Raw genomic sequence first — 57,671 nt, forward strand, 5'->3', positions numbered from 1 at the left:
GGGGGCGGAGGGGCATAAAGCCCCTTTGGGAATTCCTGGCGGAATTCCTCGCCCCGGAATTCGCCTGGCGGCGAATTCTCTGTGGTTTATGCCGGGCCGCTGGCGCGGCCCTTGGTTTGGCGCGTGAATTTGCCTGGCGGCAAATTCTGGGTTTGTGAGTGGAGGCTTTGGGTTTATTTATTTTGCCTGGCGGCAAAATTGTTGTTTGGTTTTTGCTGGGCCGCTTTCGCGGCCTTTTATTGAGTTTTAGTTGTGTGGATTTTCGGAGCGCTGGTGCGCTCCGGTAGTTTCCTTTGTCTTGGGGTTAGCTTGGCGGTGTTATGTCGGGCCGCTGGCGCGGTCCTTGGTTGTTTGCTGGATGTGGTGCGGCGTCATGTCGGGTGTGGTTCGTGGGTGTTGCGGGCCTAGGGGGGAGGGGCTGGCGCGCCTATCGGCGCTTGGGTGGTTATGCGGGTGGCTTCCTCTCCTGGAGGGGGATCCGTGATCGCCGGGTTCGGCGTGCGGTGCGAGGGGCTGCGCGGTGTCGTCGACGAAGGCGTCCGGGGCCGCCATCGTGTGCGGTCTTCTTGGGGGCCGGCTTCTTGCTGTGGGTTGGAGGCTGGCGCCTCCAGGTAGGTGGGTGGTGGCCACACTGGTGCGGGGGAGGGCGTCTGCATGGAGGTGGGCGTCTTCTTCTTGGTGATGTCGTCGGTCTTGTTGCCGGTCGTCTCCTCGGTGGTGATGGTGGAGGCCGTGCGCTTGGTCGTCTCCTTCATGGTCTTGGTGTCGATGGGCTTGCACTCGGCGGTGTCGGTCTTGGGGTGCGTTGGCAACGTGCTGCTCTTCCTGCTGTTCGGGGTGCAGGCGCAGTTCGGGGCGGCGCGGGGTTTCCGGTGTTCTGAGTGGTGTCGGGGGCTGGTGATGGGGTGTTTCTGCTGGGTCGGGGGCTGGTCGAGGTGTGGGCTTCGTGCTGAGCGTTGCTTTGTTCGGGGTGTGTTGTCGCAGTTCACGGCTCGTGTGGCTGGCGGTGGTGGGGGACGGGACCGCCGGGTCGTCGGGGGTGCTCCTCGGTGTGCGGGTGATGGTGCCGGGGAGGTCGGGAAGGGGCCGGTCCGTTGAGGTGTCGTCGGGTTACGTCGACGAGCGCGTCGTGGACTGGGAGGTCTTTCGTGGGCCGTTCCTGGTGCTCGGTGCTCGGCGCCGTACCGATGTTGAGCACGGTGTCGGCTGTTGCTTGACCAGGGAGGATGTCCAACTGGCTTGGTTGTAGGGGCCTCTGAATGATCTTCAGAAGTGGTTCATGGCCTCCGGGAGTGTTAGCTCGTAGGTAATGTTTGGTATCGAGGACCTCTCGCACCTCGACAGCGTCGGCTGCAACCGCCGCGAGTGAGGGGCGAGGTGCTCACAGCACGATCCAAATCCCTGTCTGGACCATCAGGTGAAAGGAGTTCAGGAACCTCTGACGGTGGCGCCGTTGCGATCGGCGTCACCGTTCGACCGCATCTGAACTTTTACGTTCGAACAGTGAGGTACAGAGCAGTGATCCCCTCTAACGAGCCCTCGAGCTCGTCTTCCGCCGGGGCCGGGCCGTTCTTTCTTGTGGACGGCCGTCTGGTCCCCTGCACTCCCGGGCAGGACGTTCCCGGTGTCCCTGCGGGCTCGACATTCTCGGCCTCGCCGGCCGTGCTGACGGGCCCGTTCATCGTCGTCGACGGCACCCTGCAGCCCTGCGAGCCGACCATACCGGCGGTTTCCGTGCCGGTGTCCGGGGCCGCACCGCTGGTCGTCCATGGCGTCGTCCTGCCTCCGCCCGCGGCGGGCACGGTGCGCGCTGCGGCCAACGGCACGGTGAACACGGTGTCCTGGCAGTCCGTGGCGATCACGGCGATCGTCGCGGGGGTCATCGTCACGTGCATGGTGCTGGGCATGTCGACCGAGGCGACCGTCGCGGGCGTCCTGCTGGTCGTCCTGCTTGCCAACCACGTCCGGGCCTCGCTGGCTTCCTGACGTCTGGATCCCTTCAGCCGGGGCCCTTGACGGGCCCCGGCCTTCGGGCCGGACAGGAAGGAGACCGGTGATGGCCCGTACCCCCGACCCGCTGCCTCAGCGGGACGATCCCGTGATCACGCTCGCCCGGTTCCTGCGTGCCGCGCAGTCCGAGGCCAGCACGACCGCCGAGTCCATGACCCTGAAGAAGATCTCGCAGATGTCCGGGGTCTCGGAAGGCTCGCTGTCCAAGGCGCACAACGGCGATCCCCGCGTCTCGTGGCGGACCGTGGAAGGCTGGGTCCGCGCCTGCAGAGGCAACCTCACGGGCGCGCGTCGTCTGTGGAACAAGGTGTCCGCGCTGCAGGAGGAGCAGGCCCCCGCCGACGCGGCCGCGCTGCAGGCCCGGGCGTTCGGCTACTGGGAGCACACCCAGGGCCAGGCCGTGGTGCCGGGCCTGGAGACCGAGGCGCAGTTCCTCCTCGCCCTGACCGCGCTGCGCAAGTACACGGGTCTGTCGCTGCGCGACTTGTCGCAGGCCACCGAGCGCATTGGTGTCCCCTACAGTCACGCCACCCTCGGTGCCGTCCTGGCCGGGAATCGCGTCATGACCTTCGAGCACCTGGCTGCGGTACTGGCCGGCTGCGGCGTGCCCGTGCGCCAGCAGCATGGGTGGGCGCGTACCTTCGCCGGCTTCGGCCCCGCACGGGATGTCCGCACCGGCTGGATGCCCCGCTCCCTGCGCAGGTCCCGCCTGATGGAGCCTGCTGGCGAGCAGGTCGAGGACGTCGTCTCCTCCCCCGCCCGCAGGCGCTTCGCGCTCGTCCTCGAACGGGCGCTGACCGAGGAGGACGTGACTATCAAGGAGTTCGCCACGCGCGCCAGGCTCGACATGCCGTACGTCGACCGCCTGTTCGCCGGCAAGTTCCTGCCCGCCCACATGCTCACCCGGGCCAGCGAGGCGGCCATCGGGGCGAGCCCCCGGACCAGGAGGGAGCTCACCGTGCTGGCCCAGACGCTCGTACGGTCCCCCACGCCCGAGGAACAGCGGGAGTGGGGCAAGTTCTGCCGGGAAAGCGGGATCGCCGAGCCCTGGGCGGGATGACCGGTCCTTCTCCTGCGGGGCGGGTACGAGGTGGTCGCCAGCCTCGTACCCGCCCTCTTCTGCTTCCCGGTGGGACCTGGGGACGCAAGCCTGTGCCGGGAGCGGAATACCCCGTCGGGCGGGCCGCTGTCCCGGTCGGCTCGGTGAAGTACAGACATGCACCCCGGGCTGTGTCGCCGCTCCCGTCGCAGCACCGCCGTCTCCGTCTTCCTGGAGGCGGGACCGGACGGTCGCGCACCACGCTGGCCCACCGCGACCGCGGCCAGGACCACACCGTCGCCTCCTCAGCCTCGTGTCCCGCGCGCAGCGTGCACCTGTGTCAACGTCTCGGACCTCCACGTCGAGGACGGTCGATACCGCCATGCCGCACAAGGCCCTGTGCTGATGCCCACGACGGGGCCATGTCCAACTCGCCGGAGCCGCCGTCCGAGTCCCGTACGGCGGGAGCGAGGAGTTCTCCCGGACCCCGTGAACAACGCCAGCGCCGGAACGGACGAGATACCGACGACTCCCACGGCTTCGTCACGGACACCACCCCCGGTACCAGCGGGGTGGCCTCGACGCGGCCGAGGGCATTGCGGAGTCCGCCGACGCACAAGCTCGACGGCCTCCCGCTGCGGCCCTCTGCCCGGCTTTGGCCACTCACCTTACCGACGCGATCCTGTGCCTGATGGTCCGTCCTACTGAGGCCGCACAGACAGCGAGTCTCCCGTCCGTGACACAGCTCAGTCCGCGATCGGCACCATGACACGGACGTCTCGTCGCGAAGCCGGCTGCACCAGTCTTTGGGGCGGGCGTTTTCCGCTCCGGGAGAGGAATTCAACACCGACCGGATCCGGCTTTAGTTCGCGTGCCGGAAGATCAGAAGTCGACCGACCATGAAAATCCGGCTCCGCGATATTGGAATCGGTCATGGTTTCCGTCATCGTGCCGAAGGCGCCGTACCGGCGACCACTCCGGGGAACGTGATCAAGCTCCCCGGAGGCAATAACTGAAAATTCTAATAACCGTCTTCGCTCTCTCTTTCAATTCAAAGAAACCGAGTAATCATTTTCAATAGTAAATACCTGATCGTGGAGGTGGTGCGCAATGTACCGCGTCCCTGGCACCCCCGGGATCGGGAGACAAAGAACAGGCCTGCACAACACCCCTTGGGCTCTGCCAAAGACCCGGTCCGTGCCGCAGCGGCCCACTCCGGCCGGCGCCGAACTCCTTGGAGACGTCCGCGCCGCCTGTGGACCGTCGCGGTGCGACGTCCAGGTGCTCTGGCTGGCGACTCGCTCCTGCCCGGACGACCGGCTGCACGGCACGTGCCCGTCAATCTGGACTGCCCAATGCGCACTGAGCCAAGGCCCCGCCGGCAGTCAGCTGTGCACGGCCGTGTTCAAACGACCAGTGCACTGTCACGCCCACCGCCGCCCGCAGTCCATCCGCCCAGCGCAAAAGAGTCGCCAGGGCGCGCTCCAGCGTCCCGTCCTCGATCTGTTGCACCAGGAAGCCTGCGCCAGGGGTCCCGGGAAGGCTTCAGGCACCCGTGACACCGGTCCCTGCGGCTCTTGAGCCTCTCCAGCCAGCCTCGGGGCGCTGACTCGCTGAGAACCCGAGCGCTCTCCGTACGGCTTCGCCATCCACTGGCCAGATGGATGAGATCACACAGGATGCCCAACAGGCCCCATACAGGCGCTGCGTGCGCGGAGAAATGCCGCCTCGCCCGTGCTCCGGCCATCCCTTTGACCGGACAGGACCGCAGTGCGGCCGTTCAGAACATCATTGGCGGTCACTGACCCGGCTGGGTTGGGGACCGCTGTCGCAACAGCCTGACACCTCCGACCAGGGCAGCCCCTCTGAGAGGCCGTCAAGTGAGGCCCGCCGATGCCTCCAACTCAGCTACAGGGCACGTTCCCTCAAAGGAGGCTGGCCCATTGCTTCCGCTCGAACGCTGCCCGCATCAGGTTTCCGTGCCGTCTGGCGAGCCGGGCAGCCCCTTCCGGCAGTGGTGTGTGGGCGGGGCCGGGCAGACAGGCCCCGCCACACACTCAGAGGCGCAGGTGAGGCTGCAACCAGCACCCACGCAATGCTTCCGTCACCCCGTCTGGACCAACAGATGAAGAATGACGAACAGCCGGGCACAGGTGGGTTCCTCTGCAGGAGCCTACGACCGTGCCTGAAGCGACCATACGCGACTCGCTTCGTGTTCCCGAGTTTGGGGGAAAACCCCAAAGAACCAGAAGCCCGCGAGACGTCGCGAGACGCATCTGAAGAACGGGAGGCCCTGACCTGCCCAGACACTGCGTTGTCCGCGGTTGTTCATTCAGGTCACGACGCCAGTCATTGCTGCATTGAGTCACGCGTTGGCGCCTTCCGCGCGGGAGTGCTCCCACCTTGCCTTTGCTGTGCGATCGGCGCCAGGACTACGCCGGAAGACGAGACAGTGCAAAAGAACGGGCTCTCCGGCGGCCGCCAGGCGCCGGCATGCCGCCCTTTCAGACCTGAGCAGCAGCCAGGTCACGCTGCCCTAGTTGGCAGGCCTGCTCCACAGCCCTGGCTGCACTCACGCTGCGGTCAAGGTCACAGCAGGCCATGCCAGTGCCGGAAGCCTGCACGAGGCCACGTGCCCCCGCCTGGCAGCGGCTTGGGTCGGCGCCGGCCTCTACGCCCAGTTGCCCAGGCCCTGCCTGCAGCAGGTACACCGCTGATGGAGTGCCCGCAATGGGGACGAGCCGGAACCAGCAGGCGCTTCCCGCGGCCTCCGCACCGGCCAGGCGCCCACGCCCTGTCTGTCGCTTCCCTCAGGCAACGGCATCTCCTGACTGGCCCCACACCACGAGCCGAAGCATCCGATGCAGCCGGCTCGTACAGACAGCAACACACGCTCGGTCGGCGCAGAAGGACTACGGGCGGCATACCCCTCAGTCCTGCACCTCATCAGTGCCAGCTCGCCGCTAAGGTCCCGAATCTCTCAAAAAACAAAACTTGATTCACGATTGCAATCACTAGATCTCCTGTGCGTGGAGGGCTGGATCACTTGGAGCACGGTAATTTCCGGTGTGACCTGCTACACGATTCTCCGTAGGCGGCCCACCAGCGACTACGGCGGGCGCGCCGGGAGGACACCCGGCCCACGCGGACACCGACAGCACCGGCCGACTGCCCCACCGGTACTGCACCGGCCTCGGGGCGCGGACATCGCAGGGAGAACTGTGCCGCTGCAGGGAACGGTCCTGTCTGGCCCGGGGGCTCACGGCTCCGCTGCCTGTCGCCGCCCGCCGGGCGGCGCGGTACGCAAGGAAAATGGTGTGCGCTGCGCCAGGCAGCCGTGGCTAGTCTCTCCGTGAGAGCGACGGGTCGGTTTTCGCTCTGCACCAGGCGCTGGAGGCCGCCGACGCCTGTCACGCCCGGCGGACCGCGCAGTTGGACGAAGCCATGGATGCGTTCGAGCACGCCTCCGCCGCCCTGCCCCCGTCCCCCGACAAGGACCAGCATGTACAGGTGGCGGCCGCGCTCACGGCAGGAATAACCCTGTTCGGAGCCGCGCCCGTCGAGGACGATCTGCCCGGGGTGCTGGCCGCGGAGCTGGGTGTTCCCCACGAGGAGATGGTCCGCCTGGTCGCCGTGCTGACGACGCCGCTGGGCAGCCAGCCGGAACTACGTGAACTCGGTGACGCCAACACGCTGCGCCGCTGTCCGGTCGTCGGCCTGGACACCGCGCGCGGTCTGTGGACGCGTCCCGGTGACTTTCTGCACGAGGCACTGGACTGGGCCGCGGACACCGTCGGCGATCACCCGGACCTGCTCAAGCGCTTCAACAAAGGCGCCTGGATGTCTGCGAAGAACACGCCGGCCGCACTCTGGCCACGGTGTTCGGGGACGCCTATGTCCATGCCGGCGCCACCTACCCGGCACCGGGGAACCCGGACATCGACGTTCTCGTCGCGATGCCCGGGGTGCTCCTCGTCGTCGAGGCCAAGGGCGAGCGCTTCACCGCCCCTGCCCGCAGAGCGGCGCCCGGCCGGGTGTAGAAGAAGACCCGCGAGTTCGTCGACAAGGCCCTGGAACAGAACGCTCGGACCATCGCTACCTCGGCGGGGGCACCAGGAGCCTGCGGGACCGGAACAAGCTCCGCCTCGTCCTGCCGGACCACCTTCCGCCTGCCGTGTCGGTGATCGTCAACCTCGACCGCGTGGATCCGTTCGCCACGCACCTCCCCGACGGCGGCAAGCGGCACGCGGAACCACCGGACGGCACCTGGCTCGTCACGTTGGCCGACCTCGTGATGGTCGCCGACATCCTGCGTCCCCCGGCCGAGTTCTACGCCTACGCCTGCACCCGCGGCGCCATCGCCAAGGCCAGCGGCCCCCAGGTGTTCGTCGAGGCCGACGCCCTGGCAGCCTGGCTCGACCACCGCATTCAACCCGTCCAGCCCGCACCGCAGGAGATCGTTTTCCTCGCCACTGGCAACGAAGCGCTCAACGACTACTACACGCATGTCGCCGCACCGGGCTACCCCGCCCCCGCGCCTCCGGCCTCCGGCGTTCTTCCGGAGGTCCTCTACGCCCTTGATCTCGTCCACCGTGAACGCCCCCAGCACTGGAGCGACCTGGCGATCGCAGCCCTAGCAGTGCCACCCGACGACTGGCGGTCCGTCCGCACGGCACTGCGGGCCGCCCGGTCGGCGACCGGTACCCGGCGCGAGCGCAAACGGGCCCGACGCGCCGCGGACGGTATCCGGCTCTCCCCCCGTCTCACGGTCTACGTCCGACCGGCTGATGACGAGAGCCCTACCCCCTGTCCCTGGGACCGGACGTGCTCCTGATCCGCACCACGTAGCCGACCGGCGGGTGGCCCCGACGGCGAGGAAGCCGTACCTCCGCCGCCCAGTCGTACCGCCCCCGGTCCGTGGTGCCCCAGCAATGTCCGGCACGGGCCGTTGCCTGCGATCACTGCGGCTCACGGTGAGGGAGTGTGCGGCAGGCTCGCCTCCGCAATGGCCGCTGCCATGACCGGTGCGAACCCCTGCTGCCCGGTCAGCAGACGTGCCACCGCAGGGCGAAGCAGGTCCTGGAACTCGCCCCGGGTGGGCAACTGCAGCGGCACGGCAGGCTGTCCGTTCAGTGCGCGCAGGCGGCCCACTGCCTTGCTGCGTGCCTGGAGAGCTTCGAGTGCGGCAGGCTGCAGGGCTTCCGCCGGCTCCGGGCCGATGCCGGTCGCGAGCAGGGTCTCGGCGGTCAGTTCTACGACGGCGGGGAGCATCTCCTGCGGCGCGAGGAGGGCTGTCACCCCAGTGATCGCGTGGCGGAGCCAGCCCTCGATCTGGCCGGGGGCGTTCTCCCACACCTTCTCGGCGATCCGTGTCCAGCGTTCCTTGAGCGCTTCGTTCGCCCAGAACTGGGGCCGGGCGAACATGGCGGCCGCGGCGGCCGGTGCCCAGTCCTGTGCCTGGGCCAGGTCGGTGATCTCGTCTGTGGTGACGGGCAGGTCCACGACGTAGGACTCGAGCAGCGTGCGCAGGTCACGGCGGTAGCGCTCGTGCGTGAAGTCGGGGTAGTCGTCGTGGTCGGTGAGAAGACGCAGGAGAGCGACCGTGCCGAAGGCCGGTACGTCTGCTCTGAGGAGCAGTCCGCGCAGGGCCGCGTCGTCACACCACACAGGGGCCTGGGTGTTCAGAGCGTGCTGAGCGGCCGACAGCCAGGAGGCGACTTCGTCGTCGGAAGCGTGCTGCAGGCCGAGCCGGTGCCTGATCTCGGTGAGGTCGGGGACCTCGACGGGCTGCAGAACGGAGATGATCCGGAAGAACGCGGCCGCCTCGCGGTGGTGCTGTTGCCTGTCCTGGTCGGAGTATCGCGTGAAGATGGCGCGTCCTTCGTGCACGCCGAGTTGTCCGGAGGAGCGCAGCAGCCCGTCGAGGGCGTAGCGGGTCATGACGGTGTCGTCGAACACGGCGCGGGGGACGGGGGTGGCGGCGAAGACGGCCCGTAGCTGGTCGAACCGGCCGGGCAGGAGTGCGGTGAGAGCGAGGGCGGTGGGGTCGAGCACCGCGGTACGGTTCAGGGCCTGGTGAGCAGCCCGGACCTCGGCGGTTACATGTTCCTGGTGGAGCGTGCAGGCGGGGATGAGTCCGGAAGCACGGTGGATCACGGCGAGGGCGACGGGGCGCCGTGCCGCCCGTGCCAGGATCCCGGTCGTGAGAACTCCGGCACGTACGGCGTCGGCGGCCGCTTGGAGGAGTGGTTCGCGGGGGCCATGGGTCTGTTCGACGTACTGCAGGAGGTTCTGGGTGCCGTGGACGGTGGTGAGTGAGCGGCTCTCCGCCGTCTGAGCCAGCAGCTCTTGAATTTTTCGGCCGAGCGGATCCGGCAGCGCGAGCGCCGTGGGCGCTGTCTCCTGCGTGTGCGCGTCGGTCGTCTGCACGGGTGGGGCGGGGTCGGGGTCCGCAGACGGCTCCCCGGTGGCGAGGAGGACTGCGTTCAGGAGGGCTCCGGTCAGTTCGGGGTCCTCGAAGCGATGGCGTTCGGCGAGGTCGATCGCGGCCTGCGCGAGAGCGACGGTCCATCCCGACCATTCGGTCAGAGTGAGCCACGCTCGTGCGTCATGAGGGTTACGGATCTGCGGGGCGAAGCGTGCGTGCGTGTCGCGCGCGGTCTCCAGCCTGCGGGCGTTGAGCTGTGCGTGGATCGCCGCCCAGACGAGGGGCAGTGCCTGTGCCGGGACGGATCCGGCCGCTCCTTGCGGGGAGGTGATGTGCTCGATGCCGGTTTCCTCGGCGAGCCCGACCAGCGCGTGTTCTTCCATGTCGTCCCAGTCCGCGCGTTCCTGGGCCCACTGGATGATCACGCGGCGCAGCCGGCTGCGTGTCCCGGCTGCCAGGTAGGGGCGGCCCAGGAGGGTCAGGGCTTTGAGACGGGCCTGCTCCCGGTGGCCGCAGCGGTCCCACAGGTCGATGGCGAGGACCCTGAGGTGGGTGTCGCCGAAGCGCTGTCCGGCGCGTTCGGCGGCTTCGGCGGCAAGCTCTGGTCGTTCCTGGATGGTGTACTGATCGACGAGTGCCATCGCGGCGACCAGGCTGTGGCTCTCCCATTCACGCAGCCGCCGGATCGCGGCGGCGCTGTCGCCGTTGACGGCGTCGGCGACGGCCCGGCGGGTCTGGTAGACGGCCTCGGGCAAGGCCCGTTGTTCGCGGAGTTCGTCGAGGTCGGGCACCGGCCAGACGCCGTGGCCTGTCAGAGCGAACGCAGCCGCAGTCTTTTGCTCGTCGGTGGTGGCGCCCGCTGCTGCGGCCCGCCAGGCGCCGATGTGGTCGGCGCGGCCGGCGGCGGGGTCCGCCTCGCTGGCGTACGCCGCCAGCTGCAGCTTCTCGCCGTGTCCGGTGAGGTGGGCGGCGAGTGTCTGCACGAGGTCGGTGCGCCCCGACTGGTAGGCGAGCCGTACGGCTTCGGCTACGAGGGGCTGCGAGTGCGTCTCCGGTTCGTGCGCGTCTCCTTCCGGTGCGGCGATCGCCGTGTGGATGGCGGCGGTGATGTCTCCGGACATCAGCCGGGCTTCGAGGAGGACAGCCGCAGCGCGGGCGCTGGGCCCTCGCCAGCGCCGGTATTCAGCGCGTGCGGCCTGGGCCAGCCGCTCGGCCCGGCCGGTGTCGAAGAAGACCTGACGGGGTGCGCCCACTGCAGTGCGGCGCAGCAGGCAGTGCGCGAGCTCGAGTTGCACGGCCGGTTCGCCGGGATCAAGGCGCAGCGCTCGTTCGAGCATGTCCTCGCCTTCTTCGCGGCGGTCGGCTGCGAAGTGGCAGTGGGCCGTGAAGCGCAGGATGTTGACGTCATTGATCGCGGCCGGGTCCCCGGCCGCGAGTGCTCGTTCCACAGTGTCCGGGAGGCGTGCGGGGTGCCGGCCGCCGGCGTCGAAGAGGGCCCGGGCTGCCGCAACCAGCACGGCAGCGCCTTCCTCCTGGGCGGCATCCGCGAGCCGCGGTGTGTCCTCGGAAGCGTGGGTGGCGGCCAGGAGCGCGGCCAGGGCGAGCAGGCGTCCCCGGTCGTTGCTGGTCACCGCGGCGGCACGCTCCAGTGCTTTGACAGCGGGCATACCGATTTCGTGGGAGCTGCCGTAGGCGGCGACAGTTCTCCACGCTCTTTCTTCGCGTTCGGCCTCCAGCCCGGTAAGCCAGTCGGGCGGAGCGTTCAGAAGCCGGCCGACAGCGTCGGCGGGATCGTCGGCATCCGCGAGAAACACCGCCAGGGGAAAGGCATGAGCAGCGCCGGCCTGGTGTTCGCGCAGCAGCTGGATCCGGGTGTCGCCCGGAAGACGGTCCACGGCCTCCCTGAAGGGGTCGACCTCGTCCTGGAGGCGGGCGGGGCGTCCCAGAGCCTCGGCATTGGCCTGGTCGATCTGCTGGTCGACGGGGACGAACACCTTGTAATGCTTGCCCGTCGGCACCAGAGTGTCGGCGGTGACGTGCTGCCAGTGGACCCGCTCGGTTCTCGGGTCGAACAGCAGCAGAGCGACGGGCAGGGAGTGATGACGCCAGTAGGCCACGTGCGCGGCATCGCAGGGGTACCACCAGCCTCCTTCTGCGACCGCGGTGAACTGGCTCTCCCCCGACTTGATCTGGACCGCCAGCAGGCGTCCGGTGGGCCGGCCTGTCGTCCTGGCCGTGATACTGGCACCTGCGACGACCTCGAAATGCGCGTCGATCCCGACGTCGCTGGTCTCCTGTTCGCGAAACAGCCAGCCGAGCCGGGATGTCACCAGAAAGCCAGTCCTCAGGACACCGGCACGGTCGACGAGGTGGGTTGGGCGCACAGTCGTCACGTTGTGATTCTCTTTCTGCCCCGGCACGAGCACAGGTGGTGCTGCTGAAGCCTAGGAGGCGCCACTGACATTCCCTTCCCGCCATCTCTGGGGCAGGCGACTGGTTCTGCTGGAGGGGGCCGTCGGCGACGTTCAAGACAGGCCAGTCCTTCCAACCCGTTCGGCTCACATGCCTTTCAAAACAAACGGCAGTTGTTGATCGCAGGAGCAGCGACGTGAGGAGCGGAAAATGTCCTATGGCTACGGCGGGGGTCCCAACTGGCCGATGATCCAGGCGAGACGGCGCGCCGAGTCGGCTGCCAACTCGGCTCGGGCCGAGAGTGCAGCTCAGCGGGCCTCTGCACAGTCGTGGAAAACCGCCTTCGAGTCCCTGGCCGACAAAGTGCGGGCGGCAGTAGTGCGGGCGGATGCGGAACACCGGACGGAGGGAGCGTGCGGCTGTCCCTCCTGCTGGGAGCAGGTCATCACCAGGCTCGCCCAGCAGGCCGGGAACGGCGCGGGCCCGGTCGGCGGCGCCGGGCCCGGATTCGACCTTGGCGACTTGTTCGGACGACGTACGGGACAGCAGTGACTGTCTAACGCGCCGCCCTCATCCTCCTGTTCGGCGTGCTCACCGCAAACGCCGTCGGCGTGCTGACCGTCCTGAACGACGGCACCCTCGCCGCAGCCAGCCTTGCCGGGGGCGGAGCCTTCGCGGCCGCGGTGTACTTCTTCCACAAGCTCATCCGCTGACGGGACGGCGCGGCCGGTGCCGGATGGTCGGCGCCGCTCCGTATGCGGAGTCAGACAGGATGACCATGGCGGGCGGTAGTAGGTGGACACAGGCCCCCTAGTGCACGGGAGTTTGTGCCGCCAGCATGGGAGCGGCGCACGCCGTACGGCCGAGTTTCCCGCAACAGAGGGCTGGCCTCGTCAACCCTCCGCGCAGCGTCGACATCCCGCCGACCCGCTCAGTTCCCCGCCGCCCCGCAATGCACAGGACTTTCCACGATCGTCAATTGCCGTTTCACTGGGGACGGCGTTGGGCGCGGTGGAGGCAGACGCCGTGGCGTGGCTGCGGGGCCTGGTCACCGGCTGGAGCGCACCGCGTCGGGGCACCCCTTCGCCGCTGACCGCGGCCGTGACGGCGCCCGGGGGCAGCGCCCTGCTGTCCCTGACAGCCTGGGGCCTGCAGCACGTGGGACAGGGACAGGCCGGGGAGGAGCTGCCCGAACCGCTGACGGCGACGCTGGAGGAACTCCTGGGTGCCGCGCCGGACGACCAGGTCCTCGCCGTCATCGGGTTCTGCCTCGCCCAGCTCCACCGCGGCGCCCCTGCCTGGACCGCCGACCAGGCCGACGCGCTCCTGTCCCTGGACCACGCCTGGCGCCCCGCACGCGTCTGGCTCACCGGCGGCCATCCCGATGCTGCGCTGCTGGCCCGGCTGGAACGCACCGGCCTGTGCCGCGCCCTGTGTGTGCCGGGGGCCGAAGGCGCCCTCGACAGGTCTTCCTCGCGCTGCTGGACGACACCGAACCCCTCAGCCCTGCAGGGGAGTTCCTCGCTCATCTCGCCGGCTGCCCGGGCGGGACCGAGGCCGTCAGCGAGATGCTGTCCCGGCTGGCCACCTACACCGCCACGGCACGCAGCGAGGTGGCCGAACGGGCTGCTGCCCTGTGGCGGGCCGCACTGGAGGCCCGCCTGCCTGCCGCGGCCCTGCGCGGAACAGGCCACTTCGCCTTCGTCGACATCCTCGACCAGGACACCTGGCTGGAGCTCACCGCCGCCACCCTCACCCCAGCAGCCCGACCTGGAAGACGCCGACCAGACCACCGAGCGCGCCGCCCGCAGCCCGCACTCCCCCGCAGCCCAGCTCATCTCCGCCGCAGCCCTCGACCACGGACCCCTCGACGGCTACCGGCGCACCCGCACCGTCCGTCACGCCGCAGCCCTCTACGCTGGCTCCCCCGTACAGGACACACCTGAACGCATCGCACTGCGCACGGCCCTGATCAACGCCGGAGTCATCGACGACGCCTACCGGAACTGACCGACGCCTCTCGCGGACACCGCACTGGCCGCCGGCACATCCTGCGAGCTCTGCCTTCCGGAGCAGGCGCACAGAACGTGCTGCTGGAGGCGAGAGGCACGGCGGGCGAATTCGGCCGCCGCTCAAGAAGAAGGCGGTTCTTATTTACCTGATATCGAGTCGCAGGTATTCCCGCATTTCTGCGGACGGTGATTCTCGAATGGCATTTTCTTCTTTCTTTCTGGTGTGACCCTGTGCAGTGTCAGGGCGGGCCGGTGACCCGGCGGCGTCCGGTCGGCGTGCGCGGGCGGTGCCCTGGCGGGCCGACGGCGTGTCCGCGGCGATCCTTTGGGGCAGCCGGCCGCGGGGTCCGCCGTGTGGTCGGTGTGCCGGGGCCGCGTCGAGGACTCAGCTCCTGAAGGCTGATCTTCTCAGGGAGCCGGTCGGGCGGGCGGGGGCCCACGTGCGCACCTACCGCCGTGGGCGCCGCCGGGGGAGGTGGGGCTGTACCAGGCGGAGGCCAGTGGGCCGACTGCCGCGTCCGCCCGGCAGCTGGAGGTGGCGGCGGGCCGGCGCACGCACGAGACGCACGTGTGCGAGGGGTGCGGTGCCTGGTGTGACCTCCCCCTCGTGGTACGCGGCGGGCAGGGTCTGTGCCCAATGCGCCGTCGGATGCAGGAAGTGGCCGCCTTCCAGGCGTCGTTGAGCGAGCGGCGCGGGGAACTGGCTCTGGGGGCGCGGGGACAGCTGGAGGATCCCCGGGCGGTGGTGTGGGTAGAGACGGCGGAGGGAGGCCAGTCGGCCTCGGGGAGGGCGCGTCCCCCGGCGGCGGCCCGGATGACGGCGGTGGACGGGGAGGGCGGCGTCACCCAGGGTGCTGCACCCGGCTCCGATGCCCGCTTTGAAGTGGCGGAGCCGGGCGTCGAGACCGACACCGTCCCATTCGCCGTCGATGAGGAATCCCTGCTTGAGCCAACTGCACTGGGTCATACACCGCTCCGTCACGGGCTGTTGCACACGCCGCCGGGGTGTACGGCGTGTGCAATGGCCCCCAACGGGTCTCGCCAGGCGGTAACGCGGAGCGGTGGCCCGGAACATCCCATCGGGCGACCTATTGATCATGACTTGACCGGGGCCGGGCTTGCTTCCACGATCTGCTGCCACGTGGCCTCGGGGCAGCCGCTCTCCTCCGAAGCCGGGCGTGGGCGGGACGTTCGTGCCCGGCCTCGTCTATCGGCGGCCGCCGGCGAGAACGCTGAGGTAGTGAGCGTACTGAAGGGGTGTCAGACGTTGTCCTGACCAGCCGTGGCAGAAGGAGCAGCCGGGCCCGCTATGGCTCCAGAAGCTGTCCAGGTCGACCAGTTCGGCAAGTGTCATCCGCTGTGTGCGCTGGTTCAGGGGACGCGAGTGCTGGCAGTCATCGCCCACGGCGTGGGAGCGGCCCTGGTAGCGGCCGTTGAGGTTGGAGCCGTACACCCACACGTCGGCCAGCGGGCCGAGCAGTGCGCGGTCCTGTCGGAAAGGACGCAGGGTGAAGCAGCGGGCGGGGAAGGTGAGCGCGGCGGCCCAGGCGTCGCGCAGGCCGAAGTGGACGTCTTTGACCTGGGCCGCGAGTTCACGCAGATCTGTGGTGTGGGTGGCCTGTTGGGCGGCGTCCATCGCGGTTGTGCGGTCGCTGCGGCTCCACCCGGACGTGGTGCAGCGTTGCTGGAGGTCGGGCATGCTCGCCGCGGCCGCCAGCGGCATCAGATCATCGGTGCCGTCTACCGCCTGTGCCGGTTCCGGCGCGGGAGACGGCAGGAGGATGTGAACGGCCCGGTGCTGACGCGCGGGCGGGGCGGGGCGGCCGTCGCGATGGGCCCGGAAAGCAGCGGAAAGGTGTTCCAGGTCCTTCCTGCGCTCTTCGTGCAGGTCGAGGGGCTCCTGCATGCTGGTGTCCAGCAGTTGCACGCCGTCCTGGAAGGCGTGGAATCCGATCGATTCCCACAGGGCGGCGATCTTCGCCTTCGCCGTGGCCCGGTAGGCGTCGGTCACCTCGTCTTCGTTCTCGGGCCATTCGGCTATGCCGGGCTCGGCCGCCACCGCGCAGCAGCCTCCCGACAGCCGGCGGACCGCTTCTGCGGCGAATACCGGTCCCAGGCCGAATCCGCGCCAGGGCTTGGACAAGAACACCCGGTCCAGGATGAGCAGGTCACCCACCGGGCACTCGATGATCTCCTGGAAAGCGTCCGAGTACTCTGCGCCGTCGAAAACCCTGGCTGCGATGCTCTCCAGGTCACCGGACTGGCCGTCCGCGACCAGCAGGCGGTTGGCCCCGGTATCGTCCCGCAGCCGCCACAGTCTCAGGTAGCCGACCTCGCTGCCGTCTTCGATGAGCGCGTCGCAGGCCTCCGTGCAACCACCCTCGCATTCCTCGTCCTCCTCGTGGAAGGCGTGGATGGACACGCGCCACTGCTCGAGGGTGTCTTCATCCTCGTACGGGACGGCGGGGTGTCCGTGGGTGTAAAGCAACCGTAGGCCAGCGGGGTCACCGGGCAGGTCAGAAGCGGGACGACTCATGACTGCGCAGGCTAGTGCCCGCCACTGACAATCGGGTGCGTCATCGGGTTTCTTTCGCCCTTCGGGTGCGGGCGGTGGCCGCGTAGCGGTCGTCGACGTCGGCATCAAGCCGGCCTGCTGCGCAGGGGCATCATCCGGAATCCCCTTTCTCTCCGTGCGGCCGCTCCGGCACCGAATCGTGCACGGCGGGACGGACGGGCCACCGCATCGCATTCGGCCGTTTTTTCGAGATTCCGCGCACCTGTACGAGAGGAGAGGGCCCGGTGTCAGTGGGCGCTGTCAGGCTGGTCGCGCTCGGCCGGAGCCAGGGCCGAAAGCGGAAATGTGACTCGCGGGGCGGGTGGAAGGGACGTGCGGCGTGGCCTTGACGGCGACGGCTGAACAGGAGGCGGCCCGGGAGGCGTTCGCCGCGGGCCAGGACGTGGCCCTGGTGGCAGGTGCCGGAACGGGCAAGACGTCCACGCTGGTGATGATGGGCTCGGCGACGCGGCAAAGGGGCCTGTACGTGGCCTTCAACAAACCGATCGCGGAGGAGGCCAAGGGCCGGTTCGGGGCGAACGTGGAATGCCGTACGTCGCATTCGCTGGCGCATCGCGCGGTGGGCCGCCGGTTCCAGGATCGTCTCGACGCCTCTCGCCATATGCCGCTCAAGCGCACGGCACAGTTGCTTGGGCTGGACCGGGAACTGGCGGTGGACAAGCGGCGGCTGAAGCCGACGACGCTGGCCCGGCTCGTGATGGAGATGGTCCGGCGGTTTTGCTACAGCACGGATGAGCAGGTGGCGGCCCGGCACCTGGGGCCGGTGAACGGGCTGGACGAGCAGGGCGCGCAGTATCTGGCGGAGGTACTGCTGAAGCGGGCACGGTGGGCGTGGGAGGACATCTGCTCCCCCGCGGGAAACCTGCCGTTCCAACACGACCACTACCTGAAGATGTGGGCGCTGACGCGGCCGAGGCTGCGGGCGGACTTCATCCTGCTGGACGAGGCGCAAGACACCAACCCGGTCCTGGAGGAGATCTTTCTGGCGCAGGACGCGCAACGGGTGTGTGTCGGAGATCCCGCGCAGCAGATCTACGAGTGGCGGCACGCCAAGGACATCATGAGCGGTTTCCCGGGCCTGAGGCTGGAGTTGACGCAGTCATTCCGGTTCGGACCGGCGATCGCTGAGGTGGCGAACCGATGGCTGCGGGCCGCCTCGTCGACGATGCAGCTGACCGGACACGCCGGCGAGGCATCCGGGCTGGGACGGGTAGAGGTCCCCGATGCGGTGCTGTGCCGGGGCAACGCGGACGCTCTCGCCGAGGTGCTGCGTTTCCTCGACCAGGGTGTGCCGGTGGCGCTGGCCGGAGGCGGCAAGCCTCTGCTGAAGATCGCTGAGGCGGCGATCGATCTGCAGGCAGGCCGGCGGACCTCCCATCACGAGCTGTTCTTGTTCTCGTCCTGGGGTGAAGTACAGGAGTATGCCGAGCAGGACTCCGCGGCCGCCGACCTGAAGGCGATCGTGGAACTCGTCGACGCGTACGGGCCGCAGCAGATCATCGCGGCCGTGCAGCAGATGGTCGACGAGGACCGGGCACGGGTGGTGGTCTCCACCGTTCACAAGGCCAAGGGACGCGAGTGGCAGCGCGTGCGGATCGGCGACGGATTCACCCCGGAGACGGACGCATCAAGTGCCCGCGGCGTGCACCCGGCGGAGGCACGGCTGATCTACGTGGCGGTGACGCGGGCACGCCAGGTGCTGGACACCACGGGAATCCAGTGGGCCGAAGCACAGATCCGGCAGGCCTCGCGCGGGTCGGTGACAAAGACAGCGGACGGTGTGCCCCTGGCCGCGCTGCCCCTGACCGGCCAGCTGGAATACCCGCGCTCGCCGATGTCCCTGTTCCTGGCACGGCATCTGCCCCGGATGGACCGGCTCGTCAGCACGTACCTGCACTGGGCGCAGGAGCTGGGGCCCGCGGTACAGCCGATGGACGAGCGCCGCCCCGACTACGCGGCCCTGGGCCACACCATCGACTACCGGCTGCGGATCAGCCTCGGCCACGGCCCGGGAGACGCGGTGACCACCGGTGTCCGACTGCTGGGCAGCGCGCTCCCGCTGGCCGGCGCCCCGACGGCCCAGACCCGCACCGCCCTGTACGGGGCGGGCATCCAACTGCTCGCCCGGATCGACGCCCACCTGACGGGCACGTCCCCGCTGGACGAGCAAGACCTGACCCGGCTGTGTCACGTGGCCGGCTTCTACGAGGCCGTCTACCGCACCGGTGTTTTCTCCCGCCGCCGGAACCTGCTCGCCCAAGCCGATGAACGCACCACCCTGGCCCAGCTCACCGCATCGGTCCCGATGTACGTACTGGAAGACATCGCCGAACAGATGAACCTCGCCGAGCAGCCTTTCGCCCCGCTGAGGCAACTGCCGAAGCGGCAGCGGGTGTGCGGGCCGGTGTTCGCCGGCAGCCGCGACCTCGGCGGGGCCGACGCCGACTTCATCACCGGCGGCATGCTGATCGACTGCAAGGCCACCACCCGCGCCCGCACCCTGCACCGCTCCGCGGTACACCAGCTCGCCGGCTACCTGCTGCTCGACTACGACGACGCGTACGCCATCGACCGGGTCGGCCTCTACCTGTCCCGGCACGGCGCCCTGATCTCGTGGACGGTCCAGGAGTTCCTCGACGCCCTGGGGGCCAGGCTTCCCCTGCCCGAGCTGCGAGCGCTGCTGCGCGGTCACCTTCGCCAGGCACAGCGTACGGCGCGGGCCCAGGACACCGTGACGGTACGCAGCCGGTGATGTCGTCCAGGTCCGCAACGCATCACGGGCTTCTTCCCGTCCGGCCACCAGTCGGGAGGGGAGGGCATAGAGCAGCAGCTTCGAGGTGAACGCTTCACGCGGGTTGGTATAGCGCCGCCAGCAGCAACGCTTTTCGGGCAACCGAAGCCGGTAAGGGGTCCCTGGCTGATGCCCTGATGGCACGGGCCGGACCGCCAGCGTCACCGGCCGACGTTCCTCCGCTCCCCGCCGGTCCCGGCGTACGGGAGATCCATATCGACGACGAGCAAAAGTACTGCGACGACGCCCCGCCCCCGGTTGACCGGGGGCGGGCATTCGAACCGCTGCGGCTGCCCTTGGTTCAGCGGCGGATGGCGACGATTTCGACCTCCGCGTTCATCGCACGCAGCCGTCTGACTGCTTGGAGCAGTGAGACCTGGGCGAAGGCGAAGAGTGAGTCGACGCGGATGTCCAGGCCGTCTTTGAGGAGGATCCCGAAGACCACCCGGAGGGTGCCGAAGTCGTCGAGCAGGCGATGGTCGGGCGTGTGCGCGGCTACCTGTTCAAGGAATTTGGCCCGTACGTCGCTGTCGCTGCGCAGCGTCTCAACGGCGACCACGCCCTGGGCGAAGAGGTGGTTGAGGGGGGCGGTGCTGGCGGGCGCCTTCTTGATGCAGATCAGCTGGTTCTCGGGGCCGAGGACGTCGCAGATCTCCAGTCCGCCGCCCCTGAATTTCTCCGTGACGATGTCCTTTTTGTCGAACAGGAGATAGCCGTCGGGCTCCGCTGCCTGATGGTTGAACCAGTCCTCGTCGTGGGAGTCGTGGCCTTTGGAGTTGGGTGTGCCCTTGGGCCATGGAGGCAGGGTGACCGTCTGTGGCTGGGTGAACAGGGCGGTGAGTTCTTCTTCCAGGGTCTCGACGAAGCCGGCACCGACCTCGAACCACTTGCCGTTGCCGTAGAAGAGGCGGTCTGTGCCCACGGTGATGTCGGCGATGAGCCACTCCTTCCCGTTGGTGGTGACGTCGGCCGGTGTCTGGTAGTCGTCGTCGCTGAACATGGTGACCCGTACGTCGCTGAGGGCCCTGAGTCGTTCCCCTTCAGGCTTGTCCTGCACGAACTGCAGCAGATGGCGCAGTTCGAGATCGCTTGTCTCGATCGTGCGGGTGCCGCGTCGGGCCCTGAACGCCTGGGCGGAGCTGTAGCTTTCCTGGCATGAATCGGGAACCCCGATGGTCAGACGGGGACTGTCCGGGTCGGCGAGGTGTGTTTCCAGGATCGCCTGGGCCTCCACGGCCTTGTGGCTACGGTTGTCGAGGGTGTGGACCCTGCTGACGAAACGCAGCTGCGGCAGCGGATCGGGTTTGGCGCATACGTCCTCGATCGCCTGAAGGTCTGTCAGGAACTGCTCCACGGTGGTGGCCAGGGGGAGCTTGATGGTGGCCTGTGAGCATTCGACGCGGACCTGCTTGGTTCGGCCGGTCTCCAGGGAGGTCAGTGACAGCCCGCTGGCAGTCCCGCAGATGCGGCGGACGACGGCGCCGAAGCGGTCCAGGCCGAAGTCGTCGATCCGCTCTCCCCGTGACACCGAGTACTCGTCTACGCGGCCTCTGCCGTCCATGATCTGGTTGCGGATCTTGATAACCCCGTCGTCATCGAGACAGCGGGTAGCGAACTCCAGCCCGAACTCGTCGTCACGGAAGTAGGGATCCAGCATGTGCTGCCCCACCCCGTAACTCAGCGCGTAGGTACCACGGGCGGTGCGCATGAGGACGAGCCCCGCCGCGGCACGACTACGCTCGTTGACGTCCAGTCCGGTGATGGATTCCACCGCGGCGCACCAGTCGGCGCGCTCGCGGGGAACACCGCCGGTGATCAGCAGGCCCTCCATCCCCTGCTGGGTGAACTCCCTTGCCTGGTAACCCTCGCTGTCGAGGTATCTCTCGCGGACGAACGAGCGGAGTTCCGGGACAGTGCCCTCGGGGGGCTTGAGCCGGTGGAGGGTTGACTTACGGACGACGGATCGGGATGTGCGGGTACTGCTCACGGCGGCCTCCCCCATACGCGAAGCACTTGAAGTCACCACGAAAGCAGACAGGGCGGCGTGTTCAGCGCCGAACAGATTTATCCGGCCCGTGGATGTGTCACCGGCGGGGCAGGGCAGAACGGTCCTGGACGGAGATGTGGACGGTGTGCAGGGGCTGGGTCCGTGTGGGGCGGACGACCTCGAACCAGTCGGGGGTCTGCCTGTGCCGACGGTGTTGATCAGTTCCTGGAGTGCTGCGGGCGGGGGCCTCGTCGACCATGCCCGGCCAGTAGCGTTGCAGCGTGGACCAGGGCGTCGGCCAGCCACGGACGGCCCGCAGTGCCTGGCGCCAGCAAGCCAGCTGGGGCTGCTGGGACATCGGTTCTCCCCTCTCTAGCGAGCCTGACGGTAGGTCAAGATCGGGTGGCTGGTCGGCTGGAGTGGGCGGGGACGGGGTGGACCAGGTATTCCGGCAGAAGCTGAACGCGCAGTTCACGAGCGTCTGTCTTCACCGGATCGCAGTGTCGAAACGGACCTGGAAGTCGACCCAGCCGAGTTCGTCCTTGACCTGTTCGTAGCTCTGCTCGCCCCAGTGGCGCAGCCCGTAGATCCGCCCAGCCAGGGTGGCGGGCGGGTAAAGCGATTCGGCGATGCGTGGGGAGCCGGGGTGGGGCAGGTCTGTGGCCAGGTCAGCGTCCCGAATAGATCATCGAAGCGGACTGCGTACGCCTCCAGCGGACCGTGCGCGGGCGGGCACGGCAGCCGCTTCGTCATCTCTGTTTCCCCAGATTTGAGATTGGATGGGTTTACCCGGCCGATCACAGATCGTCTGTCCTCGGATTCTGGTTGGTGCGGTTACTGACGCTGGGCAGAGCGCCGACGCGTCGGTGAAAGGCCTTCGCATGCGCGTGTCGGGCCGGCGAGTAGGTCCAGTACGTCAATGGCGTAGTGGGCGGCGACTCGGTCGCAGTCGTCCAGGGGCCATGCTGCAGTGCCGGACTGGCGGCGGCTGACCTGGGCCTGGCTGACTCCCAACGCCGTCGCGAGATCGCCCTGCGTCTCCCCAGCCAGTTGCATGAGCGCGGCAACCGCGGCTCTCACGCGTTCCCCCGACGACAGCGCCATGGTGCTCAACTTACCGTTTTCCGTCGCCGGTATGCCTGTGCAGCAGTCCGCCCAGGTGGCTGGAGGTGTGCTGTGGTGGACGGGTCAGCGTGGGCGCCAGGTACGGATTTCGAGGTGGAGGATGTGGGCGTCCGGGTGGATGCGTCCGGTCTCGACCAGCCACTGGTGTACGGCTGCGGTGACGTCGCCGCTGGCGGCGTTGACGCGGCGGGCGAAGTCGGCGGCGTCGAAGCCGCCGGTCTGGGCGGAGCCGTAGGAGCGTTCTTCGGTGTGGTCGGCGCGCTGAATGACGTCGCGGCGGATGCCGGGTGAGTCGGTGCGGCTGCCGGAGGGGTGCAGGTAGGCGGTTTTGGCGAGGCGGACGGTGAAGGCCAGGCGAAGGCCGCGGCGTGCGGCTTCGGCGATTACGGGGCGCAGGGGGGCGGAGCCGGAGGCGATGGCCTGTGCACCGACGCGGCCGGTGCCGGAGCCGGTTGGGGTGATCAGGACGGCTTTGCCTCGGACGCGGGCGCGGGCTCCGGAGGCGGTGGTGCGCCGCTGGGTGTGGCGGGCGGCGATGACGGCGAGTTCGGGCAGGTCGGTGATGCCGCCGGTCAGCACTGCGGCCAGGACTTCGCGCAGGGCGGGGACAAAGGCTGCACCTTTGTTCCTGGTGTAGAACTGCGAAACCAGGGAGGGGTCGCGGGCGATGATGCGGGCGATGTCGCGTTTGGTGTAGCCGGCTTCCTGGAGTCGGTCGGTGAGCTGGGCGGCTTCGTTGAGTACGGGCCGGAGGGCCGGGTGGCGGCGTCGGGGCGGCATCAGGCCTCTTCTGGTGTGCTGTTCAGGTTCTGGCGGCCAGTGTCGCGCAGGGTGAGGAGTTCTTCTTCGCTGGTGGGGGCGCTGACGGGGCCGGACAGGTGGCCTTTGAGGAGGTAGTCGCCGGGGCGGTGGCGGTAGGGCCAGTTCTGGGGCTGGGTGAGGTAGACGGCGTCGGTGCGGAAGGCGACGACGGTGCCGGGGGGGGTGTGCAGGGCTCCGGCGTAGGTGTCCTCGTCGCGGTGGTATTGGGTGAGCAGGGCGGCGCGTGCGGAGGACCAGATGGCGGCGGCCCATTCGGGGTGGGCGTTGGGGTCGCGGGCGAAGCCGGTGAGTTTCTGCCAGGTGATCAGTTCGTCATCGAAGCCAACGATTTCGGCGTCCGAGGGTACGTCGCGTTCCAGGGCGCGGGGGGTGGTGCCGGTGACCATGCGGGGACGTTGGGCAAAGGAGCCGATGCCGTAGAGGAGGATGGAGCGCACCGCGCGGGAGGCAAGGTGGGCGGCGCGGGCCTGTTGGGGATTGCCCTGGAAGTGAGCCTGGGTAGTGAGGTTGGTCCAGGTTTCTTTGAGTTTTTTGGACCATTCGTCCAGTGGTTTGCCTGCTTCCCACAGGATGCCGTCGAGGATTTCGACCTTCCATGGCTGGAGGGGGTTGGTCAGGGCGGTGTGGACTTCGGGTCCACCGGCCCAGGTGGTGAAGGTGGCGCCGGGTTCGGCCGGGTAGTGCCAGGCACGCTCGCCGGGGGCGGGGGCGGGGAGCAGGCCGACGTGGTTCCAGCCGTCGGGCACGGTGACGCGGATGTGCCAGTGGCCGCAGCCGTAGAGGGCGTCGTGCTGTTCTTTGGCCGGCATTGAGGCGAAGGCCTTGCCGGTGACGCGGCGGGGGGTGCCGACCGGGGATTTCCAGGTGTGTTTGGCGTAGGCGAAGGTGCGGTCGTATTCGATCAGCGCGGGCAGTTGCTGGGGGATGCGGGGCGGAGCGAGGAGTTCGTTGCGGCCTTGTCCGGCGGTGGCGTGCAGAAGGCCGCGCAGTTCTTCGGACAGGACGGGGAAGCCGTCGGCGTGTTTGCCCCGGCGGGGGATGGTGCGGGTCCACAGGTCGCGGCCGGTCTGGGAGGGCGAGCCGAGGACGACGGCGTCGGGGAAGTGGCGGCGCAGTTCCTCCCACAGCAGGCGGAAGGCGTCACGGACGATGCCGGGGGTATCGGTTGCGTCCAGGTCGAACCACTCCCCCGCGCTGCGGATTTCGACGTGGTGGTCGCCGTTCTCGCGCTGGTAGCGGGCGACGGGGTTGCGGGCGTGGACGAAGTGTCCGGCCATCCGGTCGCGGCCGCGGCCGGTGTCGATGCGCCAGCCGGGGGTGGGTGCGTTCAGCCAGGCGGCAACGGCGTCCCGGAGGTAGGGGTAGCGGTCGGCGTCGCGGTGCCAGGGTGCCCCGGCGGTGATGTAGATGCGCTGGATGGTGGGGGGGACGGTATGGAAGACGGCGGTCAGGATGGCTGCGGCCGACCGGTCGCCGAGGTCGAGGCGGAGGGTCTGGTCGCGGTGGACGAGGACTCCGGTGGAGGCGTCCAGGAAGACGGTGGGGTGGGCGTTCTGGGTGAAGTTGGGGTACTGGGAGGCCAGGCCGGAGGTGGGGGTGAACCAGCGGCCGGTGTCGGTGTCCTGGGGCAGGGTGGGCAGTTCACGGGGTGTGGCGGGGTCGGTCGGCCGCTGGAGGGGTGTAGGGGGCGGCGCATCCGGTGCGGGAGTGGTCGGCCGGGCAGCCGGGGGTGTCTGTTCGGCGGCGGCCGGGGCGGGTGCGGCGGTGTCCATGTCGTGGGGGGCGAGCTGGGGGGCCAGGGCGACGACGACGGCGATGCTGAGGCCGGCGGCGGGGGCGATCCGCTCGGCCTTGGCCTTGTCGTGGGCGGCCAGGGCCGTGATGGTCTTGTCCCGTTGTGATTCCAGACGAGCCAGGGCGGCTGCGGTCTTTTTGATGTCGTCGCGCAGCGTGCGCAGCTCAGCGAGGCCTTCTGTGTAGGTCTGTGTATTCATCGTGGTTCCTTTGTGGCGCTCGGTCAGCCGGCGGTGGTGTCGGGGGTGACGTAGGCGATCGGGCCGCCGGAGTGGGATGGCAGGCGGGTGCCGAGCAGCAGGGCGGCGAGGGCGCGGTCGTCTTGGCGGGTGGAGGTCAGTTCCATCGTGGGGGTGGCGAGGTCGGTGATGTAGCCGGCCAGGCGGGCGTCGGGGAAGGCGTGGCGGCCTTGGTCGTTGCGCTGCCAGGTGTCCAGGCCGGTCAGGACGGCGACGATGTAGCCGGACAGGGTGACGGGCAGCAGGCCTGCGGTGGCGATGCTGGTGGGGTCGCAGCGCCACCAGCCGCGCAGGCTCGCAAGGAGACGGTCGGCGCCGAGGTGGGGGGCGTAGCCGGTCCATGCGTGGTCGTCCTCGTCGGCGGGGCGGGCCGCGTCAACGCGCAGGACGGCGATCTCCCGGGTGTCAAGGTGGTGGAGCGGGGCGTGCGGGCGCTGGCGGAGTGCCTGGACGACGTCGAGGGGGATCATGACGCGGACGCCGCGGTGGGAGAGGCCGGGCAGGACGTCGGCGCGGATGAGGCGGCGCAGGGTGGTGATGGCGCAGTCCAGTTCGGCGGCGGCCTGCCCCGTGGTCAGCAGCACGGCCATGTCCGCCCCCTGTGGTGTGTGGTGCCGCAGGGAACGCTAGCGGCGCACACACCCGGCATGCAAGCTTGATCAGATATTTGATCTGGCTTGCAAGCTGGGGGACGTCACAGGGCGTTGAGGCGGGCTTCGTCCGCGGCAGGCCCAACTGCTCCGATCTTCAACAGCCGTGATTCGATGGCTTGTTCGCTGCGGCCGAACTCGTTGCTGAGCTCGGGGATCAGGATCCCGTCGGCGCAGCGCCGGGCCAGCTGCCGCTCTTCTTCGTCGCTCCAGCGGGCGTGAGAGTTGCGGTGGATCTGGCGGCGTTGCTGCATGACGTCGGAAAGGGGCTTGCTGGCGGGGGTGGCACGGTCGGATCCGGGTGTCCGGATCAGTCCCTGGCGTGCGAGTTCGTCGTGGATGGCACCGCGGGAACAACCGAACTCCGCGGCGAGGACGGTGAAGTCGCGTTCCTGACGGAACCGGGCGGCGAGCCGAGCACAGTCTGCGGACACCCACCCGCTGCCCTGGCGGGGCGGGGGGACAGAGGCGGGGGTGGTGAGGGTGCGGGAGGCGGCGTCCAGGAGACGGGCCAGGGGCGCGAGGCCGTCGGCGGGGACGGCGCCGCAGAGTTCTCCTTGGATGTCTCCGCGCTCGCTGCTGATGGTGAGTTCCAGGGTGAGTTGTCCGTTGCCGCAGCGGGTGCCGGTCAGAATGTAGCGGCGGCCGTTTTCGGTGAAGGCGGACTCCAGGCAGGGCGCTGGCAGGGGGTCGGGCGGCGTGTCGCACGGTGCGGGCACCGGGGTAGCGCCCATCGGTGAAGCGAGGAGGGTGTGGATGTGCCAGGTGGCCAGGAAGCGGCCACCGGTGTCGAGTTGGTAGGAGACGGGACCGGTCTCCAGGTCGGTGACGCCGTACAGGACGATGAGCCGCTGGCCGGTGAAAGGGCTGGCCGCTTCGGGGGTTCCGGGCACGGGCTGGTAGGTGAGGATTCCGCGGCCGGGGTCGTCGGCGGGGTCGAGGAGAGGGGCGTCGGGGTCTCCGTGCCAGCGTCCGCCGGGGTCCTGGAAGGCGTAGATGACGGCCATGAGGGCCCTCCTGGGGTCAGTAGTGGAACTGGATGAGGTGCAGGTCGCTGATGGTCACGGCGGCCTGCTGCTGATCTGCGGGCAGGGCGCGGAAGAAGTAGGCCTCGCCGATGCCGTCGGCAAGGATGCGGCGCAGTTCGGCTTCGTCGGCGTCGCAGTGACGGGCGTCAAAGAGCCGGCGGGCATGGAGGGCGGGCAGGTCCTCGGTCACGCGCAGCAGGCGGGGGTCGTGGAATTCGCCGCTGAGGGTGGTGTAGGCGAAACGGGCGTGGAGCTGGGCGGTGACGCAGCCGTCGTGGTCGAGGATCTGCTGATGTGCGCGGCGGCGGACGTCCGGCTGCCAGGTGCGGTAGATCTCGCGTTCGATGAGGGTGGCCTGGGCGGGCGTGAGGCCGCTGAGGTCGCCCTCGGCCCAGCGGGTGAGGGCGTGGGGATAGGCGAACAGGCGCGGTGCGAGGACGCTCGGGCTGGTCCGGCGCAGCAGGTGGCGCAGGCGTGTGGCGGGTCGCTTGGGTGGTTGTCGTGTCCAGTGCCGGGCGTCGGCGAGGTCGAGCGCGTGGGCGACAGAGGTGTTCAGCGGCGGCACGGTGGGGTGGTCTCCTGCCCGGGGTTACCGGGGTCTTGGCTGGTCGTTGTCCGCGGTGAAGGGGCGGGAGGGGCCCGGCCCGGGGATACGGGAGGCGGGCATGGACACGGAGGCGGTGCCGAAACTGGTGGGGCTGGAGCCGGTGCCGGGTGAGGCGACGGCCTCCTTTGTCCGCCGGCTGGCCCACCTCAACGACCTGCCCGTGAAAGAGGTGCTGCGGGAGGCAGGAGCGCACCGGCCGCCCGGGGAGCTGGATCCGTGGGCGCAGGAGGTGTTCCTTGGTGAACAGGGCGCCGAGCGGCTGGCGGTGATGGCCCGGCGCACGCCCCAGGAGCTGTGCCGTGCCCTTCCCACGCTGGCCGCCGGCACCGGTGGCGGCCGCCGCACGCCGGTGCGGGTGGAGCCCTGGCCCGGGCAGTGGACGCCGCTCGAGCCATGCCCGGGATGTCTGACCCGGCACGACGATCTCGTGACACCGGTGGTGCTGGCCGCAGGCGATCCGTGGCAGGTGTGCGTGCGCCACGGCCGGTGGCTGCGCAGCACCGCCGGCGGCGGCCCTGCCCAGGTCTCTCTGTCCGGGCTTGGAGAGGTGGTGCGGGCGCATCGGCGTCGGGTGCGTCTGCAGCAGCGGGTGGGACCGTACGCGCGGGCGCTGCTGGCCGATGCGTTGCAGGTGGCTGCGGCCTGGTGGCAGGGCCGCCAGATGGGTTCGGAGACGCTCTGGGCCGGCCGGGAGGGGGCGCTGGGCACCGGGAGGCATCGGTGGGCGGTGCCGCTGGTCGTCTACCCGGAGGCGGTCGTCGTCGCCGAGGCCATGGCCGTGTACGAGCGGCAGCGGCTCTGGGGTCGGGAGTTCGCGGGCGGTGCACCGGGCTGGGTCTCGAAGCCCTGGATCGCCTTTGTGGGCGAGCGGCTGGGTATGCCTGGCCCGATGGAGTACGGCAGCTACCGGATGCTGCGCCAGTGGATGCTGCAGCATCGCATCACCGCACCGGTGGTGGACCGGCTGGCCCGGCCGGCGCCGCCGGCCGGCTACCGGACGGGGCACCTGCCGGTCATGGATCCGCATCACGGCCTGCCGGAACGAGGGGCGCTTGAGGACGCCTCGTGTCTTGACTGGCGGCTGGGCCGGCCCGTGGCCGCCGCGGAGTGAGAAGGAGGAGGCCTCCCCAGGCGGGCGGGAAGCGCCGCGGGCGGGCGCGGTGCTCACCATGACGGGCAGGTGTCCTTGAGCAGCCGGGCGGGGTTCGTGCCCTCGGCGCAGCGGTCCGTGTACCAGTGCAGGGGGCGTACCGCGACGGGGAGGACGTGGCCGGGTGAGATACCGATCCGGAAGTCGCTGCCGGGTGTTTCGGTGATCTCGGTCAGGTGCGGGGTGCGGGTGGCGTACACGATGTGGCCGCCGGCGACCGCGAGGGGCCAGTAGCCGGTGCGGGCGGTGCGGGCGAGTTTGCGGTGGACGTTGGCACGGGCGTTGGCGATGGCTGCGGCGTACAGGTCGGGGCGCCAGGTGGGCTCCTTGGGGGTGGGCCAGGCGGTCAGAGCGGCCTGGTCGGGGTGGGCGAGTGGCTGGGCCAGTGCGGTCAGGGCGTCCTCGCCGGTGGCGTGGACGGCGTGCAGCAGGGCCCGCTGCAGGGGGTCGGCCTGGGGCAGGGCGGCGAGGGCGGCCAGGAGGTCGGGGGCGTCCATGGTGGCAGTGATGCCGAGGCGTTCCAGGACGGCCAGGCGGGCCAGGCGCAGGTGGTCGTACCAGGGGGCGAGGTAGGGGCTGGTGGAGCCGGGGCGCAGCCAGCCCTCGGCGGGTGGTTTCAGCTGTGCTGTGCCCGCGCGCAGTGCGGCGTAGGCGACCGCGGGGGTGGTGTGCCAGGCGGGGCCGGTGCCGGCGAAGGCCGGGGGCAGCATCGGGTGCTGGGCAACGGCGGAGAGGTCAGCGAGCCAGCTGCCGGGCCGTTTGCGGTCGAAGGGCGGGTGGGGGGCGTGGCGGGCCGGTCCGTCGGCGACCTGGATCTCTCTGATTCCGGCGAGGTGGAACAGGTTGACCGCCAGGCATACCGCGTAGGCGCGGTCGGCTTCGTCGGGGGCGGGATGACGCCACCAGTCGATGTCGGTGTCGGCGAGGGTGTCCTGCTCGGTGCGGTGAACAGCCAGTTGGTGGCCGGGCGGGGCCTCGCAGGGGGCCGGGTCGACCGTCATCGTCAGGGCTCCGCCCACTCCCGGGGTCAGCAGGGCGCCGGTGGCGGTGTGGCGGTGGGCGGGCGGGCGCAGGTCGCGCATGAGCTGGTGGCCGCAAGCACCCGGGGGGCCCAGCGGGGTACGAACCAGCGACGCGTACTGGCCCAGGGCGGCGGCGAGTTCGCCGGGGGCGAGCCGTTCGGACAGGTTCCAGGCGTCGTCGTGCAGGGCGCCCCAGTCGGTGACGGCGAGGTGGATGCTGTCGCAGACGGGGTCACCGGCGGTGGGATGCAGTCGCGTCCAGGGGCCCAGGCCGTCGGCGTCGGTCTGCCAGCCGATCGCGCGGGTCTGCTGCAGCAGCGGGTGGTCGCTGCGCGGATGCCGTGCGGGCAGGCCGGGCAGGCCGGCGGGCAGCGCCAGGCGGGCGCGGGCAGTGGACGTGAGCACCAGCAGCGGGCCGGGCGGCAGGGCTTCGCGGCGCACGGAAGCCGCGCCGAGCGGGGTGTTCACGGCCCAGGCCAGCAGCCCCTGCACGTCATCGGCGGGACAGGCCCGGGTGCGGCCGCCGGCGAGGTGGGCGATCAGCCCCGACGGGCCGGCCTCGAGGACGGCCAGGGGGCCGTCGGAGATGCCTCTGGCCCCCAGCGGCGGGTAGGCAAGCCGCGCTGTGGGGGCGGGCGGGCTGGGCGGGTACGGCGACGTCATGGCAGGGGCGGGACCGGCGGGTCGGGCTGCGGCTGGCCGGGGTGCGGGCGGGGCGGGCTGGGTCTGTTCTGTGCCGGCCGCGGGGCAGCGGGTGCCCAGGTGTTGGGGGTGGCCGCCGACGCGGTGGGGTGTGGGCTGCCGGCAGCGGCGGCACGGTGCGTGGGCTGCCGCCTGGGTGGGGATCTCGTGGCGGAGGGCGCCCAGTGCGGCCCAGTCGGGTGCCTGGGCGGGCGGGGGTTCCGGCGCGGCAGTGCCCTCCTGCCGTGCCTTCAGGGCGGCCAGCAGATGGCCGTAGATGGCCGCGGTGTCGCTGCGTGGGGTGGTGCTGCCCTGTTCCCAGGCGTGGACGGTGTCCTCGCTCACGCCGCAGGCGTCGGCGATCTGGTACACGGACAGGCCGGACTCGCGGCGCAGTCTGCGCCGTTGCGCCGGCACGGGCAGGCCGCCGGGCGCGGGCCCGGACTCCGGGATGGCGTTGAAGTCGAACAGTCCGTCCATGGGCTGGGTCGGCCCCCACTGGTGTTTCGTATCGGGTGCGGCACCTCTCTTCACAGGAGATGCGCTTTGCAGCGCAGCATGCATGAATCCGCAAAGTGCATGCTTCGTACGCATGAACGTTCCGCTGGCCGTCGACCTGCACGGATGCCGCGGAACCGGGCCGGAAAATCTGATCCATTCGAGCAAGCGTGCACCGGATGTTGCCCTGCGCCCCCCTGTCTCCGGCCTCTCGGTACGGGTTCACCTGGCACGACAGCCGGTTCGCCTGCGCGATCGAACGGCGCGCGAATGTGGCGCGCGCTCGCTCGTTCGAGGGTGTTCGATCCGGATCGCTTTCCTCATGGGGCAGTAGGCGGCCACGGTGATCGGCATCGCCCGGATCGATCACGCGGGCGATGTCCGTGCTTTGCCGTCGTGAGAGGTGGTGCCGTGGCTGAGGTGGTGTGGGCGCAGTTCCTGTCCCCCGCTGGGCGGCTGCTGGAGAAGCCCGTGAGCCAGGTCCGCCAGGAACGGCCCTACAGCGCCGACGACTACGAACTCTTCCACCAGGTCATCAAGGCCCTCGACGAGGACCTGCGCCTGCACCAACACCGTCCAGGTGACCTGCTCAAGCTCGCCGCCCACCTGCACCGCCGTACCGGCGGCTACATGAAGCCGCTGTCCTATCTCGTCTGCCAGAGCGCCCAGGAAGCCATCGAGACCGGCACCGAAGCCATCACCAAGGAACTCCTCGACAACCAACTGGTCGGACGCTTCGATGACGATCCGATTCTGCAGATCTGACACGCATCTCCCCAGATCATCCGCTCGTTGCACCTCACGTCACCGGCGGACGGCTGTCGACAGAGCGGCCTGTACCTACAGGCACGCGCTGCAAAGCGCCCTCTCCCCCGACATCGATCCTGCCGCCCCCTTGAAAGGGCTTCCTCCTCGTGACCAAACGCAAAGCCAACGCTGGCCGTCCACGCCTGGTCCCTGCCATCGTCGTGGCAGACGCGACCGAGATCGGCACCTCGCCCGGTGTCCTCGTCGTCAGGACCGGGCCCTTCACCAGGGCACCCAAGGTCTTCACGGTGCCCGCCGAGCTGGTCGGCTCGTTCCTGTCGAAACTGCATGAGGCTGCCTGCGCGGCGGAGGAGGAGTACTGGCACTTTCTGCCGGCCTTCCGTGCCGGAGCCGCCAGTGACGACAACGCCGAACTGGCGAGAGCCAAGGAGAAGTGGCTTCTTTCCCAGCCCTGGCAGCAGGAAATGCAGCGGGTGCTGGGCGCGAAACGCGATCGCCTGTTCTTCATGGACTACGCGGGACACGTCGGCGTCGTCACGGCCGCGCCCTACTCAACAGCACCTCATCTGCTGATCTTCGATCCACTGCAGCTTCACCGGCTAGCTCCCGCGTTCCAGCAGGCCGCCGCCCGGGCCTGGCACAGCTTGCCAGCGACCCTGGCCGACCCAGCACAGCGGCTTGCGGCAGCACAACGCGAGTGGGCTTCGGTTCCCTGGCCGCGTGCCACGGTCACCCTGCCCACCCAGCAGCAGGCGGAAAAGGTCATCACGGGGCTGCGCACCGAATTCCTGCGGCGGACTCCGCTCATCAAAGAGCACTGACGCCCCGGACCACCACCGGGCCTGTGCTCACACACCACGACGGCATCCAGCAATCGGTGCAGAGCACCGATCGGCGCCGGCCGCTCGAGGACGGTCACAGCCCTGCAGGCCCGAGGCAGGACGGCAGACCCGGCCCCGTCCTGTCTCCTTTCTCCGATGTCCACCAGCTCGCACGCCGCGCCCCCGTCTCAGAACAGGGAACGTCGGATGGAGCAGTACCGCACGTGGTTGGAAGTGCGGCTCCGCAATGGCGACCAGGACGGCCCCTGGCAGCGCCACGACGAGATGACGGATCCCTTCTTCTCTGAGGCCCCCTACAGCGAGCAGGTGACGAGGACGACAGTGAGCCTCTTCAACAGCCACTCTGGCGAGTGAGCTGCGGCACAGCGTTGACGATGCTGGTGAGCAGGGTGGCTTCCACCCTGCTGGGCCGAACCACGCCTCTTGACGTCACCCGATCGGTGGCCGTTCTGAAGAGGTTCAGTGACTGGCTCCCGGGCACTCCCCAGAAGTGCGCTCTTCTCGCTACTTCGTGTAATGGTCGAGTGTTCACGCGATGTGGCGGCCGGGCATGTGACGCGTTCTCCAGGCAGGCCAATTACGTGCGGGTTGGCACGGCATGTCTGCGCCGACCGTGAGACGCCACGTCAACTCTGCGCGGTGGGGCCATGTTGACGCTTGAGGACAACGCGGCATTGCCACCGACGCGGTTGCTTCGAGGCCACATGTTGGCGGCGGTGGCGTGGCGGCGGTCTTTCCGCCTGAGATACCAGCGGGGTTCGGGCTGCAAGGCGGTCCCGGGGAATACCGTCCGTTGATCATCCGTGTGGATGAGATGCGTTGGCACCCGTCACGTCGGGTGCGGACTGTTCGTTGGCGCCACGGCACTTGGCCATGCGGGCCGGGCGGAGGGAGTATGCGCGGTGCGTCGGCGGTCTTTCATCATCGAGCGGCACGAGTTCGAGGTCCAGGGGTCCTGGGTGGGCCAGGTCTTCTCGGGTGTGGTGACATTGCTCGTGGGGTGTTCCGGGTCCGGGAAGTCGACGGGTTTCGAGTCGTTGCTGTATCCGCTGGGTCTGAACAGCGGGAAGATCATGCATGCAGTGCGGTCGTGTACCCAGGTCCGGCTGGTCTTCCGGGTCGGCGGCACACGGTGGCAGGCGACACGGCCGGCTGCACACCGCGGCGGGCACGTGTCCTTCGAGAACCTCAGCGATCCGACAGTCGGCGAGGTGCGCCGGCCGGTCGCTCGCGGTCGCGGCGGCGAGCCAAGTGCCAGCGAGTTCGTCATGGAACTGCTGGGGATCCCGCTGCTGGGCAGCGGCGGCAGCCGGGTCGGGTTGGCCGAGGTGGAGCGGTGGATGTCGCTGCGGCAGTCCACCATTGCCACCGCCTACCTGGGCGGAGGAAGCGACGCGGTCCGCCGGTTGACGGGGCGGGTGCTGCTGGGCCTGCACGACGAGCACACCGATGCCCTCCAGCAGCGGTTCCAGGAAGCCAAGACGGCCTACGCGCAGGCGAAGGCGTCGGCTGCGGCGATGCTCGCAGCGCGCCGTGACGCCGGACTGCCCGGGCCGATGGATCTGGAGGCGACCGAGCAGTTGTGGAAGCAGGAGCACGCGACCGTGGCCGAGCGGGTACAGCAGGCTCAGGCGGAGCTGAGCAGGCATCAGCGGCACGTGGCTGAGCTCGACCGGCAGCGCGACCAGGCCAGGGCCGCCCAGCAGTCGGCACGCCGTAACACCGGTGCGGTGGAGGAGCGGCTGCGGCAGGCGCAGCGTCATGAAGGCCGTCTGGAAGGCCGCCTGGAGGGGCTGAGGCAGCAGGCGTCCGTGCCACAGCACTGTCCGCAGTGCACGCAGGTACTGCGCGTGGACGGCCTTCCCGAGGACCACTGCCGGGTGTGCAAACAGCAGGACGTGCTGCACACGCGGCGGCTGGCGGACCAGGCAGTCCTCCTCGCGGAGGCGGAGAAGGCGCTCGCCTCGGCCCGGCAGGCCTGCGGACGGCTGGAAAGCGAACTGGCACGGGCGCAGGAGACGGAAGACACGGCCCGGCAGACGGTGCGGGCGGTCGAACAGGGCATCGGTGACTTCACTCGCTCCACCTTCGACCCGTGCCGGGCGGCCGCCCTGACACACGAGAAAGAGGCCTCTCACCTGGCCGGACGTCTGGAGCAACTCCAGGAACGCATCAAGGAGGTCGGGGTCCTGGCGGCGCTGGAGGCCGAGCGGGACCGGCTGCAGGAGTCCAAGGACCAGGCGCACCAGATGTGGAAGGAGGCGGAGAAGAAGCTCGCCACCGACCTCAAACAGCTGGTGGATCAGTGGTCACGTCTCTTCCTCACCCGGCTCAGGGCGGTCAACCCTGATGTACGGCACGCCCACATCGATCCGGAGACGTTCCTGCCTCACGTGGACGGGCTGGCTTTCGATGACCAGGCGGTCGCCGGCGGTCCGCAGACGCTGGCCAACCTCTGCGCCATGCTGGCGCTGCGTGATCTGGCCCGCTGCGTGCCGACGGTCCTGCTCCCCCTGTTCTTCATGGTCGACTCACCACTCAGTGGCCTGGGCGGCCAGGGACTGGACGGGCAGATGGCCGAGCGGCTCATGGAGCAGCTCGCCGACGCGGCCGCCGACGCGGATGCGGACGGGGCGCCGATGCAGATCATCGCCGCGGTCAACGATCCCCTCGCCCGGCCGCTGACCGGGGTGCGGGAGATCCGTCTGGACCGCAGCAGTCGCTATATCCCTGCCCAGCTGGATACCGAGGCGGCCTGACCTGTAAGGAACGTCCGTCAGGACGAGTGGCTGAGCCCCTACTTGGCGCAGCAGAAATTTCGCTGCCTCGTACAGACAGCCGCGCTGTGCCCAGCCGCGCGCCGGCGATGGATCTTCTGCCGCTGACATCGCGGTTGCAACCGTGAGGCCGCATTCGAGACAGGTACGCGAGGCCGCTCCACTCTCCGGCGGCGACCGCAAGATCCATCGGAGACCCCTGGGAGGGGACTTCTCCGGAGGTCTCGGCGCACTCCGGCGCCTGGTACGCCGGGGATCGCATCAATTAAATGCCACATCAGGGAACATGACAGTCCGTAACAAAGAAAGCGTTCAGTAACCGTACGCGTCCAGACAGTTACGCCCTCGGTGCGGTCCGGGCGGTCGCGACTCGACACAATCCACATGACCAGACGTCACGACATGCACCCCGAGCAGGGACTTGACCTGCGAATTCCGGAACAGGCCATGCGGAGTCAACCAATCCCCCATGTGTCATGCGCCACGTATTGCCGTGCGTAGTCGTACGACCGCCCCTGCGCCGGATATCGTCATTCTCGCCTTTCTCTCGCGTCCTGCGGCTCCCTAGGGGCAACAGGGCCCCGAACCAAGGGAAAGGCGGTTCCGATGAGCCGTTGGTTGTCGACGAGGATTCGGAACCTGCGCAGGTTGGCCCGACAGGCTCTCCGGTCGGTCGGGCACAGCTGGTCCAGGGGGGCGGCAAGGCTCCGAGAGATCCGGCGGACCGTCACCTGGAGTGCGGCCGCCAGGTTCTGGAGGTTCCTGGTGAGGCTCGCCGAGTGTTACTCGGTCCTCCACCTCGTCGTGGCACTCCTGGATCACTGGCCCGCCTAACGGCGACGGCCTCGACCCGAGAGAGTCGAGGCCACCTGCGGGGTTCGCCCGGGTCTCACCCGTCTGTCTTGGTAGGGCGGCGGGTGAGGCCCTTTATTTATTTGCTCCCACAACTCAAAGTGTTCATGCGATCCACGAAGTGTGACGCAGATCACGCACCTTGAGTTTGCACGTCCCATAATGCCTTTTACTCCGCCTAATTTCTACACGGCTTACGGATTGACCTGTGGCTTTGGCTGGTTTGTTCACGACAGGCCTGCTGACAAGGCAAGGCTCACCAGGGCTTTCCCCCGTCGTGTGGCCGAGGTGTGTGTTGCACCACAACACAGCCGCATCCCTGCCGTTCTACCCGCGCAGACCCGCTCCGTTGGGCTCTCGGCCGCGCACGTCTGTCAGCGTCTGCTGGTATAAGCCACCGCCACGCTCTCGCACGGTCCTGTGTCGGCAGTCCTGCGACCGCAGCACGGGCTGGACCGGCAACGACCGTTCGTCGTCGGGAGCCGCAGACGCAGGACGGCTGTGGCTCCCGACGACGAACGGACTGGAAGCGGCGTCCTGTCGCTGCCCTGCTTCCCACCTGTGCGGAATGAAGGATCGCCGTGACAATCTGCACTTCTGATGCCCCGTTACCTGGCGCAGCGCCACCGCAGGAAAGAAAAGCCGCACAGCCATTGCACGTCTCGGCCGTCTCACATCCCTCACGGTCATGAGCAAAACGGCCAGGGCGGCCCGATGGTAAGGCGCGCCAGTGAACCACCGTCATCCAGGCAGGATCAGGGACGGGAAGGGTACGACGAGTTCGCCAGCTTCGTTCGTGCGGAGCACAAGCGTCTCGTGCGGTTCGTTGCCACTCTTGGCGCTACCTGGGAGGAGGCCGAGGATGCCGTCTCGGAGGTGCTGACGGAGCTTCTGCCTCGTTGGAATGAGATCCGCAGTCCGCGTAGCTACTGCCGCCTGGCCGCCGAACGCGCCTACGTCAACAGCGAGGTCCGGCTACGCAAGGCGCCCGATGCAGCCCTGCGGGGGTTTTGGGCACCCGCCCAGCACGGCGCCACCGATGCCTACGAGGGACTCGAACAGGACGACGCGCTGCGTCATCTGCGACTGCTGGACCAGGAACAGCGCCGTGTGATGGCGTTCCTGTACGACGGTTATGCGCCTGAGGAGATCGCCAAGCTGCTGGACAAGAAGCCCAGCACCGTTCGCTCGAACATCCGACATGCGCGCAACCGGCTCAAGAAGGCCATCGCAGCCGAACAGGAACTCGAGCTGAGCGAGACCGGTGCTCAATCAGAGCCGAAGCGCCACTGGGGGGGGTAAGTGAAGATGGAGGAACTCGGCAACGTCTGGGAAGGCAAGAGGATCCCGCGGCAGAGCTACCGGGTCATTCTTTCGGAGGAGAACGACCCGGCAGGCGAGGCTCTCCTCGCCGGTTACATGGCCGAGGTCGACGAGGCCGCCGACCGGATCGTCACGGCGAAGAAGACGGACGAGCTGCTGCTGAAGATCAAGGTCAAGGCGTTCACCCAGGCCGCGGTGGAAAGCCACGCGTCGGGTGATGACACGCTGACCAACTTGGTCATCCAGCGCGATCTGCTCGAGTCGTCGGGTGCAGCCTGTCCGCCGACGACTCGGCGCAGGCCAGCACGACCGGGTCTGCGGTGGGCTCTGACCGTGCAGCTGACCGCGACGGCACTGGCCCTGTGGCAGTTCCTCGCCAACGGCGGCGGCAGAAGCGGGACACCCGATGCGGTGACCATCACCGCCATGGCAGCTTCCTTCGCCGTCACAGCGGCGATGCTGCTGCGGCGCCCTGTGAAGCAGCGCGCAGTAACAGGGCTGGGATGCGAGCCCATTGCGCTGCCGCTCGGCCGCAGGATCGTGGATGTGGCAGTGGCCGTAATCGCATTGCTGGCGACAACGCTGCCGATGGCGGCCACCGCCTTGCTCGTCGCTCTTCGAGGCGGTGGGCCGGTGATCGAACGCAATGCCAGAGTGGGGCAGGGCGGCTACCCGATTCGGCTGCTCAAATACCGGAGTTCGCAGTCGTCCTCACGCACCAGCAGGTGGCTTCGGGTGGCCGAGCATTTTCCGCGTCTATGGAACCTGCTGCGGGGCGATCTCACGCTGGTCGGGCCCAAACCGGAACCGCCGGATGTCGCTGCACGCTATCCCGACGAATGCCGCTGGGTCTTCCATCACCGGCCGGGACTCATCGGAGCCGTGTACGAGGATGCCCGGCACCTGGAGACGGATCCGGATCGCTACCTGGCGGAAGTGGTGCCGGCACAGGTGAACGTCCTGTGCCGGGAGGTGCTGCTCGACAAACGGCTTGCGCTGCGACTGTTCAGCAATGCGGTCTTCGCCATGCTGGTGATCCGACCGGGTTCCGGTCCTCGGCTGGGAGTGCCCCTGCGGGCTGACGCCGGTTCGCCGCCATCAGACGGACAGCAGCAGGAAGGCACCGCTTCGAAGGCGCCCACCGAGCGCATCCGCCTGGAGCGCTGGTCACTGCACGAGACCGTGGCCTAGAGACAGAACGCGAAATGAAGGGGGGCCTGCTGTGAGCAGGCCCCCCTTCATCACCTCCCGGCCACGGCGAACACCACGGCTAGCAAGATCAGGGCCAGCGCGCCAGCTGCGCACATCACGAAGTACGACCCGCTGGCCACGTACGAGCCCAGCCCGGTCACGGCAGCGGAATTGAACGTTGCGAACTTCTCCGACGTACTCATCTTCGCCGACGGGCCGGAGGGAATCCCCGGATCTTCATGTTCCCTCTGCAAAGTGGTCCCTTCTGACTGTTCAGGAGCAGATCAGACGCGTGACCACTGCCGCCCGGCGTGGTCCGCGTTATGTAGAGCGTCTCGGGGACCCCAGCGTGCAACACGCTCCGTCACCCTCAGGCCAATCGATCAACATCACGCAAGCCTCGATCGTCCGCGCCACGAACGGAGCGGAATCTGTCATATTCGGTCTCAGCCAGACGTCAGCTATCGGTTGAGGATCAGCTGCTGTGATTGCTCTCTGGCCTGTGCACCTTCTCTACTGGTCTCAAGGCGACAGGTCGGCCGCCATCGATGCGCTGGAACGTGCTCTCGCCGACTACCGGGCGACATTCGGACCGCGCCATCCGTACACGGTCTCCGTGGACAACCGGCTGGGCAGCTGGCGAGAGCAGCACACGTGGCGCTGGCGGAGACGCACACACGGCCCGGCGGGACGGCGGGTGCGGGCGGCGACGTCAAGCGATGAGGCGGCATGACCGGCATTGCAATGAGAAGCCGAGAAGGTCGGGGAATCACGGCCGGGTGCGGCTTCTGCGCGGCGGGTGACAGACCGGGCAGCGTTTGCCGGTGCCGCCGCGGCGGGATCGCTGATCGGGCGTGGCGTCCCAGCGCCCCGGACAGCCGGGCTTCGAGCAGATCCACCAGCACAGTTTGGTGGAACTCGGCCTCAGTTCCTTCGCGGCCAGGTTGGGTTCGTCGATGACTTCGACAAGCTCGCTGGCCATGGCTGGGTGCACGTCGTGCAGGGATTTGCCGGGCTTGGGGCGCACCCTGGCTGCGACGGTGCGTCGGCGAGCGCATCGGGGGCATCCGCTCGACTGGCCCGTGCGGCGGTTTGGAGGGGCGGGGTACTCGAAGCGGCAATGCGGTTCGGGGCACCGCCACTGGCATGTCTTGTTCGACGTGGGAAGCAGGTCGAACGCGGTCCAGCCGGGGTGGCCGACGACCTCGATGAGTTCTGCGGCCATCGTCGGGTTGACCTCGGCAAGTGATTCACCGGGAGCGGGCCTGCTGTTGGCCGCGCCCACCCGTGCGCGGGCGCACTGGCTGCAGCCGCGGCCGGTAAGCGCCCGGCTGTTCAGTACGGCCTTCCATTCGTAGCCGCAGTCCGGCTTCCGGCACCGCCACCGACACACGTCGTTGCAGCCGGGCGGCATCCGATCGGGGGTCTTGCCGGGGTTGGTGAGGTTCGTGACGAACTCCTCCTTCAGGTGCGGCGCCACGTCCACCGCCGACACTTCGGGGCCGGCCACGGCCTTCTGCCACAGCTGCGCACCCTTGGTGAGCGCCGCGGTGGCCTCGGCCGGTGTGAGCTGTCGCCAGGAAAGGCCGCGGCCTCGCAGTACGACACCCACCGCCTCCGCCCAGTCCTCGGGGTTCACCCCCGGCCCGGCCTCATGGTGGGCCAGGCCGACCACCGGGACGGGCGGCAGCCCGCGGCTTCGGATGCGTTCCACGTCGAGTCCGGCGGCGAGTGCCGCCTTCGTCTTGGCGGTGTCACGCTCCAGGCTTCCTGGCCTGTTGTGGGTCCATTCCGGGTCCAGGTCGATGAGCAGGCCGGGGGCCGGCTCGGGCAGGTACAGGTCGAAGCGGTCCTGACGGCGCCCGGGCAGGCGGAGACGGTGATCCAGTTCCACGCCGAGCCCGCAGGCGGCCTCGACGAGCATGGCGACGTTGCACTCGAACGGGGAGCGGCCATGGCCGGTGCAGTCCGAACAGCCGCGCCCATTGGTGCGGTTGGCGAGCATCGCCGGCCAGAAATGCCCTTGAGCGCACTCCCACTCGCACAGGTCATGCGACTGCGGGCGCAGGGTGTCCGGACCGCGGTCGGGACGGCTAAGGTTGCGGCGGAACTGTCGTGCCAGCGCAGGATCCACCTCGGCCAGCGATTCTCCCGGGCCGGGAGCCCGGTTGCGGCGCTTCCAACACTGAGGGCATCCTGAGGGTTCGGTACGGGTGCGGAACTGCAACCGGGCGGGCCACTGGTGACCACATCCCTCTGCCGAGCAGCGCCACTGGCACCGGTCCGTGGAAGACAGTCGCATGTCTTCCAGTGCCATACCCGGGCTGGACAGGTTGGACACGAACTCGGCCTTCAGCCGAGCCCGCACTGCAGCCACCTCGGCAGCACTTCGCCGTTTACCCATGAAGGCAGATCCTGACAGCCGCCGCTGACAACAGCCGCCCATCGGCTCGGGCTTGTGCTGCCGGGTACCCCACAGCAACGCTCGAGAGCCAGGTCTCGCGCCAGGGAAGCGCATTCGTGTCCGGGTGATTCCGTGCAATGGGAAGACTGCAGGTACATGCCGTGTTATAGATGCCTGTGTGCGTGCAACACGGGTGCTGATTGACGGCTTCAGAGGTTGGGGACACCTTGATGTACGTCCCGGCAGCCATGTGTTGGTAGCGGGGGTCCCCCGCGCCGGACGCACCGACCTGATCACCGCCCTTGCCCGGGTCCTGAATCCGGATGCCGGGCGTGGCGCCGCCCTGTCCGATCTGCATCAGCGCCCGGTCATCCCCGATGGCGCTGACGCTGCGCCGGCTGAAGCGGGCGATGACGTGGCCGAGGGACAGGCGGAAGCGGTCGTGGAAGCCCCAGCCGCCGATGTCGTCGGCCCAGGCGATGCGGCGGAAGAGGGCGCGTCCGGCGACAACGGCGCGGCGCCGCAGGCTCCCTCTGCGGTGCTGCAGCGGGTGGAGGCCGCCCAGGTCGAGGTGACGCTGACCGATTTCGATCCCGATGTGCAGCAGTTGCTCGATGGGGTCCTGGAGCCGTTGGAGGACTCCGGGTGCGCGAGTGAGGATCCTGATGCGTCTGCGGATGCTCCGCTGTGCGCACGGCTGGCCTATCGCCTGAGCTATGACGAGGAAACCGAGACGCTGGAGTCGGTGGTGTACTTCCCGGCGCGCAGCAACCCGGCGCTCGGCCAGTACTCCCGGGTTCCGGCCGCCACCCGGCGGATGCTGCCGGTGGTCACCCTCGATGCCGGCCAGCCCCTGCAGTTGCGTGCGGGTGCCGGCTTGCGGCGCATCCTCGACGAACGGGACGCCAAGGCCGGTGCCGCGGCGTTTGATGCGTTGGCCCAGGCTGTCGCAGAGGCCGTGTCGGCGCTGTCGGCCGACCCGGCCGTGGCTGAGGCCGTCAACGCGGTCCTCGCGGTCGGCGGGACAGGGGAACGGATCGGCGATGCCCCGCTCACCGCGGAGCAGGTCGGCTTCCGCACCGAGGACGGGTCAGTGGCCGCACTGCTGCGGACCCTGCGCGCGGCACTGCATCTGGACGCGGGCGGCATGCTCGGGCTGGCCCAGCACGGCAGCACGGTCAGCGCGGTGTTGTCGATGGCCGAGGCGATGCTGCTGGCCACCGTGCCCGGCGCGGTGGTGCTGGCCGACGACTTCGGTGACCAGCTGGATGCTCCGGCCACCGAGCATCTGGCGGCCCTGCTGCGCGCCCGCTCCGGGCAGGTGTGGCTGTCCACCCGGCGGCCGGAGGCCGCCCGGGCCTTCGAGCCCACCGAGGTCATCCGGCTGGTGCGCCACGGCGGCGTCCGCTCCCACCACCAGCTGACCAGGATCATGGACCGCAAAGCACTGGTCGCGATGCGGCAGTGGCACACCCAGCTGCTGGCCGCGCTGACCGTGCCCACGGTCGCCATCACCGAGGGCCCGCACGACGTGGCCGTGCTGAGCATGGTTGACCGCCGCAAGCCGCCCTCCTCCCTCCCCCTGTCCGCCCACGGGGTGCGGCTGGTCGCCTCCGGCACCGGAGGCGAGGGGGGCATCGGCCAGATTCCCCGCGTCGCCAACCTGGCACGCCAGTTGGGCTTCCGCGTACTGGCGGTGATCGACCGCGACAAGGACAGCGCCCAGACCAGCGACGAGCTCGCCAAAATCCAGGCCGCCTGCGATGCAGTGGTCCGGCTGCCGCCCGGCGCCATCGAGCGAGCCATGGGCGACGGCCTCCCGCTGCAGACCCTCGCCGACGCCAGCGCCACGCTCACCGAGTACGACATCCCCGACCCCATGGCCGGCCAGCTCACCGAGGCCGCGGTGACCAACCTGTGCAAGGTGATCCACAGACAGAACCTGCACGAACAGTTCCTGGAAGCCCTCTATGCCGAACCCAACGCACCACACCCACCAGTGATCTCCATGACGCTGGCCCTGGTGCAACTGGCTGCCGACCCCTCCTACAGCGGGCCGCAACTGATCGACGTGCCCGCCGTGTCCCGACCGGAAGGCGCCTGATGGCCTATCAGGCACGTGCTGACCAGCGCGCGGTGATCGAGAGCGCCGCACGGGTGCTGCTGGTCAGCGGTGGCGCCGGCACGGGCAAGACCACGACTGCGGTAGCCGCCGCCCGTGCGCACCTGGAAGCGGCGGACGAGGAACTGCTGCGGGTGCGGCAGAAAGCGGCCCGGCGCGGACAGCGCACCCGGCTGCCCGCTGCGACAAGGGTGTTGTTCCTTTCCTTCTCGCGTACAGCCGTCGCCCAGATCATCGACCGGGCCGCGGACGTCATCGGAGAGCTGCGGCCACGGTTGGAGGTGATGACCTTCCACGGCTTCGCTTGGAGGGTCATCGCCGGTTTCGGTGCGCACCACGGCTTTCCGCCTCCGCAGAGCGTGCTCAGCCAGGCCAACCAGACCGTGCCCGGGGCCCCTCCCGGGCTGACGTACAACCAGCTGATGCCAGCCGCCTGCCGGCTGCTGGCCCTTAACAAGGTCCGCGACCACTACGCCGGGCGCTACACCCTCGTCATCTGCGACGAGTTCCAGGACACCGACGCCACCGAGTGGGCCTTCCTGCAGCAGATCGCCCCCAAGGCGCGTCGCATCCTGCTGGGCGACGTCAACCAGAGCATCTACGTGGGCGCGTTCAAGCCCGGCGTGAATCCCGCAGCCCGGATCGCGGATGCCATGGCGCTGCCCGGTGCCCGCCGGATCGACCTGCAGGCAGCCAGCTACCGTGACCCCTCCGGTGTGCTGCCCGCCGCCGCGGAGGCCGCGCGCCAGCGCCGCTTCACCGACCCCGCTCTCCGCACGGCCGCCCAGCAGGGACGCCTCACCGTCACACGGATCACGGACGACACCGGCTACGCGCAGGTCATCGAACTCGCCCGGGCCGCCCGCCAGAAGAAGCACACCGTCAGCATCTTCACCCACACCAACATCGCCACCACCTATCTGTCCGACGCCTTGACCGCGGCCGGCCTGGTCCACGAGCAGGTCGGTTTCACCGAGGCCCACGCAGAGGCACTCTCCGCCCAGCTCGCCCTCGTCCAGTTCGCGCTCGGGCAAATGGGTGTCCAGGTCCGGCGGACGCTGGCCGTGTTCGTCACCGCTTGCCTGCGTGGCCGCGGGCTTCCTCCTCTCGCACGGCAGATGCTGGACCAGTCCAACCCCGCGCTGCAGCGTGCCTTGCGGGCGCTCGCGCAGGATCTGTGCTCGGCGGGATGCGGCCCAAACGCCGACATCGACCGCCTGGCCGAGATCGTTACCGGCGCCTACGCACGTATCGGAACCTTCCTCGGCCAGGAGGCCTGGCTCCAGGCCGCCCCCACCACTCGCCGCGCACTGCGCCTACTCAAGGAAGACCAGAGCATCATGGCGGTGGCTGAGGAACTCCACCGCGCCCGCGACGAGACCCTGGTGGGCGACACCCGGCCACGCCCGCAGCCGGTGCAGGTGATGAACCTCCACCAGACCAAGGGACGCGAAGCCGACACCACCATCCTGCTGCTCGCGGACGGCGAGTGGTACGGCCCCGAAGGCGAACCCTTCCCCAGCGGCTCACGACTGCTCTACGTCGTCATGACCCGCGCCCGCCACACAGCCCACCTCGTCGTTCCCGAACGCTCCCATGCCTTGTGGGCGCCCCTCATCGCCGCCCTGGAGTAGCCCTCCCCAGCCAACGAGCTCAGCACACTGGCTGGCGCACCGAGGAAGATGGACGCCGTGCACGACGAACCCAGCTCCATCGCAGCGTTGCTGCGAGCGAGGTACAAGCGACGTCTGCCCTCCAGCCTCAACGAGCTGACTGGACCCGAGCACGGGTTGGTGGAGCTGCCGCTGCACATCGCGTGGTCAGGGCTGCGCACCCTCGATCTGGGCCTGCCACGGCAGCGCATGAGCTTGTACAGAACAGTGCTCGCCGAAGGCATGCGTGACGACCTATGCCGTTTCCTCAACAGAGGCATTCTGCTTGAGCTTCGGCCAGTGCTCCACAAGCTAATTTGCAGAGCCATCAAGGATGTCCGGGAGGAGGCATTCCACGAACTGCGTCCATGATCATCTTCCGACCACTCCCCCAGTACCCCGCAACAGGCGTTCTCACCAGAACTGCGACACTCTCACCCAACCTGCAGGACCGCAGGTCAAACGGGCCGAGCAGGCTCCAGAACCCGTCGCAATCCATCTGCGGCACCGAAGGTCACCAGCATGCAGTCACCGCAACAACGGTGCGACCTCACATCGGCGGCTCCTCGTCGTCCGGCCCTTGGTGTTCCTGCACCAGTTGCTCGATCTCCCGCGGCACGTCGTACAGCGCCGTCAGGACCAGACCCCACGCCCGGTCCCGCAGTTCCTCCGGTACCTCGTCCTCGATTTTCTGCGCAAGTCTGCCGATCTCGTCCCGGGCGTCATCCTCCGTGCCCGTGGTCGGCGCGGTCATCACCTCCCACAGGAACCGGCCAACCCCGGCCGCAACCCGGCCCATGTTGCCGAACACCGAGCCCACATCCATCTGCGCTCCCTCCCCTGATGGTTGCCCCGACCCAATGTGCAGGGCGGGCTCGGCCGTGATTCCGGCGCCCCTGAGGCACATCCTGCCGGAGAATGCGGCTCGTGCGAGTGGCCCGGCTGCGCACCGCGGCCGGGCGCGCTGCTCTGCGGTGACAGACCAGCGGAAAACGGCGGGCCCGGTCTGTCAGTGCCGGGTGGAATCATCGACCCGGTGCTGTCTTGCGCGTCAGGGGGCGATTGTGGCTGTTGAGTGGGAGCGCGTCGGACAGCTGGGGTTCGACCGGATCGTCGAGGCCGTGGTGCACCGTGTGTACGAGGCCTCAGCGCGAGTCGAGGTGGTCAACGGGCGGGGCGGGGACGACGGAATCGACATCAAGGTCATCGATGGTTCCCGGGTGCGGGTCTTCCAGCTGAAGTATTACCCGGACGGGTTTCCGACCGGATCGTTCAAGGGTCGGCGCAAGTCGATCAGGGAGTCGTTCGCCCGGGCCATGCGGCAAGGGCCGCAGGAGTGGGTGCTGGTAGTGCCCTGCGTGCTGACAGCCGCGGAGCGGGATTTCGTGCTCTCGCTGAGGGCCGGACAGGCGGTGCAGGTGGAGGTGTGGGACCGGGCGAAGCTGGATGATCTGCTGTCGGTGCACGCGGACGTGGAGGCGTCGTTCACCCGGGACCAGCTGTTGGAGGCGGCGAGGGTGTACGGGCAGGAACGTGCCCTGCTGATGGACGGCATCGGCGATGTGAGCGCCCGGGTGAAGGCGCTGGGCGGGCAGGTCGACAGGCTGGACGACCACTGGACCGTGGACTTCGCCCGGGAGGGCGACATGGTGGTGCACATGCTGCGCGGCAAGCACCCTAGGGCCCACGAGGTCTCTCCCATCGTGATCACGCTAACCGGGATCGGGCCCCTGGCGCCGGAGCAGGCTGAGGCGGTGCGGCGCAGCCTGGGGTACGGGCTGGACGAGAGGGTGGTGCTGCCGCGCGGGGCGGTGGAGAAGATGACGGTCACCGGGCCTTGGTTCCTGGCCCGGGAGCATCAGGATGTCGAGGTGCGGTGGCATCCGGCGCAGGCAACCTTGCCAGCCGGGATGGACGCGGAACTGGTGTTTCTGGACGCCGAGCGGGTCACCGCGTCCTACCCCGGCACTCTGAAGCACCTGGGGCGCGGCAGCGCGGGCCGGTCCGTGCGTATGGAACTGGCGGGCGGCCGACTGCAGTTGCTGCAGCCCGACAACCCCAAGGTCGCGGCGTCCATGAAGTTCACGTTCTCGCTGGAGGGGCTGGAGCCAGCTGCTGCCTTGCGGGTGCTGCACATCCACCGGCGTATCGCGGCCGGCGGTGCCTTCGAAGTCCGTACGGGCGAAGGTGCTGTCGGAGGCGGCGAGGTGCCGCCCTCGCCCGAGGCGGTGCGCCGGGAGGCCGCACAGCTACAGCTCTATCTCGAGGACCTGGAGGTGGTGCAGCGTCACTGCGAGCAGTACTTCGCCTTGCCCGATGAGTGCACACCGGAAGAACGGATCTTCTTGCGCATCGCGCGTCTCCTCGTTGACGGGCACTGCGTGGTCTCTCCCTTTCTGCCGCGGGCGCGTATCACTCTCAACGGTCGCGACTCCCCCGTCGTACGTGCTCTGCTCAGCGGCGAGCCGCATCCCGTGCGGCTGCCGTGCGGCGCATTCACCGTCCCGTTCGCCGGACGGCGCCTGGAGCTGGGCCCGGTGCTTGTCTTCCACCCCCGGGCCACCGCCGAGCCGGACAGCGGCGGCAAGGCCCTGGCAGCTCTCGGAGCCGGGCGCGGCGACGGAGCCGTGGTCTCCATACGGCCCACCGACGGACAGCGGTTCCGGCTGCTGCTCCAGCGCTCCGTCACCGGACCCGAGGCGACTCCCGTACCCCTGGAGCTGCCCGGCTTCCCCGAGCCCCGGTAACCGATGCGGCAAGCCCGCCTCGGCATGGTGTTCCGGTGTTCAGCGCATTCGCGGATGCCGCCCACGCAGGACGGGTCGATCGCCTGTGGAGCAGCTGACCACAGGGCACGTGGCTGTGGGTCGCGGGGGCGGGCGACGCAGTTGGGCAGTCGCCTTCCCTGCGCTCGTGTCGTGCTGGCCGGTTCGCCATGGGGCGAGGGGAAGCAGAGAAGACATGGCAGCACGTACCTACGAGCCCTGGCCCGTGCCGGTCGTCACGGCGGTCGCAGGTTTGCTCGGCGACACCACGCACGGGCTGACCGGGCGGGAGATCGGACAACTGCTCGCGGCCGCGCGGGTGCCGGGCGTGGAGGCCAGCAACAAACGGGACCGGCCGCGAGCGGCTGCTTCTGCCAGACCGTCCACCGCGCACGGGCACGCACGGCGGCGAGAAAGGCGACGACAGCGCCTTGGGCGTACGGCCTCTGGTGGCCGCGTTGCCGACGGCCGACGATGTCCTGGAGGATCACAACGGAGGTGGGCGTGGAGCTGACGGCGTTCTTCAGCGGCGGCGACGGGTGGGGAGAGGCCTGGGTGCTCGACGTCGGGCTGGTCGAGTCCCTGAGGTTCGGTCCGCCGGCCGACCGCACCGACCTGGACGTGGCGATCGCACTCACCCGGCTCCTGCACCACGACTTCGTCTCCCACGGGACCGACGGCCAGGGCAGGCATCTGGACGACGAGAACGTGCCCCTGGTCATAAAGGCGCACCGCGCCGTCCTGGAGCGCCTCGCCCTCAAGCCCCCGACGTGGCCGTTTCGGACCTTTGACGGGCCGCGCGGCTTCGGCACCTACTGGCGCGACAACGACATGCGCGGCAGCTGGCAGGCGCGCCGGGATTGCATCGAGCAGATCCTCGAACCGACGAGGGACGCGCTGGAAGAGCTGCAGGAGCTGGAGTACGAGCGCCGTTTCACCAAGGGGCCGTCGGGCAGCTTCAAGAATCTGATCTTCGCCGCCGACGGGGCGAAGCCGCAGCTCGTGCTGCGGGACGCCGTGAACAACGACGTGGAGATCGTCCGCCACGCCGACGTCTGTCTGGTGTTCACCGATCCCCTGCCGCCGCACGGGCTGACCTGGCGGCAGATGGTCGACTGGTGGATGGAAAACCACCAGCCGGGGGCGGACGAGAAGATTGCGGCGGAGAGCCTGTACCGGCGCCTGTACCGGTCGCTGGACTCCGTACCCGAGCAGCTGGTGATGCGGACCTACTGCGCCCGTTACGCGGAGGAAGGCGGTTTCGACCTGCCCGCGCTGATCCCCCAGGTCTACCTCCACTACGACCCCTACACGCGCAGGAGCGGAAAGCAGTCCGGGGTGCTGTTCCGGCAGCGGATGGACTTCCTGCTCCTGGCGCCGGACCGCTCGCGGATCGTCATCGAGGTCGACGGGGTGCAGCACTACGGCCGCCCCAACCCACCCGACGAGCAGGGGCGGATTACTCATACCGCCGTGCCGCGGCTGTATGCGGAGATGGTCGCTGAGGACCGTCGGCTGAGGCTGGCCGGATACGAGATCTACCGCTTCGGCGGCTGGGAGCTGACCGGCCCGGGCAGTGAACACGTTCTGACGGACTTCTTCACCGAACTCCTCGCCCGGCATCAGAAGCCGGCCCTGTGACCTCAGAGCGGCCCGACGCGGGCGAGCGGGGCGCGGCCTTCACGTCCGCGCGGTCGTCCGGGACATGGCTGGCAGGCGGAGGACTGTCAGCGGCATCCGGGGCTCGGGGTGGATGGCCGCTACCGAGCTGCCCGCTTCGGCACCGGCCGAGCAGAGGCGCGTCACGTCCACCAGGTGCGAGACGAGCTTGACCAGGTCGGTCCTGGTGCACTCGTGCCAGCCGGTCAGATCCCGCAGCTCGCTGCGGTGCCGCTTCGCGGCGCGCAAGGTGAAGTCGTAGAACCCCAGCTCGGACGCGGCAACGCCCACCTGCTTGGCGGCTTGCTCGACCGCGTCGGGCGGCAGCTCCAGGCGCATCCGGGGAAACCGGCCGCGCCAGGTCAAAAACTTGAGCTGAACGGCGAAGCCCAGCCTTGTCGCCCCGGTCTTGTTCCGTAACCAGCCCGCTTCGTCGCTGGACAGGGTGAAGTGGTCCACCACCCCGGCCAGACCCAGATCCCGCCCCACTGCCCGGCCCCTTCTGCACGCCCACGTGATCACCTGTCGGGCTGGACAGTAGAAGTGCAGATGTTCGGCGGACGCGGTATCGGCGAAGTGCTCCGGCGCGGCGGGCGGGCCTGGTAGAAGCGCGGCTGGACTGCCAGGCTCCTGCCCGGGAGCCTGGCGCGTGCGGGCCCTGGGCCGGGGCCGTGTCAGGACGGATGTGTTTCCGCCGTACCTCTGTATGCGATGGATGTGACGAACGGCCGTCGGGCGGGGCATCCTGGCGGCATGGACTTCCAGCCGGTTGAGCGCGCCTCGGAGGCGTTCCAGCGGTCACTGACCGCGCAGGAGATCGGGAAGGTCTGCCGACGGGCCTTCGGGAACACCGCCGCCCCGGTGTCCGCCGTCGAGCTGGGCACGGGGATGTACAACAACGTGTACCGCGTGGCCCTGGCCGGGCGGGACCGGCCGGTGATCCTGCGGGTCGCGCCGGAAGAGGCCCGCCAGTTCCGCAGCGAGCGCCACCTGATGCGCAACGAGTACGGCAGCGTGCCGTGGCTGGCGGTGATCGCGCCGCTGATGCCGCAGGTCCTCGCTGTGGACTGGTCGCACGAGGTGATCGGCCGGGACTGGATGATCCAGACCCACCTGGACGGTGTCCCGGCTCCGGAGCATCTGGGGACGTATCCGCGCACGGCGTGGCCGTCGTTCTTCCGGCAGATGGGCGCCGTCGCCCGCTCCGTGCACGACGTGCGGGGCCCGCATTTCGGGCCCGTCGGCGGCCTGGGGCACGGGACATGGAGCGAGGCGGTGATCACGTCGCTGGAGGAGATCGCCGCCGACCTGGACGGGGTCGGCCTGGATGCGGCCGACGTGCGGAAGGTCGCCGCGGTGGCCGCGCACGAGCGTGCGGTGCTCGACGAGGTCACCGAACCGGGGCTGCTGACCGGGGACCTGTGGACGGTCAACGTGATGCTCGACGCCGGGGCCGCGGAGCCCACGATCACCGGGGTGTTCGACATGGACCGCACCTGGTTCGGGGACCCGGCCGCGGACTGGACGATCCGCATGGCGCTGGCGAAGCAGGACGAGCGCGTGGCGTTCTGGGAGACCTACGGGGACCGGGATCGCTCTCCAGCCGCCGTCTGGCGTTCGCTGGTCTACGAGGTCCGCCACCTTGGCGCCGTCCGGCTGGAGCGCCACCGGCTGCGCAACGCTGCGGGGGTGGAGAACACCTACGGCGCCGTGGCCGCCGTTCTGGCCGACCTGGGCTGACGTCCCCCGCCGCTGGTGCGCCCGGCCGGTTGATGGTTTCAGCCGGATACGGCGGTGACGGCGGCCCTGCGCAGGAGGTGGGCGGTGGGCAGGCGCCTGCGGGCTTCGCTTTGCAGTCCGGCGAGCGTGGTGTCCGGGCCCGGGTCGCCGAGTTGGAGCGCGACGCGGTAGATGTTCTGGTAGGTGTCGCTCCAGGCCGGACGGGCGTGGCAGTGCACGGCGGTGAACCCGGCGGCATGCAGCACCGCGGGCCAGTCGCTGTGGCGGTGGCGTTCGGGCAGTCGTGGGTCGCCGGGGCTGAGCGGGTGCCAGCCAGTGACGACGAGACGTCCGCCCGGGCGGAGAATCCGGCGGGCCTCCCGGGCCGCTGCGGCGCGGTCGCCGGCGTACTGGAGAGCGTCGATGGAGACGGCCGCCGCCACGCTCGCGTGGGGAAGCCCGGTGGTGGTCAGGTCGTTCACCACGAAATGCGCCGTGCTGTTCATCTCGTAGGCGGCGGCCCGCTGCCGTGCCTGGTCCACCGCGACCGGCGAGAAGTCGATACCGACCAGGTCGGCGTGTGCCGCTCGGGCCAGCCACAGACCGGGGCCGCCGCGCCCGCATCCGAGATCGGCCAGTACCTCACCTTCCTCCAGGGCCAGTTCGGTTCCGATGTGGTGCAGCAGATCGGCGCAGAGGAAGGAGAACGGTTCGGCCTCCGGCGGCAGCGCCGGGTCGACGGTCCGGGCGACCCGGCTGAAGCTTCCGGTACGGGCTTCGCCGTGGAACAGCGCGTCGAAATCGCCCGGCAGGATCGCCGCCGGGTCCTCTTGCCTGATGTGGGGGGTGCTCGGCTCACGGTGCATGGGTTGCCTCTCTTTGCGGGCCCGGCCCGGGGGCGGCGGGTGATCCGGCGCGGTGCGCCGGGGTATCGGAGTCGACCACGACGCTGATCCGGGCGAGGATCTGCTCGGCCTGGCGCTCGACGGCGGCGGGATCGGGACCGGTGACGATGAAGTGGCCGAGGCGCCCGCGGTTGGCCTGTGCTGGTTCTACGGTCTGGCCGACGGCCGTGCGCAGGTGGACGGCGGGCACCCCGGGGCCCTCCTTGGGCAGGCCGGTCACCGTGGCCAGGCGGCCGGCGTGAGGACTGGTCAGGAACCGTATGCTCGCGTAGGCGCGGCGGGCCGGGGTGAGGTGCGCGGGGCGGCCGAGGGCAGTGTCCAGGAGTACCGTCCACGGGTCGATTCCCAGTGCGTGCCGCAGGAGAATGCCGATGTGCCCGGCACCGAGGCGGGCCCCGATCTCGACGACCGAGCACCGCCCTTCCCTGTCGACAATGATCTCGGTGTGCGCGGCGCCGTTGCGGATGCCCACGGCGGCGATCGCCTGTTCCACCTCCTGGTGCACGGCCCGCTCGGCGCCCGGTGGCAGGGCGGCGGGCAGGCTGTGACCGACTTCGACCCGGTGGGCGCCCGGGGTGATGGTCTTCCGGGTGGCGCACAGGTGCGTGGTCGTCCCGTGCTGTGTGATCGATTCGACGCTGTACTCGGTGCCTTCGACGTAGTCCTGGACCAGGACGCGCGGGTCGGGCGGCAGGCCGTACATGCCACGTGGGGAGCGGGCCGCCGCCCGCCAGGCGTCGGCCGCACGGTCGGGGTTGGTGACGACGGTGACGCCGGCGGAGCCCGCGCCGTCGGCGGGCTTGATGACGCACGGGAGGCGGATCTTCCCAGTGGCACGGAGCAGGCGTAGTTCGTCCTCACTGCCGAGGACGCGGGTGCGGGGGGCGGTAATGCCGTGGAGGGCGAACACCTCGCTCATGGCGGCCTTGTCACGGGCCGCGGTCGCACGGTCCGGGTCGTTGCCCGGCAGGCCGAGGTCGGCGCATACCTGCGCGAGCAGCGGTGTGAGGTACTCGTTGGCGGTGAGTACCCCGTCGGCGCCGATCCGGCGGGCGTAGCCGACGATGTCCTGGAGGGCGCGGTCAGGTTGGGAGAAATCGCTCGTCAGACAGCCGGACAGGATCTGTCGGAGGTCGGTGCCGTAGGCGGAGTGGGTGGCGGGATCGGTGGCGGCGTGGACCTGGTAGCCGGAGGCGGCGGCGGTCCGGGCGATCGCGCCGGACTCTGGGCCGGCCGCCTCCAGCAACAGGACGCGGGCCGCTCTCACGACAGATAGTCCTCGCGGGCGCCCTCGCGGACCGTGTCGAGGGTGAAGCAGTGGAAGCCGCCGCCGAACAGCCTCCGGTGGCGGTGGCGTACCGGGACGGTGGTGAAGCCCGCCGCGTCGAGGGTCTTGAGCAGGCCGGTGCAGTCCTCGTTGACCAGCACGGTGTTCTCGTCGACGGACAGGACGTTGAGGTCGATGTACGGGCTGGTGAGGACCAGTTCCTCGTAGTCGTCGTAGACCGGGAACGCGCCCGCGTCGGGCTCCGGCGGCACGATGTAGTGCCACGAGCGCAGCGGCTCGGGCATCAGGTCCCGGATGCCGTCGTGCCGGGCCAGGAACACCCCCGGCTTCAGGGCGAGGATCATGCTGTCGATGTGGTTGTCCGCCATCCGCCACACCCGGTGGACGCGGTAGGTGTGGCCGAGGTGCCTCTCCAGCCACTCGGCGCCCCGCGCGTGGTTGTGCTGCGCGACGTTGACGACCAGGTCGCGGCCCAGCCGCAGCACCTGCGCGCCGTCCAGCATCATCTCCACGCCGACGTCGTACGCGCTCGGCTGCGGGTCGTCGACGGCCTCGGTCGGCCCGCCCAGGGTGGTCGCGGTGTCCCGCGCGTAGGAGAGGTCGAAGCTGTTGTCGGTGAGCGTGGGGCGGGGCATCGTTGTCCACCGTGCCCCGGCCTCCCAGTAGGCGGTGAAGACGGGTGCGAGCAGGCGGGTCTCCAGGTAGCGGGAGCGGATCGCGGGCGGCGTCTCGATGATCTCGTCGCCGAGGATCAGCGTGTTGTCGCGGATGTTCAGTGCCGGGGTCGGGGCGGCCTCCCAGCCCAGGCCCGCGATCGGGGCCGCGTCCGCCGGCAGGGGCAGCGGCCGGTGCACGACGGCCCCGAGCCCGGCGAGGACGGCGGCCAGGGCCTCCACGTCCTCGTGCAGTTCCTCGGTGTACCGCTCCTTGATGGTCCAGCTCTCCCTGTGGCCGGCCGCCGCCCGGGTCAGGCGCGGATAGGCCCAGTCGGAGCGGAAGCCGCTCAGGTTCTCGTGGTGGAACAGCTCGAAGCTGACGTCGCGCTCGTGGGACAGGTAGTTGGCGGCGGACCCGACGACGACCTCCTTGAGCGGGGTGAAGTCGTCGTGACTGTTCAGGCGGGGCATGGGCGTTCCTCTTCTCTCGGGTCTGCGGGGCTGGTCAGGAGGCGCGGGGCGCGGCGGTCACGTGCCGGTCGGCGAGCGCGCGGCCACGGCGGACCCGCAAGGTCAGACCGCCGCTGTCCGGCTGGAGGGTGCGCTGCTCGCTCCAGCCGGAGAACCGGAACTCCCCGGTGCCGTCGACCGGGGCGAGCGCGAAGGTGCGCCCGGCGACCGTCAGGGCGAGGACGGCGTCGGCGTGGTCGATGCGGGCGGGGATGAGGGAGCCGTCCAGCGGGGCGGGTGAGTCGAAGTCCGCGAACCCGGACGGCAGCAGTGCCTCGTACGGCAGCCCGCCGGGCCAGGCGGGAACCGCGGCCTGGCCGGTGCGGTTGAACAGGACCTCGCCGTGGGTGAGGAGGTCCTGCCAGGAGTCCGGGAACCAGCCCGCGAGATCGGCGGTGAGCAGGGCGTCGATCACGACGTGGACCCGGGTCACCGTCGTACTGGTGTTGCGCACCAGGTGCTCGCGGGAGAAGTCGCCGTACCAGCAGGTGCCCGGCTGCCAGCAGTGTTCGACCCCGTCCAGGACGAGCACGGCGCCCGGGTCGGTGACCACGGGGATGTGCAGGCGCACGATGCCCCGGTCCAGCCGGTACTTGGGGTCGCGGTGCGGGTCCGAGACGGCGCCGGGTCCCAGCGCCATCAGCCGTACCGCGTTCAGCGGGGCCGGGACCGAGTCCAGGATCTCCCTGAGGTAGGGCAGTTGGTCGAGCCAGTGCGTCGGCGCGAACGGCTGCGGTCCGGGGCCGCCCGGGTCGGTGCGTTCCGGATCGCCGCCGAGGCTGCGCAGGGGCAGGACCCGCCAGTCGATTGCGGCGGGCAGGCCGACCTGCCCGCCGTGGGTGTGGGTGCGCTGCACGTTCCAGGTGTGGGCGGTGACGGCCGCGAGTTCGGCCGCGAGCTTGTCCGCGTCGAAGACGGGGGAGAGCTGGGCGGCCTCGGTGGGCGAGGTGGTGGTCATGGGTGAGCTCCTGGTCAGGAGGAGAAGGACGCGGCGCCGGTGGCGATGTGCTCGCTGGCGTCGTAGGTGCCGGCGGGCACGGCCGCGAACCGCGCGTCGAGGCGGTCGAACACGGTCGCGTGGCCTTCGGCCGGGTCGTAGGCGAGGCAGAACACGAACTGCACCGGTTCCCCGGGGGCGAGGGGGATGGCGGGCATCGACACGATCACGCCGGTCCGGGTGGCCGGGTCGTACGCCAGGCCCAGCTCGTCGAGCGCGGCCAGGAAGGCGGCGAACGAGGGCACTGCCCAGGTGGGCGGGACGTGGTACTCGACCACCTGCCGGGCCGGTTCGGCGGCGACGCCGACGATGCCGTGGGCGATCGACTGGTAGATGTGCAACGACCCGGAGACCTGTGCGTTGACCTCGGTGAACACCACAGCCCCGTCGGGCAGGACGAGAGCGTCCGCGCTCAGGTGCCCGCGGTAGCCGAACGCCCGGTACGCCTCGGCCAGCCGGGTGCCGCCGTCCAGCAGCGCCGCCCGCACCGGCTTGGTGACGCCGTCCAGCGGTACGATTTGGTGGCTCAGGCGCCGCCCGACGTACAGCAGGCGGCCCGTCTCGGTGGCCCGGGTGCCCTCGTCTGCGGCGTAGTGCTCGGAGTACACGGCATCCGCGTCTGGCGCGAACTCCTCGATGACGACCGGCCAGCGGCCTTCCCCGCTCGCCCACGGCCACCGCTCGGACCAGTACGCGGCGATGCCGTCGGGGCCCGGGGCCAGGTGGTGCAGGTGTCGGGCGCCGACGTGGTCCACAGCCATCTCCCTTTCGCGGACGAGGAGTTGGTTGCCGACCCCTGCCCCGTTGTGGGCCTGCTTGACCACAACGGCCCCGGACGCGGAGTCCTTGAGCAGCGCGCCGGTCGCTTCGGTCGCTTCGGCGAGGCTGCGGCAGACTCGGCCCGGCAGGATCGGCACCCCGGCCGCTGCGGCCAGGGCCCGGAAGTTCGCCTTGTTGTTTCCGATCTCCCCGCCGCCCTGTTCGAAGAAGGCCGCGCCCGGGAAGCGGTCGGCCACGCCCAGGGCGTCGGCGAGCCGCGTCGCGGCGGCGGACGGCCACAGCGCGAACACCTCGCTCACCGTCCTGGCACCGGCAGGGCCGAGCGCGGCGCGCACCTGCTCCACGAACGCGGGCACGGTCAGGGAGGAGGGATCGAGCAGCCTCTCGCCCCATGCCCCGGCCGGTGCGACCAGAACGGTCAGCTCCTCGCGCTTCACGCCGGTGTGGGCCAGGGCGTAGTCGACGAACGCCGTGTCCGGCTCGCAGCACAGGATGAGCAGGTCACCGGGGCGGGCGAACCAGAACAGGCGCTGTGTCCAGGCCCGCATGTCGCCGCGCTCGCGGATGGACGGATCGATGTGGTTGCCGATGAGGATGCGCACAGCGGACTCCTGAAGACATGGACGGTCGGGCAGCGCGCGCCGATCGTCGCGGTGCGGGGACGTGATCAGAGGAGGAGGGCGGCGGGCAGCGTGTCGAAGGCCCGCATGGTCGCCGCCCGGCGCCGGACGCCATCACCGGCGGCGGCCAGCCGGGCCGGGTGGTTGTTCAGGGCCGCGACCAGAGCGCGCAGCCCCGCCTGGGCGACGGTCGTCCCGATACAGGAGTGCGGCCCCCACCCGTAGCCGAGATGGCGGTTCGGGGTGCGGTCCAGCACCAGCTCGTCCGCCCGTACGAAGGCGGCCGGGTCACGGTTGGCCGCCGCGAACAGCGGGACGACCTTCTGCCCCGGCTCGATGTCGATGCCGCCGATCCGGCAGGAGCGCACCGCCGTGCGCGTGGTGCCCTGCACCGGCCCGTCGAAGCGCACCAGCTCATCCACCCCTGTGGCCAGCAGCGCCCCGTCCCGCATCCGGTCGAGGGTTCCCGGGTGGGTGAGGAGGGTGTGGACGGCGTTGCCGACGGAGGCCGCCATCGTGCTGTAGCCGCCCTGGAACATCACCCGCGCCGTGTTCTTCACGTACAGCCGGGTCAGCGCGTCGGAGCCGGGCGCCGTGGCCTGCCGTACCCGGGCCAGCAGGCCGGGGCGGGCCGAGGTCGCGAACCAGGAGTCGACCAGGTCGCTCAGCTGCTGGCGGGCGACGCGGCCCGGCTCGACGAGCGCGGGGTTGAGGCCGCCGTCCATGCTCCGCATGATCGTGTCCGACACCGCGGCGAACTCCCCGTACGGCGGGGGCTCGACACCCAGCAGGTCCGCGACGACCGCCACGGACAGCGGCACCGCGATCTCGGACACCACATCGAACGGGCCCCTGCCGACCAGCCGGTCGAGCCGCTCGCCCACCAGGAGGCGGGCACGGTCCTCGACCCCGGCCAGGTCCTGGGCGTGCAGCGCGGTCATGAAGGGGGAGCGGACCTGGCTCTGCTGCGGA

41 protein-coding genes and 1 pseudogene (1 of these 42 running past the window's edge) are annotated in these 57,671 nt (G+C 69.5%); 21 read left to right on the forward strand and 21 right to left on the reverse strand.

All coding sequences use genetic code 11. The features are described 5' to 3' along the window. Nucleotides 1-1,662: 1,662 nt before the first annotated feature. From AB0O01_RS00005 to AB0O01_RS00020, 4 genes are all read left to right on the forward strand, one after another. Nucleotides 1,663-1,986, forward strand: coding sequence for a hypothetical protein (locus tag AB0O01_RS00005; protein WP_365309234.1), 324 nt, complete (start codon nucleotides 1,663-1,665; stop codon nucleotides 1,984-1,986). Nucleotides 1,987-2,056: 70 nt separating this feature from the next. Then, nucleotides 2,057-3,070, forward strand: coding sequence for a hypothetical protein (locus AB0O01_RS00010; protein ID WP_365309235.1), 1,014 nt, complete (start codon nucleotides 2,057-2,059; stop codon nucleotides 3,068-3,070). Nucleotides 3,071-6,927: 3,857 nt separating this feature from the next. Next, nucleotides 6,928-7,089: a hypothetical protein gene (locus tag AB0O01_RS00015; protein ID WP_365309236.1), complete on the forward strand. Its 162-nt coding sequence runs from the start codon at nucleotides 6,928-6,930 to the stop codon at nucleotides 7,087-7,089. Nucleotides 7,090-7,223: 134 nt separating this feature from the next. Continuing rightward, complete coding sequence (locus AB0O01_RS00020) at nucleotides 7,224-7,883, forward strand: hypothetical protein (protein ID WP_365309238.1); 660 nt, start codon at nucleotides 7,224-7,226, stop codon at nucleotides 7,881-7,883. 134 nt (nucleotides 7,884-8,017) lie between these two features. Here AB0O01_RS00020 and AB0O01_RS00025 read toward each other — a convergent pair whose 3' ends face one another. Continuing rightward, on the reverse strand, nucleotides 8,018-11,869 hold the full coding sequence (locus AB0O01_RS00025) for a DUF4365 domain-containing protein (RefSeq protein ID WP_365309241.1): 3,852 nt from the start codon (nucleotides 11,867-11,869) through the stop codon (nucleotides 8,018-8,020). A gap of 606 nt (nucleotides 11,870-12,475) precedes the next feature. On the opposite strand from AB0O01_RS00025, the gene AB0O01_RS00030 reads away from it, so the two are divergent. Next, the gene (locus AB0O01_RS00030; RefSeq protein ID WP_365309243.1) at nucleotides 12,476-12,601 is read left to right on the forward strand and encodes a hypothetical protein; all 126 of its coding nucleotides are present in this window, start codon (nucleotides 12,476-12,478) and stop codon (nucleotides 12,599-12,601) included. Nucleotides 12,602-12,914: 313 nt separating this feature from the next. Continuing rightward, nucleotides 12,915-13,898 carry a hypothetical protein gene (locus tag AB0O01_RS00035; protein WP_365309245.1) on the forward strand — a complete coding sequence of 328 codons (984 nt, stop codon included), beginning with the start codon at nucleotides 12,915-12,917 and terminating at the stop codon, nucleotides 13,896-13,898. 1,209 nt (nucleotides 13,899-15,107) lie between these two features. On the opposite strand, the gene AB0O01_RS00040 is transcribed toward AB0O01_RS00035, so the two are convergent. Then, nucleotides 15,108-16,436, reverse strand: coding sequence for a hypothetical protein (locus tag AB0O01_RS00040; protein ID WP_365309247.1), 1,329 nt, complete (start codon nucleotides 16,434-16,436; stop codon nucleotides 15,108-15,110). Between the two features lie 358 nt (nucleotides 16,437-16,794). Here AB0O01_RS00040 and AB0O01_RS00045 point away from each other — a divergent pair, with 358 nt between their 5' ends. Then, entirely contained in the window at nucleotides 16,795-19,227 is a 2,433-nt protein-coding gene (locus tag AB0O01_RS00045) for a UvrD-helicase domain-containing protein (RefSeq protein WP_365309249.1), read from the forward strand. 340 nt (nucleotides 19,228-19,567) lie between these two features. Here the strand turns inward: AB0O01_RS00045 and AB0O01_RS00050 are convergent, their stop codons facing one another. From AB0O01_RS00050 to AB0O01_RS00085, 8 genes are all read right to left on the reverse strand, one after another. Continuing rightward, on the reverse strand, nucleotides 19,568-21,253 hold the full coding sequence (locus tag AB0O01_RS00050) for a DUF6119 family protein (RefSeq protein WP_365309251.1): 1,686 nt from the start codon (nucleotides 21,251-21,253) through the stop codon (nucleotides 19,568-19,570). Nucleotides 21,254-21,350: 97 nt separating this feature from the next. Then, nucleotides 21,351-21,611, reverse strand: a complete 261-nt coding sequence (locus tag AB0O01_RS00055) for a hypothetical protein (RefSeq protein WP_365309253.1) — start codon at nucleotides 21,609-21,611, stop codon at nucleotides 21,351-21,353. A gap of 476 nt (nucleotides 21,612-22,087) precedes the next feature. After that, on the reverse strand, nucleotides 22,088-22,357 hold the full coding sequence (locus tag AB0O01_RS00060) for a helix-turn-helix transcriptional regulator (protein ID WP_365309255.1): 270 nt from the start codon (nucleotides 22,355-22,357) through the stop codon (nucleotides 22,088-22,090). An 84-nt stretch (nucleotides 22,358-22,441) separates the two neighbouring features. Further along, nucleotides 22,442-23,158, reverse strand: a complete 717-nt coding sequence (locus AB0O01_RS00065) for a helix-turn-helix domain containing protein (protein WP_365309257.1) — start codon at nucleotides 23,156-23,158, stop codon at nucleotides 22,442-22,444. Then, nucleotides 23,158-25,194 (reverse strand): hypothetical protein, encoded by a 2,037-nt coding sequence (locus tag AB0O01_RS00070; protein WP_365309259.1) that lies wholly within the window; start codon nucleotides 25,192-25,194, stop codon nucleotides 23,158-23,160. Before AB0O01_RS00070 ends, AB0O01_RS00065 begins: the two co-directional genes overlap by 1 nt. Nucleotides 25,195-25,217: 23 nt before the next feature. Continuing rightward, on the reverse strand, nucleotides 25,218-25,823 hold the full coding sequence (locus AB0O01_RS00075) for a DNA-binding protein (protein WP_365309261.1): 606 nt from the start codon (nucleotides 25,821-25,823) through the stop codon (nucleotides 25,218-25,220). Between the two features lie 104 nt (nucleotides 25,824-25,927). After that, nucleotides 25,928-26,890, reverse strand: a complete 963-nt coding sequence (locus AB0O01_RS00080) for a hypothetical protein (RefSeq protein WP_365309263.1) — start codon at nucleotides 26,888-26,890, stop codon at nucleotides 25,928-25,930. 16 nt (nucleotides 26,891-26,906) lie between these two features. Then, entirely contained in the window at nucleotides 26,907-27,476 is a 570-nt protein-coding gene (locus AB0O01_RS00085; protein WP_365309265.1) for a hypothetical protein, read from the reverse strand. A gap of 100 nt (nucleotides 27,477-27,576) precedes the next feature. Between AB0O01_RS00085 and AB0O01_RS00090 the strand changes: the two genes are divergently transcribed. After that, nucleotides 27,577-28,629: a TniQ family protein gene (locus AB0O01_RS00090; RefSeq protein WP_365309267.1), complete on the forward strand. Its 1,053-nt coding sequence runs from the start codon at nucleotides 27,577-27,579 to the stop codon at nucleotides 28,627-28,629. A 53-nt stretch (nucleotides 28,630-28,682) separates the two neighbouring features. Here the strand turns inward: AB0O01_RS00090 and AB0O01_RS00095 are convergent, their stop codons facing one another. Beyond that, complete coding sequence (locus AB0O01_RS00095; RefSeq protein WP_365309269.1) at nucleotides 28,683-30,851, reverse strand: helix-turn-helix transcriptional regulator; 2,169 nt, start codon at nucleotides 30,849-30,851, stop codon at nucleotides 28,683-28,685. Nucleotides 30,852-31,280: 429 nt separating this feature from the next. Here AB0O01_RS00095 and AB0O01_RS00100 point away from each other — a divergent pair, with 429 nt between their 5' ends. From AB0O01_RS00100 to AB0O01_RS00130, 7 genes are all read left to right on the forward strand, one after another. After that, nucleotides 31,281-31,634: a hypothetical protein gene (locus tag AB0O01_RS00100; RefSeq protein ID WP_365309271.1), complete on the forward strand. Its 354-nt coding sequence runs from the start codon at nucleotides 31,281-31,283 to the stop codon at nucleotides 31,632-31,634. A gap of 149 nt (nucleotides 31,635-31,783) precedes the next feature. Beyond that, the gene (locus AB0O01_RS00105) at nucleotides 31,784-32,458 is read left to right on the forward strand and encodes a hypothetical protein (protein ID WP_365309273.1); all 675 of its coding nucleotides are present in this window, start codon (nucleotides 31,784-31,786) and stop codon (nucleotides 32,456-32,458) included. A gap of 207 nt (nucleotides 32,459-32,665) precedes the next feature. Continuing rightward, complete coding sequence (locus AB0O01_RS00110) at nucleotides 32,666-32,833, forward strand: hypothetical protein (RefSeq protein ID WP_365309275.1); 168 nt, start codon at nucleotides 32,666-32,668, stop codon at nucleotides 32,831-32,833. A gap of 548 nt (nucleotides 32,834-33,381) precedes the next feature. Continuing rightward, the gene (locus AB0O01_RS00115) at nucleotides 33,382-35,238 is read left to right on the forward strand and encodes a hypothetical protein (protein WP_365309277.1); all 1,857 of its coding nucleotides are present in this window, start codon (nucleotides 33,382-33,384) and stop codon (nucleotides 35,236-35,238) included. Nucleotides 35,239-36,708: 1,470 nt separating this feature from the next. Continuing rightward, nucleotides 36,709-37,410, forward strand: a complete 702-nt coding sequence (locus tag AB0O01_RS00120; RefSeq protein WP_365309279.1) for a sigma-70 family RNA polymerase sigma factor — start codon at nucleotides 36,709-36,711, stop codon at nucleotides 37,408-37,410. A gap of 6 nt (nucleotides 37,411-37,416) precedes the next feature. Next, nucleotides 37,417-38,622, forward strand: coding sequence for a sugar transferase (locus AB0O01_RS00125; RefSeq protein ID WP_365310446.1), 1,206 nt, complete (start codon nucleotides 37,417-37,419; stop codon nucleotides 38,620-38,622). Nucleotides 38,623-39,124: 502 nt separating this feature from the next. Continuing rightward, nucleotides 39,125-39,355 carry a tetratricopeptide repeat protein gene (locus AB0O01_RS00130; RefSeq protein WP_365309281.1) on the forward strand — a complete coding sequence of 77 codons (231 nt, stop codon included), beginning with the start codon at nucleotides 39,125-39,127 and terminating at the stop codon, nucleotides 39,353-39,355. Between the two features lie 36 nt (nucleotides 39,356-39,391). Here the strand turns inward: AB0O01_RS00130 and AB0O01_RS00135 are convergent, their stop codons facing one another. Both AB0O01_RS00135 and AB0O01_RS00140 read right to left on the reverse strand, forming a co-directional pair. Next, nucleotides 39,392-40,756: a zinc-ribbon domain-containing protein gene (locus AB0O01_RS00135; protein ID WP_365310449.1), complete on the reverse strand. Its 1,365-nt coding sequence runs from the start codon at nucleotides 40,754-40,756 to the stop codon at nucleotides 39,392-39,394. 60 nt (nucleotides 40,757-40,816) lie between these two features. After that, nucleotides 40,817-41,140 (reverse strand): annotated as a pseudogene (locus tag AB0O01_RS00140) (zinc-ribbon domain-containing protein); the annotation flags it as partial. Nucleotides 41,141-41,204: 64 nt separating this feature from the next. Here AB0O01_RS00140 and AB0O01_RS00145 point away from each other — a divergent pair. From AB0O01_RS00145 to AB0O01_RS00155, 3 genes are read left to right on the forward strand one after another with little or no spacing between them, the layout of a single operon-like run. After that, nucleotides 41,205-43,130 carry a hypothetical protein gene (locus tag AB0O01_RS00145; protein WP_365309283.1) on the forward strand — a complete coding sequence of 642 codons (1,926 nt, stop codon included), beginning with the start codon at nucleotides 41,205-41,207 and terminating at the stop codon, nucleotides 43,128-43,130. After that, nucleotides 43,130-44,782 (forward strand): UvrD-helicase domain-containing protein, encoded by a 1,653-nt coding sequence (locus tag AB0O01_RS00150; RefSeq protein ID WP_365309285.1) that lies wholly within the window; start codon nucleotides 43,130-43,132, stop codon nucleotides 44,780-44,782. The genes AB0O01_RS00145 and AB0O01_RS00150 overlap by 1 nt, the downstream gene beginning before the upstream one ends. A 48-nt stretch (nucleotides 44,783-44,830) precedes the next feature. Continuing rightward, nucleotides 44,831-45,172, forward strand: a complete 342-nt coding sequence (locus AB0O01_RS00155) for a transcriptional regulator (RefSeq protein WP_365309288.1) — start codon at nucleotides 44,831-44,833, stop codon at nucleotides 45,170-45,172. Between the two features lie 178 nt (nucleotides 45,173-45,350). Here AB0O01_RS00155 and AB0O01_RS00160 read toward each other — a convergent pair whose 3' ends face one another. Beyond that, nucleotides 45,351-45,626 carry a hypothetical protein gene (locus AB0O01_RS00160; RefSeq protein WP_365309290.1) on the reverse strand — a complete coding sequence of 92 codons (276 nt, stop codon included), beginning with the start codon at nucleotides 45,624-45,626 and terminating at the stop codon, nucleotides 45,351-45,353. Nucleotides 45,627-45,864: 238 nt separating this feature from the next. Between AB0O01_RS00160 and AB0O01_RS00165 the strand changes: the two genes are divergently transcribed. Together AB0O01_RS00165 and AB0O01_RS00170 are read left to right on the forward strand one after the other, a co-directional pair. Beyond that, on the forward strand, nucleotides 45,865-47,547 hold the full coding sequence (locus AB0O01_RS00165; RefSeq protein WP_365309292.1) for a hypothetical protein: 1,683 nt from the start codon (nucleotides 45,865-45,867) through the stop codon (nucleotides 47,545-47,547). 522 nt (nucleotides 47,548-48,069) lie between these two features. After that, the gene (locus AB0O01_RS00170; RefSeq protein ID WP_365309294.1) at nucleotides 48,070-49,206 is read left to right on the forward strand and encodes a hypothetical protein; all 1,137 of its coding nucleotides are present in this window, start codon (nucleotides 48,070-48,072) and stop codon (nucleotides 49,204-49,206) included. A gap of 39 nt (nucleotides 49,207-49,245) precedes the next feature. Here the strand turns inward: AB0O01_RS00170 and AB0O01_RS00175 are convergent, their stop codons facing one another. Beyond that, the gene (locus tag AB0O01_RS00175) at nucleotides 49,246-49,713 is read right to left on the reverse strand and encodes a DUF4158 domain-containing protein (protein WP_365309296.1); all 468 of its coding nucleotides are present in this window, start codon (nucleotides 49,711-49,713) and stop codon (nucleotides 49,246-49,248) included. A gap of 264 nt (nucleotides 49,714-49,977) precedes the next feature. Between AB0O01_RS00175 and AB0O01_RS00180 the strand changes: the two genes are divergently transcribed. After that, nucleotides 49,978-50,964: an aminoglycoside phosphotransferase family protein gene (locus tag AB0O01_RS00180; RefSeq protein WP_365309298.1), complete on the forward strand. Its 987-nt coding sequence runs from the start codon at nucleotides 49,978-49,980 to the stop codon at nucleotides 50,962-50,964. A 38-nt stretch (nucleotides 50,965-51,002) separates the two neighbouring features. Here the strand turns inward: AB0O01_RS00180 and AB0O01_RS00185 are convergent, their stop codons facing one another. The 6 genes from AB0O01_RS00185 to AB0O01_RS00210 form a co-directional block, all read right to left on the reverse strand. Beyond that, nucleotides 51,003-51,809, reverse strand: a complete 807-nt coding sequence (locus tag AB0O01_RS00185) for a methyltransferase domain-containing protein (RefSeq protein ID WP_365309300.1) — start codon at nucleotides 51,807-51,809, stop codon at nucleotides 51,003-51,005. Next, the gene (locus AB0O01_RS00190; RefSeq protein ID WP_365309302.1) at nucleotides 51,799-53,115 is read right to left on the reverse strand and encodes an ATP-grasp domain-containing protein; all 1,317 of its coding nucleotides are present in this window, start codon (nucleotides 53,113-53,115) and stop codon (nucleotides 51,799-51,801) included. The genes AB0O01_RS00185 and AB0O01_RS00190 overlap by 11 nt, the downstream gene beginning before the upstream one ends. Next, a complete protein-coding gene (locus tag AB0O01_RS00195; protein WP_365309304.1) occupies nucleotides 53,112-54,263 on the reverse strand; it encodes a glycine amidinotransferase in 1,152 nt (383 codons plus the stop codon). Before AB0O01_RS00195 ends, AB0O01_RS00190 begins: the two co-directional genes overlap by 4 nt. 34 nt (nucleotides 54,264-54,297) lie before the next feature. Next, complete coding sequence (locus tag AB0O01_RS00200; protein ID WP_365309306.1) at nucleotides 54,298-55,260, reverse strand: aspartyl/asparaginyl beta-hydroxylase domain-containing protein; 963 nt, start codon at nucleotides 55,258-55,260, stop codon at nucleotides 54,298-54,300. 14 nt (nucleotides 55,261-55,274) lie between these two features. Next, nucleotides 55,275-56,681: a peptide ligase PGM1-related protein gene (locus AB0O01_RS00205; protein WP_365309307.1), complete on the reverse strand. Its 1,407-nt coding sequence runs from the start codon at nucleotides 56,679-56,681 to the stop codon at nucleotides 55,275-55,277. Between the two features lie 65 nt (nucleotides 56,682-56,746). Further along, a protein-coding gene (locus AB0O01_RS00210) for a cytochrome P450 (protein ID WP_365309309.1) crosses the window boundary here: on the reverse strand, nucleotides 56,747-57,671 show its 3' portion. It continues 245 nt past the right edge of the window; only the last 925 of its 1,170 coding nucleotides appear in the window; the start codon falls outside the window, past its right edge; its stop codon occupies nucleotides 56,747-56,749.

Source organism: Streptomyces sp. NPDC093252 (genome assembly GCF_040683675.1).
Taxonomy (GTDB): Bacteria; Actinomycetota; Actinomycetes; order Streptomycetales; family Streptomycetaceae; genus Streptomyces.

Bases quoted from the DNA above. Each gene is read 5' to 3' on its own strand.
- AB0O01_RS00180 (WP_365309298.1), top strand. From the start codon at position 49,978: ATGGACTTCCAGCCGGTTGAGCGCGCCTCGGAGGCGTTCCAGCGGTCA.
- AB0O01_RS00095 (WP_365309269.1), bottom strand. From the start codon at position 30,851: ATGGACGGACTGTTCGACTTCAACGCCATCCCGGAGTCCGGGCCCGCG.
- AB0O01_RS00185 (WP_365309300.1), bottom strand. From the start codon at position 51,809: ATGCACCGTGAGCCGAGCACCCCCCACATCAGGCAAGAGGACCCGGCG.
- AB0O01_RS00120 (WP_365309279.1), top strand. From the start codon at position 36,709: ATGCCCCGTTACCTGGCGCAGCGCCACCGCAGGAAAGAAAAGCCGCAC.
- AB0O01_RS00055 (WP_365309253.1), bottom strand. From the start codon at position 21,611: ATGTCCCAGCAGCCCCAGCTGGCTTGCTGGCGCCAGGCACTGCGGGCC.
- AB0O01_RS00150 (WP_365309285.1), top strand. From the start codon at position 43,130: ATGGCCTATCAGGCACGTGCTGACCAGCGCGCGGTGATCGAGAGCGCC.
- AB0O01_RS00090 (WP_365309267.1), top strand. From the start codon at position 27,577: ATGGACACGGAGGCGGTGCCGAAACTGGTGGGGCTGGAGCCGGTGCCG.
- AB0O01_RS00070 (WP_365309259.1), bottom strand. From the start codon at position 25,194: ATGAATACACAGACCTACACAGAAGGCCTCGCTGAGCTGCGCACGCTG.
- AB0O01_RS00200 (WP_365309306.1), bottom strand. From the start codon at position 55,260: ATGACCACCACCTCGCCCACCGAGGCCGCCCAGCTCTCCCCCGTCTTC.
- AB0O01_RS00075 (WP_365309261.1), bottom strand. From the start codon at position 25,823: ATGGCCGTGCTGCTGACCACGGGGCAGGCCGCCGCCGAACTGGACTGC.
- AB0O01_RS00060 (WP_365309255.1), bottom strand. From the start codon at position 22,357: ATGGCGCTGTCGTCGGGGGAACGCGTGAGAGCCGCGGTTGCCGCGCTC.
- AB0O01_RS00080 (WP_365309263.1), bottom strand. From the start codon at position 26,890: ATGGCCGTCATCTACGCCTTCCAGGACCCCGGCGGACGCTGGCACGGA.
- AB0O01_RS00195 (WP_365309304.1), bottom strand. From the start codon at position 54,263: ATGCCCCGCCTGAACAGTCACGACGACTTCACCCCGCTCAAGGAGGTC.
- AB0O01_RS00160 (WP_365309290.1), bottom strand. From the start codon at position 45,626: ATGGATGTGGGCTCGGTGTTCGGCAACATGGGCCGGGTTGCGGCCGGG.
- AB0O01_RS00155 (WP_365309288.1), top strand. From the start codon at position 44,831: ATGGACGCCGTGCACGACGAACCCAGCTCCATCGCAGCGTTGCTGCGA.
- AB0O01_RS00125 (WP_365310446.1), top strand. From the start codon at position 37,417: ATGGAGGAACTCGGCAACGTCTGGGAAGGCAAGAGGATCCCGCGGCAG.
- AB0O01_RS00065 (WP_365309257.1), bottom strand. From the start codon at position 23,158: ATGCCGCCCCGACGCCGCCACCCGGCCCTCCGGCCCGTACTCAACGAA.
- AB0O01_RS00010 (WP_365309235.1), top strand. From the start codon at position 2,057: ATGGCCCGTACCCCCGACCCGCTGCCTCAGCGGGACGATCCCGTGATC.
- AB0O01_RS00040 (WP_365309247.1), bottom strand. From the start codon at position 16,436: ATGAGTCGTCCCGCTTCTGACCTGCCCGGTGACCCCGCTGGCCTACGG.
- AB0O01_RS00110 (WP_365309275.1), top strand. From the start codon at position 32,666: ATGGAGCAGTACCGCACGTGGTTGGAAGTGCGGCTCCGCAATGGCGAC.